Consider the following 57,671-nt stretch of genomic DNA (forward strand, 5'->3'; position numbering starts at 1 on the left):
ATTTTCGATATCATCATCAATGATAAAGTCCTGGATTTCTTCCGTAGTCAGGGTAGAATCGATTACATTTCCATTTTCATCGAATTCCTTTTCGTATAGGGTTTTGTCTAACAAGCGTCGGTAAAAATTAACCTCATCAGCCGGATCGTCCCATTTAGTCAATACAAAGGCCAGAGAGTCTTCCTCATCAAAGCGATATTCCATGGTATCTATAGGGATAGGTCTCGGAATAAAGCTGCTTGCATTCAATTCCTGCCCCTCCTGAGTCTTTATTTCCAGCTTGAACTCTGTATTGTATAATTCAGGTACCGTAAGAGGACTTGCATAAATAAAGAGGGAATCTCCAATAATGGGAGTCAGGATTCGCAAGAAACTGGTATCGATGATGTCATTATTGGGAAGGTTTATATCAACCGGCACAGCAAATGGAATTAATACTACTTCCTGATCATCATATTTGATGGTCACTTCCGCATTTTTCACAAAGCGAATCTCACTACTACCGAGATAACTTACACTTTCCACCAGTATTGCGGAAAAAGGTAAACCAGGCTCCAGGTAGGATTCGACCACTACTCCCGGTTCAAATTCCGGAAGATTCAGGTCTACTTCCTGCTGGAGGCTACAAGCCATAAAGAGAAAGAGGGGGGAGAGGAATAACAATGATTTTATATATCTACTCATGACGAGAATTCTATTTGAATATTGGGGAAATTAGAATCTGAAATTATAGGTAATTGAGGGAATGACCGGAAAAAGAGCTACTTGTTTTGCGACTTGATCAATCGGAATGCCTGCCTCATTTTCCTGGGTTTCAAAAAACACGAAATAGGGATTCCTTCGATTGTAGGCATTATACGCACTAATTGTCAGATCTGCTTCTCCCCATTTAGGAAAGAGTTTATAGATTACTCCAACATCCAATTTGTGATAAGCCGGTAAACGAAAGCTGTTTCTTTTCTGAAAGATCGGAGTGATCTGAGGGATTTCCAGATCCGGTCCAAAAAGCGGGAACCTTCCGATAGGTAAAGTGGTTGGGGTTCCGCTCCGATACTCCCAGGAGGAACTAAAACTCCATCTTCTGCTAAGTTCGTAAATTCCTACGATGGAGATATCATGTCTTTTATCATTGACGGGATTGAAACGCTCTCCATCATTGATGGCATTATCCGGAATAAACTCTCCATTTTCATTTACCCCATCAAACTCTCTCCAGGACCAGGAAATTGTATATCCGATCCAACCAGTCAGTCTGCCATTCTTTTTCTCCAGGTAAAACTCATTTCCATAAGCATATCCTTCGCCGAATACGAATTCTGTATCCAAATCATCATTGACAAAAAGATCCGCACCATTTCGGAAGTCGATGGAATTACGTAACCATTTATAATAAACCTCATTGCTCAGGAGATAATCATCTCCTAAAGTCAGGGTAATTCCTACAGCTACCTGATCAGAAAGTTGAGGTTTCACTCTTTCATTAGAAGGATACCAAACGTCTGTAGGAAGCGTAGCCCCACTATTGGCTACCAAATGCAGATACTGAGCCATACGAGCATAGCTGGCTTTTAGGGAAACATTCTTTCCCACAGTCCACCTTAATGCTGCCCGAGGTTCCGGATTTGCATAAGTAACTCCATCACTGTTAAATCCGGAAAGCCGAAGCCCTACATTCAATTTCAATTTATCATTGAACTCAATATCATCCGCGATATAAGCCCCAAATTCCGTTGCATAAAAAGTATTACCTGCCGTAAAGCTAAAGGTACTGTCCTCGGCTCCTGCATTCAGTCTACCAACTGTGAAAGTATGGTAAATAGCTTTTGCTCCAAACTTTACGGTATGTTTATTATCAGGAATCCAGGTAAAGTCAGTACTCACCGTCTGATCAGTGATATCCGATCCCAGCTCAAAAGCAAAGATGTCAAACTGATTGGTGATTTTATATCGATAATCACTGGCTCCTACCGCAATATTCATGAAAAGGCGGGGAGAAAAGAGATGATTCCATCGAAGGGTAGCATTTGAATTCCCCCAGAAAAATTTGAAGTCAAAATTCCCATCATTAAAGGTAAACTGATCTCGGCCAAAGTATCCACTCAGGAAGAGTTGATTATTTTCATTGAGCTGGTAATTGGCTTTTGCATTGAGGTCATAAAAGAAATAATCGGGAATAGGATTGAAGTCCGGCTCATCTTCCAGTGCTCGGTTTATCTGTCGGGTAATGAGGTCCACATAGGTTCTTCTGCCTGAGACCATAAAGGAGCCTTTATCCTTGACAATCGGACCTTCCAGCGTAAGACGAGAGGCGATCAATCCCAAGCCTCCTGAACCGGAAAACTTCTTATTGTTCCCTTCATTCATCTTTACATCAATGACAGAGGAAAGTCTCCCTCCGTATTGGGCTGGGAAGCCTCCTTTGTAAAGCTTCACATCCTTTACCGCATCAGAATTAAAAGTACTGAAGAAACCAAAGAGGTGAGAAGGATTATATAAAACGGTATTGTCGAGCAAAACGAGGTTCTGATCGGGACCGCCTCCTCTTACAAATATACCCGAACTACCTTCACTTCCCGAACTTACTCCGGGTTTTAGTTGCAGGGTTTTGATGATATCCACTTCCCCAAGGAAGGCTGGAATCTTTTTGGCGTCTCGCATACTGAGACGCTCAACACTCATTTGAGTAGAACTCAATTGTTCCTCAAATCCCTCGGCTTCAATGACTACCTCCTCCAGGACTTTGAAGTCCAGGTTTATATCTATGCTCAGATCTTTGTTGAGCAGAATAGAGCGTGTTTGTCGTTCGTAACCGGAAAAAGAAAATACAAGTTCCAGAGAATCTGAGTTTGCCGGAAGAGTGAGGGAATAAAAACCGTATTCGTTGCTGTATGTACCTTTTTTGAGGGAGGGGACTGCTATTGTCGCTCCAATCAAACTTTCACCTGAAGAGGCTTCATATATATACCCACTGATGGTAAATTTATCTTGCGCTAAAAGTGTAAATGGTAAACTTGCTACTAAAATTAAGACGAAGAAGTGCTTCATAAGGAATAAACAGGTTGATGTATTTTTGGGTTTACATTCTAATGAAACGACAATCTCAAGACAATGTTAGGGCAAAAAGAAGGGGATTCTGATTATCGTTCCCTTAAGAGGTCGTCTGAGTCTCCTACTTCTTACAAAAATATGTGTATATTTTGCGCTAAAGGTCTGAAAATCTTTGGGTTAGAGGTACAATATTTGCGCAAAAAAAGAAAATCCCTGTCTCATGAAACTTTACAAATACCTGTTATTCATTCTCTTTACTTTTTTCTTGCTCGTATTTTTCCTCGAATTATCATCTTTTTCCGATGGCCCTCCTGCCAGTCGAACCGCTGCACCGGGCGAACTCAACTGTAGCAATGGCTATTGCCACAATAGTTTTTCTCTCAATTCAGGACCGGGAATGGCTTCTCTCAGTGGTGATATATTTGAAAATGGCTTCCGTGCGGGTCAAACTTATACCATTACTGCCAAAGTCAAACAAGATGGACAGCAAAGATTCGGCTTTATGGTTATGGCTTATGATTCTTTGGGACAAATTTCCGGAGGATCGGTAAGTTTGGCTGAACCGGATAGAACCCAACTCACAGAAAATCAGGCAGGGGACAGAATCTATGTTTCTCATGATCCGGCTAATATCACCTCTGATTCCAGCGAGTGGACATTCAACTGGACAGCTCCCAATACAGAATCTACTCCTGAGGAGATCTCTTTTTATGCAGCTTTCGTAGCAGCTAACAACAACAACAACTCAGCCGGAGATTATGTCTATGCTATCAGGGCTGATGCTGGACTGGATAGTAGCTGGGCTACGCCAATCGCACATGAACTCAGCAATCAGGACGTAAAAATCAGCTTTGATCATGTTTCTGGAAGAATTCAGGTCGAGAGTCAGCAAAGCTCCGGGAAAATGACCCGAATAGAAGTTGTAAGTTTAAACGGTCAGCTTTCCTATAAGAATGAAGCTTATTTACTACCCTATATCCCGTATAACGTTCATACGAAAGCCTGGGCAGGTGGAATCTATATCCTCAAAATCCAGCAGGCTGATAAGTTTCGAGCAGAGAAATTCCGCCTAATTCGGTAAAAAATTTCGCATAGAGGAAAGAAGGTCCGGAAATTGACATTACAGACAAGTAAAATATTGTTTATCTTCGTAGTCTCGATAAAGAATCATCATTAAAATAAATATGAGAGTTTTCATTATAGTAGCTATTATCAGTCTGGCTTTGATGTCATGTGAATCTACCGGTGGCAGTAGTACAGAAATCAGTGACAAGACAGATAGTATCTCATATGCGCTTGGAAGAGATATTGCCAATTCTTTCCAAAAGCAATCCGTGGCCTTATCTCCAGAAGCTTTTTATACAGGTCTGAAAGAATCCCTGCAAGAAAATAAAAGCTTGACAGATGCAGATATTCAGCAACTTATTTTTGCTTTTCAAACTGAAATGCGAATGAAGCAAATGCAGCAGCAAGGCAGCAGAAAAATGGCTAATGTAAGCACAGGTCAATCTGCTCCTGAAATCAGCCTGGATACTCCTGATGGCGAGAAACTGAGTCTCAGTGACCTGAAAGGAAAGTATGTTCTGGTAGATTTTTGGGCTAGCTGGTGCAAGCCTTGTAGACTGGAGAATCCAAATGTGGTAAGAGCTTATAATAAATACAAAGACAAAGGCTTTGAGATTTTAGGCGTAAGCCTCGATCGCAATAGAGATCGTTGGTTGCAAGCAATCGCAGCTGATGGACTTAGCTGGAAGCATGTAAGCGACCTCAAGTATTTCCAAAGCAAAGCAGCTGTTGATTATGGAGTGTCTGCGATTCCTTTCACTGTGCTGGTTGACAAGGATGGAAAGATCATTGCTCAAAACCTCAGAGGAGCTAGCCTGGAGAAAAAACTTGAAGAGCTTCTGGGAGCATAAATAAAAAATAACATAAACGAAAAAAGCCGGCTGAATCAGCCGGCTTTTTTCATATGAAATATTTCTATCCTTACGCAAAGTGTGTCTCACGAACTTTATCCAGCGTAGCCTTATTCAAAGGCTTGATGATATAGTCCGTTACGTTTGCGTATTCGGAGGATTTCGCGATATCTCTCTTATATACAGAGGACGAAAGGATAAACAGTTTTACTTCCTTATTGAAGCCTGAAGCAAGCTTGTTGTATTCTTCCAGAAATTCCCATGCATTCATGAGAGGCATATTGATATCCAGGAAAATTACATCGGGAATCTCTTCGGGACTGGCATTTTTCAATTCTTCCAAGCCATCTTTTCCTCTTAGACAGAAACTGGCCTCATCGGAAAATCCTGAATCCTTGAGGTTTTTGACGCAGATGAAGTTGTTTATTTCATCATCGTCTATAATCATTACACGATTTACAACTGACATATTGGGTTAATATCTTCATTTAGAATTTAAAAGTACAACAGCTTGACTCACAAGACAATAACTTTCCACTTAAATTCTATCATGGACTTTTTGAGGTAAGAAATATACATGATTAATTCAAATTAACAAGCTTTCAGGCACTAATTTGCTTTAGAAACCTAAGTACCAAAACAAAAGGAATTAACAGAAGCGCATTAACCTGCAACCTTGTCTCATGAAAAAATTTCGCTCATTTTTACTGACCCAGGCTTTCCAGGAGCATACCAGCTTGTTAACCATCCTTAGCTATCTTCTTACCTATTTAGCCGTACTCGGACTCGGCTGGGCCGAAAAATCAGGCAGCATCAGTTGGCATTGGAAGCTATCCATCCTCTTATTTTCTTCCATCCTTTTTGTAATAGCTCTTACTCGAAATTTCAATTATGAAAAGACGGCAAAAAAGCAGCAGGATGAGGATGATGAACGTGAAGCTTTGGAAGAAAAGTTTCGTTTTTTAGAAAAAGAAAGACAGGATGCTGTAAATGCTAACCAAGCAAAATCGCGTTTCCTCGCCCAGATGAGTCATGAGATCAGAAATCCTCTAAACTCTATATTGGGATTTTCAGAGATGCTGGCTAAAAGGAAGTTAGATACTAAATCCAAAAAATTTGTTGATCTCATTTCTCAATCAGGAGATGGCCTTATGCTTTTGCTAAATGATATCCTCGACCTCAACAAAATCGGGGAAGGCAAACTAAACATGGAATCTGTGGCCTTCCATTTCAAAGAGGTCATTTCCTCCAGCCTACTTCCTTATGAGTATGAAGCAGCGCAAAAGAATATTCAATTTGAGCTGATCTTCGACCCAAAACTACCGGATATGCTGATAGCTGATCCTTATCGATTGAGGCAAATTCTTCAAAACCTGATAAGTAATTCGATGAAATTTACCCAGGCTGGCAAGATCAGGGTTCAATTCATTCATCAGGGTCAAAAGGAAGGAAAAGTCTGGATCAGAACTCTTGTAAGTGATACCGGTATCGGAATCGATCCTCAAAAATTAAATAGGATTTTCAATCCATTCGTTCAGAGTGAAGAATCTACCACCCGGAAATTTGGGGGCTCAGGATTAGGGCTTACTATCGTCTCAGAACTTGTCAGACTTATGGGGGGAGAGATAGGCGTCCAAAGTCCAAATCCTCAATTCCTCAGTGATAAGGGAGGCCCGGGTACTCAATTTCATTTTGATGTATCGCTGCCTTATGCGAAAAGTAATTTTACTCCAGCAAAGATGGCAAGTGTTAAAGAATTAGAGGAAACCCTTGTTTTACCCCAAGCTATCCATGTACTGGTAGCTGAAGACAATACTGTCAATCAGGTGCTTTTTCAAAGTTTCCTGGAAGGAATGGGGGTAACTTCAGATGTGGTAGAAAATGGACAGGAAGCCATTCGAGCATTATGTGGAAAGACAGATTATGATCTGGTCTTTATGGATATTCAAATGCCCTTGATGGATGGTTTGCAAGCCAGTAAAAGTATCCGCCGAGATCTGGAGTCCAGTATCCCTATCATAGGAGCAACGGCAAACGCATTTAAAGAGGACATTCGCATAGCCCTTCAGTCAGGCATGAATGATTACATTCCCAAGCCCTTTCGTCAGAAAGATCTCTATGACAAAATTTTGAAATGGGCTGTGAAGGATTTAGCCAGTTCCTAGAGCTTGGATCCCAATACGCTGGATTTGAAGGAATAGAGATTGACCATCAGGAATATCAGGATGGTGAAACTCAAAAATGAGGACCCTCCATAGCTAAAAAAAGGCAGAGGTATCCCAATGACGGGCATGAGTCCTACCGTCATCCCCACATTTACCAGGACATGGAAGAAGAGGATCGATATGATGCCATAGCCGTAAATACGGGAAAATTTTGTCTTCGAATTTTCTGCCATGATTTTTATTCGCCAGATCAGGGCAAAGAATAGCATCAATACAAAACTGGAACCCAGCCAGCCCAATTCTTCTCCAACTGTGCAGTAGATAAAATCGGTCTCCTGCATGGGGACAAATTTCGATTTGGTATACTCTCCCTGCTTATAGCCTTTTCCCGTCAGGCCTCCTGAACCAATGGCAATCTTTGACTGGATTACATTGTATCCAACTCCTTGTGGATCTATGGTTGGATTGAATAAGACAAATATACGATTCTGTTGGTGTTGAGGAAGTTTGTCCACGATAAAGTCAACACTAAACACATAACCTGACATGATCCCACTTACAATGAGGTAGATCATCAAATCTCTCCCCCAACTCCTTTTATTGAAACTAAGGGCAAAGCTGATCCCGGCAAGGATCAGCAATCCTAAACAAATCCATATCGGTTTGCCCAGCCATAAGGTAATTACCGCCAAAGCTGCCAGTAGAATCAGCAAAGCCGGTATCAACCAATTCAGTCCTTCCCGATAAAAAACAATCAATAAACTAAAAAAAACGAGGGCAGAACCTGTGTCATTTTGCAGGATTACGATTATTGCTGGTAGAATGACAATCCCAATCGCGATTGCTAGAGAACGGGTATTGTTAAGTGAAAAGCCTATGGACGACATGAATCGCGCCAGGGCAAGCGCAGTTGCTATTTTTGCTACCTCTGCGGGCTGGAAGGAAAAGCCAAATAAGGGTAACCAATTAAGGGCACCATTGACCCTTTTCCCCAGCAAAAAGACCAATAGCAATAAAAATATACTTACGCCATATAGTAAATAGCTGATCCCTTCAATAAATCGTAAGTCCAGAAAGAGAATTAAAACAGCAGCTACAATAGAAACACAAACAAAGATCAGCTGCTTTCCATGGGCAGTACTTAGAAAAGGTAAGGCATCGTCATAGGAAAAATAGGAAACAGCAAATACCGTTGACCAGCCCACAATGGCCAGCATCATGTATAAAAATATCGTTATCCAATCCAGATCAAATCCTTTTCTATTCATCTTGCTCTCCTAGTATTTGAATCGGGCTTGTTTAATACGTTGATATTCCCACTTCTTCTGTTCAATCTTTTTCGCAAGGAATTGCTCCATTAAGATTCCTGCCGTAGGTGCGGCCCATCTACCTCCCCCTCCTGCATTTTCTATTACGACTGCTATCGCAATCTGAGGATTTTCTACCGGAGCAAAACCGATAAAGACCGAATGATCTTCTCCATGTGGATTCTGTACAGTTCCAGTCTTTCCTGCTACTCGGAATCCTTCCAGATAAGCCCTTCTTCCTGTACCCGCTTCCACCCCTTCTTCCATGGCCATAATCACATCCTCAAAATGCTGACGGTTGATCTGGGTGGAAACCGTTTCCTGAGGAATCATTTCCCAAGGTTGATTACGTGAGCTTCTGGTCGCACGTAAAAAATGCGGCGGTACATAAGTTCCACGATTTGCAACCAGGGCAGAGAGATTAGCCATCTGCAGAGGCGTCATCAATAGTTCTCCCTGACCAATGGCATTACTGATAACCGTAGTTGCACTCCAGCGATTTTTCCCATACCAGTACTTCTCATTGTCATACATGCTGGAAGCGGGTAATTGACCTGGCTTTTCATAAGGCATATCCACATCCAGTGTTTTACCCACCCCCATCACTGACATATAGCGATGCCAGGTTTCAAAACCCTTATACATGTCATTGTAAATGGGGCTGTCGAGAAAATCCATATAGGTAGCTGCGAAGTAACTATTGCAGGATAGCTTGATCGCATCTTTTAATTTCAAAGGGTGGTAGTGTAAACGGCAACCGGGTTTGCCTTTATTCCTCCAAAATCCTCCTCCACAACGATAATAAGTGTCTTTGGTAATGACACCTTCGTTCAGAGCAGCCAATGCCAGAGGAATTTTGAAAATAGATCCCGGAGGATATTCTGCCATCAGCGGGCGGTTGAATAAAGGATACAAGGAATCCTTTTGCAAAGCCTTCCAATTGCTATTGAGTTCCTTTCCGGTAAGCTGATCGGGCTGATAGGTCGGCGCGCTGATAAAAGCCAGGATTTCTCCAGAACGAGGTTCTATAGCAACAATGCTCCCTTTCTTCATCTCCATCAACTCCTCTCCAATCGCCTGAAGATCTGTATCTACTCCCAGCAGGATATCATCACCTTTGACTGCTTCAATGTCAAATTTTCCTCCTGCATACTCACCTACTTCCCGGCTGTATTTATCTTTTTGAACTTTCCTTTTCCCAACTACCCCCCTAAGGATAGTATCCAGACTCCTTTCAATCCCTGCTTTTCCAATTAAATCCCCAGGCTCATACCTACCCTCTGAGTTTCTCAATTCCCGCTGGTTAACTTCACTTACATAGCCTAAAATATGCGCCCCCACGCCGTACTGATAATTCCGGCGATTATTTGCCTGAAAATCCAGTCCTCCAAAGTCCCAGAGTTTTTCCTGCATGGCCCCGTACTCACCCGGTTCGATATGCCGCAGCAAAACGGACTCCTTAAGACTCTCCGCTCGGCTTTTACTTCTGGCTTTCAAAAGCGAATCAAAAGCCGGCCAGCTCATATCTATAAAATCCAACAATACGGAAGTATCCTCAGCTGGAATGTACAATTCGGAAGGAGTCAGGGTCAGAGAAAACATGGGCCGATTGCTCACATAGATTTCTCCTTTGCGATTGTAAATATTGCCCCGGGGAGGTACCACGGATTTGGTACGAACGATATAAGACTGTGCTTTCTGTGCATATTCATCACTCAAGACCTGTATAGAAAACAGGCGAATAACGAATACCATAAAGATCAAAAAGATCAGTCCAATAATCACATTTCCTCTATGCACAAAATTATCCATGCAAGCCTTTTTTGGTAGCTTTTTCGTCTAAATTCCCTTTGCTTTCCTTTCGCCTTAGCGTTTGTAGAAAAGCACTACTAAAATATAACAAATTATAAAGGTAAATGCGGTGCCTACCCCAATTTGCAAGAGTTTATAGAAAAAATTTTGGAAGGAAAGAGCCTCCATGAAGTGAACAGCAAACTGATGCACGAAAATCAGGGGCAAAAGATAGCCTACGTACCAGATCCCATTTTGAGCTTTGAAGTCCAAATCCTCCAGATTCCTGAAGTTGGAACTGCTCAAAATTCCGGCCAGACCTGATCTAAGGCCTACAACCAATACACAAGAAAAGGCTTGAAGACCCGTAACTGCTCCATCAGAGAATATATCCACCAGAAAGCCCAGACCAAAAGCTATGAGATAGAGGCTGGGACGGGTGATATTAAAAGGAAGCATGAGGAGAAAGAGCAGGAATACATGCGGCACTGCCAGATTAAATAATTCGAGCTCATTAAACAGGAAAACCTGAAAAAAGAGATAGAGCATAAGCCCCAGGCCATATTTAATGGAGTCATTCATTTCCCGGGAGGTTTTGGCTTAGGCTATCTATTTCGGTTTTAAAACTGCTCTTTACCAGATAGACATTGTCCAGTTTGCTAAAATCCGTGGACAATTTGATGGTGGCATTGAAGAATCCCTCTTCTGGATTATCTCCCAGTTCGAGGACTGTACCCACTTTGTAGCCGGGAGGGAAGATCAGGCTATGCTCAGAGGTAACTACTGTATAATTTTCTTTTAGCTCTGCAGTCTCTGGAATTGATTTTAAGTACGCATATCTCGGGTCTCCTCCGTTCCACTCATATACTCCTGCTGTTCCTGCCACCCAACGTGCGCTATCATCCAGGGCTTGTAGAGACAGTTTAAAGGTGAGGTTAAGAGCACTCAAAGCCAGGGAATAGTCTTCACCCACCCGAATTATCCGACCCGCAACTCCTTGCAAAGAAACCAGTCCCATATCTTTTTCTACCCCATCTTCTGATCCTTTATCAAGAACAATGTAGTTATAGTTCTTATGCACAGTATTTTTCACCACATGTGCGGGAATAAAGCTGTATGGCCTTTCTTTTTCTACCGCTAATAGATCCACTTTATCCAGGGAGTCCAGATTCAGGAGAGATTGGTATTCCTGGATTTGCCTTTCAGCCTGTGCCAGACGTTCCTGCAGGTATTTGGCATCTGCTTTAAGCTCTTCATTTTTGGATCTTAGTTTGAAGAATTCATCAACGCTATTACGGCTGTCATAGATGGAGGCACTAAAATCCATCAAGGCATCTCCCATGACATGCCTTTGCGCATCATTATATCTGACGATACAAAAAAAGGCGATCAGCTCCAGTACCAAAAATAAAATGGCATTTCGGTATTTGGAAAGAAGGGAGAATAGTCTATACATATCTCCTTAGCTAAACTAGCTCATCAGGTACTTGAAGTCGTCCAGATTTCTCAATGCGATCCCAGTTCCGCGCACTACGGCTTTAAGGGGATCTTCTGCTACGTGAATGGGTAGCTTGGTCTTTTCTGCTAAACGGATGTCGAGGCCTCGCAGAGATGCTCCTCCTCCTGTAAGATGAATCCCGCGATCATAAATATCTGCAGATAATTCCGGAGGAGTATTTTCCAATGCCTTGAGGATGGCGTCTTCTATCTTGGTAATGGACTTATTCAAGGCATGAGACAACTCACGATAAGAAACGGAAATCGTTTTAGGGATACCCGTCATGAGGTCTTTACCTCTGATCTCGATATCATCCGGAGCATTTTCCAATTCGGGAAGTGCTGCTCCTACCTCAATCTTGATCCGTTCTGCACTACGCTCACCGATGAGCATATTGTGCTGCTTACGCATATAGTCCAGGATGTCTTCGTTAAATTCATCTCCGGCAATGCGGATACTTTGGTCTGTAACAATCCCACTCAGCGCAATCACCGCAATCTCAGTTGTACCCCCACCGATATCAACCACCATGTGTCCGGTAGGCTCTTTTACATTCAGACCGATCCCTATTGCGGCAGCCATAGGTTCCTGAATGAGGTAAACTTCTTTTGCTCCTGCTTGCTCTGCAGAATCTTTTACTGCCCTTTTCTCTACTTCTGTAATCCCACTGGGAATACAGATCACCATGCGATAACTGGTTGAGAAAAACTTATTCTTGGCATTGATCATTTTGATCATACCCCGAATCATATGTTCCGCAACTGTAAAGTCAGCAATTACCCCATCTCTCAGCGGACGTATTGTTTTGTATTTTTCATGGGTTTTTTCGTGCATTTGCCTTGCCTCGCTTCCAATCGCAATTACTTTACCTGTCATGCGATCAATCGCTACAATCGAAGGCTGATCAACAACCACTTCATCATTGTACATGATCAGGGTATTTGCCGTTCCGAGGTCTATAGCAATGTCTGTGGTGAAAAAATCAAAAAGTCCCATCTAATTCTATCTACTGTTGTATTCTGTGGGGAGAACAGTCGTCATTGGCCCTTAAACTTCCGCGCAGAATCTTTTTTCAAATTTACTAAATTTTCAATGCTTAAAGTGTCTTACCGAAGTGAAAATTAAGCACATATTGTGAGTTTCACAAAAATCAATTGTCTCCTGGTCCCTAACAGAACCTCCAGGCTCTACAACTACCTCAATTCCCTTATTATGAGCCATTTCCACGCAGTCAGAAAAAGGGAAGAAAGCATCTGAAGCCAGTACAGCTCCATTAAGGTCAAAACCCTTCTCTTCAGCCTTTTGCATAGCGTGTTTCAAGGCATCAATGCGGGATGTTTGTCCCATTCCACTTCCTATCAATTGCTCATTTTTCACAATGGCAATTGCATTTGATTTCAAATGCTTACAAACTCTGTCTCCAAACAGGACATCCTTCAATTCCTGTTCCGTGGGTTTCCTACTGCTCTTTACCTCCAAATCATTGGCCGTAATCTCTCTTCGGTCTTTATCTTGTACCAAAAACCCACTCACCATGCTCTTGACGATCTTAGCTGGTAAAGCATCTGCTGTTCTCTTGAGCAAGCGACGATTCTTTTTCTTATAGGTAAGGAGTTCAAAAGCTTCCGGAGTAAAGTCTTTGGCAATCAGCACTTCGAAAAAAAGAGGATGAATCTCTTCGGCGATGGCTTTATCTACCGTACCATTACAAGCGAGGATTCCTCCGAAAGCCGATACAGGATCTCCTTCCAAAGCCCGCTTCCAGGCATCCAGTAAATTATCCGCAACGGCACATCCACAGGGATTGGTATGTTTGATGACAGCGAAACAAGGCTGATCAAATTCATCTACAATCTCTAAAGCCCCTTCTATATCCACCAGGTTGTTGTAAGACAGCTCTTTGCCATGAAGTTGCTCAAATTGCTCTGTCAGGTCTCCATAATATAAGCCTGTCTGATGCGGATTTTCTCCGTACCGCAATTTTTTCCCTTTTGCAAAGGAAATTTTCAATCCTTCTGCATTGGGTTTGAGGTATTGGAAGATGTGTGCATCATAGTGAGAACTCACATCAAAAGCGCCGCCGGCAAAGTATTTCCGCTGATCAAGGCTCACCTTTCCTTTGCCCGTCTCCAAAACCTGCAACAAATCATCATAATAGTCCTGTGAAGCAACACAAACCACATCTTTGAAATTCTTGGCAGCTGCACGAATCAAGGCAATGCCACCTATGTCAATTTTTTCGATGATATCAGCTTCACGAGCCCCACTTTTTACAGTCTCCTCAAATGGATATAAATCTACAATGACCAGATCAAAGGTCGGAATTTCGTAGGTCGCCAGTTCTTTCTGATCTGACTCCACATCTCTTCTTGCCAGAATCCCTCCATGGACTTTGGGGTGCAAGGTCTTCACCCTACCTCCCAAAATAGAAGGATAACCCGTCAGGTCTTCTACATGATGTACTTTTATACCCAGTCTTTCAATATAAGATGCAGTACCTCCTGTTGAGTAAATCTGTACCCCCAGGTCTTGAAGATTAGCTATAATGGGTTCTAATCCCTGTTTATGGTAAACGGAGATGAGGGCGGACTTGATTTGCATAGTCGGTGATCAGTTAAGGCGCGAAATTAAACATTATTCCTTTCCTGTTGAAGTCTCAGACAAACTTTTTCAATAGCTTTAGGAAAATACTGATGTTCAAGCTTTTGTACTTCTTTTTGGAGGGTTTGGGGATCCCAGCTTTCGTCTATCATCAGGGCCTTTTGCATCAGGATTTCTCCTTCATCATAGACCTCATTTACAAAGTGGATCGTGATCCCCGAACGAAATTCCTTCTGGGCAATTACGGCTTCGTGTACGCGCATCCCATACATGCCTTTTCCGCCAAATTTGGGGAGTAAAGAAGGATGAATATTTAAGATATGTCTGGGGAAGGCCTCTATAAGTTTGGGGGGAATGAGTTTAAGGTATCCCGCAAGGATGATGAGATCAATTTTGTAAGCTTTGAATAAGCCTAACAGAAAGTTGGCATCCAGATACTGCTCTTTGCTCAGATGTATAGCAGGAAGGTCTGATTCTGGTCCAAAACTAAAAATACCGGATTTCGAATTGTTACTGGCAAGGAGAATCACTTCCGCTGTATTCCTTTCAGCGAAGAATTCGATAATCTTTCGAGCATTGGAGCCACCTCCAGAAGCAAGGATAGCTATTCGTGTAGGTTTGGGAGCCGACATTGCGGCAAAAATAAGAAAAAAAACGTGTTGAAGTGTGGGTGTGTTGGAGTCTTGGAGTTAAATCCTAGATCAACGCCAAGACTCCCGCACGCCAACACCTTTTCTAATTATTTAACAATCGAAAATCAAAAGGAACATTTATCCAGAATTTGATAGGTCTACCTCCCTGAATTGCCGGGGTAAATGTCAGTTTGTCAAGGTGTTTTTCTACCGCTTCCGTCAGAAGGGGATGTGGATCGACTAGGACTTTATGTTTTTTATAGGCCCCATTCTTATCTACCAATATCCTCACTATTACTTTACCCTGAATCTCAGCCTGACGAGCGACTGCCGGGTAACCGACCAGACTGGCGATTTCTTTAATATTTATAGGAACAGGCTCCTCATCTGCCGATCCAAATACCGTTGAAGGCGGATCAGGGTCTACAATAACCTCAGGCTCATCCCCCTCGCCAATACCCGTAAAAAATTCCTCTTCATCCTCGCCATCCACATCTTTAAAAGACAGATTCTGATCAACAAGATCTTCTAATTTGTGAATGGTAGTCGTATCCTCCAAATCAGGATCAGGAGAAGGTTCAGGGATTGGAAAACTCATTTGTTTAATCACTCGTCTTTCCGGCGGTGGAGGAGGCGGAGGGGGTTCATTGAGCTCATCTGATTTAGGGGGAGGGGGAAGTTTAGTAATATCAATAAAAACCTCCTTTGTCTCGATTTCCAGCTTCCCTTTTATCCAGCCCATACTTTTTGCCAGCAGAGGCCCGAAGCTTCCACAGAGCGCAATAAAGGCGACGGTACCTACCGCTATTCGAAGATATTTAGGATAGCGTTTCCGTAAAAAATAGGCACCATAATTCCGTTCCCGATCCTCGAAGACCATATCGTCGAGGTCGGCTTTCAAGTGTTTAGCCATACGTAAAAAAATTAATGTGTTATACATAGGGCCGGGGCTGGAATACCCGAAGGCTTGCTACCTTCCATGCCCCGGCAAATAGCCGGTTTATATGTGCTGTTGTTTATGTATAAGACTGGGGAATTATGGAAATTCCATAAAAAGAGAGGGGAAATGTGTTCTGGGATTGGGGGATTGTGGAGTTCAAAAGAACATCACGAGAAGACGAGAAGACCTGAACACCAAAACACAAAAAAAGGCCATCCGATTTGGATGGCCTTTTTTATATAGAATTTTAGTTCCTTATTAATTCAGAAGCTTAAAGTTGAACGGGATGTTTACCCAGAACTTGATAGGTCTTCCTCCCTGGATAGCTGGCGTAAATTTCAGCTTGGAGATGTGCTTCTCTACAGCTTCTGCCAGAATCGGGTGGATTTGGTTTACCACTTTATGCTTGGAATATCTTCCGTTTTTGTTCACCAGTACACGGACAACAACCTGTCCCTGAATACCGGCATCACGTGCAATCTGTGGATATCCGACCAGCTTCTTAATATCTTCTATGTTTACAGGCTTAGGTTCTTCTTCAACAGCGATGAAGTCGCTAATGCCTGGCTCGTTATCTACGATAACTTCGGGTTCACCATCCCCTTCAACGCTACCGTCGAAGAATCCGAATTCTTCCCCTTCCTTATCTTCAAAGCCGAGGGCCGGTGCATCCTGAATTTCTTCAATGGTTGCAATGGTTTGCTCTTCTTCGGGATCGATCTCTTCTTCCGGAGTCGGTTCAGGGATCTGGAAGGCTACCGTACGCACTTGCGGTGGTGGAACCTTGGGAGGAGGAGGTGGTGGTGGTTTTTCCTCATCCATAGGAGGAGGCGGAGGAAGTTCGTCCATACTCAGGACTACCTCTACCGTTTTAAACTTTGGCTTTTCTTTAACCCAACCCATCGCTTTTGCGACAAGGGGACCAAAGCTCAGGAGTAGCGATAAAAGCCCGATAGTAACGGTACCGATCGTGAGATGCTTCGGATAGCGCTTTCTTAAATCGAAAGCTCCGTAACGCTTCTCGCGGTCTTCAAATACCATTTCATCGAGGTCCGCTTTTAGCACTTGTGCCATAGGAACTAAATTTTTTGTATTCCAAATATAACAAAAATTCTCAAAAACTTTTAGTGGTCGAACGCTGTCAGACTGTTGAAGGAGAGATTATCGACGGGTCTCTAATTTCTCTCGGCCAAAGCCGATTCTTCGATCAACATTCTGTCTTGCGGGCTATAATCAACAATCGCATAGCGTTTGGCTCCTACAATTGCAAGCTCATCCATAATGTCCACCAGGTTTTTATAGCGGGCATTGGGGCTGGCTTTTACGCTAAAGATAGGATCCCAACAATGTTGATTTACCTTTTCGCCACAGAGGGGTGTTTCTTTACGAAGATGTTCATTAAGTACTTTGCGGATGCCTTGTTCAGAAAAATCTGTTTCCAGAACTTCCGGGCCATTACCCACAAAGTATTTGATCACATCTGCACTGTCTAAAACGATGGAAAGGATTCTTTCTTCCGGGATGTCTACCGTACAATCTTCCCCTTCGGGACAATTGGGCGGATAAACAAGCTCCATCATTTTCGCATGATTAATTGTAGCTGACAAGACAAAAAACGCAAGGAGTAAAAAAGCAACATCAACCATAGCGGTCATGTCTATCCTGGTCGTTTTTCGCTTTTGTCTGGAACCTCCCTTTTTTGGAGAAGATCGGTTCTTTTCGGTGGATACGTCTGCCATAAATATTGTCTTTATTATAAAGACTAGGGCAGGCATACAATTCCACAAATCAGCTCAAAAATTTTTTCCCTCAAATATGATAAAGAACGTGAACCTGTTTAAGGTTCGTGAGTAGTACTAATCTGTTTCGATCCCCTCTGGAAGTGTGTCGAGTACTTCCTGTTTATGTTTAAGGCTATCGACAGTTTGCTCTGATTGCTGTAGTTCCTTTCTTGGCATTTGCATTGGCTCATCACTTTCTTTCCAAACCAGTTTCCCTTGTATCAACAAGAGGATTACAAAAAGAAAGATGAGTATGAGTCCTATGAAAAAACCGCTAATGAAAGGACTTCTGCGCACGAGCTATTACTCTTCACCTTCGACAACAACTCCACCAGTTTCGATAAACAAGCTATCGGCAGGAGTAAATTTGTCTATGGCGTATTTATTTGCTTTGGTAATGGCAAACTCATCAAGAATATCTACAAGATTCTTATATCGAGATTTAGGACGAGCTTTGACCACAAAGATAGGATCCCAACATCCAGGAGCATTGTTTACTTCTGAACATAAAGGAGCACCATTTCCACCTTGATACAGGTGGCTCATGATGAGTTTACGCGCGCCATCATCATCAAAGGAAGTTTCCTCGATATCAGGCTCGGTAATTCCTACATAGTAGGTGATCTTATCATCCTCGTCAAGCACAATTGTCATGATCTTTTCCTCAATGATCTTCTTGTAGCGATCTTCTTCTTGTTCTTCATCATCAGCTTTAGGAGGCATGGCAAGTTCCATTACACTATTGGATGCCATGGTAGCTGTAAGTACGAAGAAAGTCAGAAGCAAGAATGCCACGTCGACCATTGCGGTCATGTCAATCTTGGTTGATTTCTTTTTGGTTTTTCCGCCACCTTTTTTCTTGTGACCGCCGCCACCTCCACCACTATCTACATCAGCCATAATTCTTAAGTTTTAATTCGTTAACTGAAACGTGTTTAATTTTCAATAGAAGCTTCAGAGGGTCCTTCTTCCAGAGCCGTAATAAGGCTGAAAGAGTTTACGTCCCAATCCTGTAAAGAAGAAATAACATCTTCAATAGCAGGAATCTCCGTTTTTGAGTCCCCTTTGATTGCAAATCGCATACGCTGGTCAGACATACGTCCCCAACGGATCCAGTCCTTGAGGTCGTTTCCAGTCATAGTAGTAGAATCTGTAACACGTGGTGAGATACCTGTGTGCTCAAATTCTGAACGGGCTTCACTGTCTAGAGACAGCCATTTGCGCAAGTCTTCGTGTGGAACACCAAATTCCTGAAGGGTAACAAAGTAAGCTTTACCTTCCGGGCTGAGTGAGAAATTGGGATCTCTATCCCTCATTTCACCTTCAAAACGCTCGATCATCTGTTGACGGGTACCAATGTCAGTCAGACCGACAAATACCTGTCCTTCGGACCCAACAGAAATGGTCAGGAGACCTTTTTCAGGAGGGGTCAAACTGGAAACAGAAGAGGGAGTGTCCACTTCAATTTTAGATTCTTCTCTAAAACTTGTAGTAGTCAGGATAAAGAAGGTGAGTAGCAAGAATGCCACATCCACCATCGCAGTCATGTCAATTGCGGGTACTCCTCTTTTGGGTTTCTTAGACATATTCTTAAGCGGGTTATTAGTTTAAAATAAACTGAATTGAAATGACTTTTCGATCAGAAAAAATTAGCAGAGGTCTTATCGACCTCTGCTTTATAATTTAGTTTCTGACGTCGAAAGTCTGTACAATGCTGTAACCAGCTTCATCCATGGCATAAGTCATACCATCGATCTTAGTCGTAAAGAAGTTGTAGGCGAGGATAGAGAGGGCAGAAGTCGTAATACCGAGTGCGGTATTGATCAATGCCTCAGAGATACCTACTGAAAGTTCGGCAGCGTTAGGTGCTCCACCTTCACCAAGAGCTGAGAATGCACGGATCATACCCAGTACCGTTCCAATCAGACCAACCAGTGTTCCCAAAGAAGCAGTGGTGGCGATGATAGGCAGGTTACGCTCAAGCATAGGAAGCTCCAACATAGTAGCTTCTTCTATCTCAGCCTGGATAGCCGTTTTCTTTTGCTCTTTTTCAAGATCTGAAGCCGCTTCCATCTCACGATATTTGCGGAGTCCAGCCTTGATTACATTTCCTACTGATCCTCTCTGGTTATCACAGAGATCAGCAGCTCCATCGATGTTACCATCATGTAGCAGGCGACGTACTTTTTTCACAAAGACATCGGTATTTCCTTTTCCGCTCGCACGAGCCAAAGTAATACCACGCTCAACTGTGAAAACAAATAGTACCAGTGCCAGCGTCATACCAATAGGAATTACAAAACCACCTTTGTAGATAAGACCCATAGTATTGTCGGGTTCTCCTGCAGTCCAGTGCTTAGGCTCTTCTTCAGGGAAGAGTTCACCAGGATTTGCATCTTCAAAAGCAGATCTTTTCTCCTCAAAAGCGGTGTATGCTTCCTTAGCTTCAATTCCTCCTTTAAAGTTGTTCTCATTACCGAACACTTTATAGAAGATAACATGAGCTACGATCGCGCATATAACAATCGCTAAAATCGGGAAAATTCCTTTGAATGGGCTAGCCGGTTTGATTTCAGTACCGTCGGTAGCAAATGATGTTGTTGGTTTGTTAGATTCGTCAGACATGTCAGAAAGCCTTTTTATTTAGATGTAAAATTCCAAAAAATTACAGCCAAAAATATAGATAAGAATCGTAAACGCAAAGAATATTGAATATTTTGTTATGTAAATAAAAAATTTCCAAAACTGCTTTAATCTTCACTATTAAGCGTTTACAGTTACAAATAGCCTTTTCCTAATATGAATAGGAGGATATATAGCGTAAAAGACAAGGCCGAAAATTCTACATTTCTCCCCAATTTCTTACTTCACAACAATATGTAATCAAAACAATTTCCAATAGGCATAAATACCTAATTTGGTTACAGCCTTGTCAAAGAACTTTGTGGCTAAAGGATGCTTTTCGTTCCTTTGTCACTTCTTGTATATGGATAGATCAAAAGTGGATTCAGATTCCACAAAAAAAATCAAAAAAAATTCGCAGGACTCTTTTCTCGCGAAAACCTTCAAAGGCCTGGAAGAAGTTCTGGCCGAGGAATTGACAGCTCTTGGAGCTGAGGATATTCAATTGCGAAATCGAGCCGTAAGCTTTCGGGGAGATCGAGCACTGATGTATCGGGCCAATATGCATTTGCGTACAGCCCTCCGTATCCTTCGTCCCATTTATAGATTTAAGGCCCGGGATGAAAATGCCTTGTACAAAGGCATACAGCATATTTCCTGGCATAAATACCTGAGTCCCTATCATACCCTCGCTATAGATGCCGTGGTACATTCCCCGCATTTTCGCCATTCCAAATTTGCCGCATTAAAATGCAAAGATGCTATTGTGGATCAAATCAGGAGAAAGAGTGGGAAACGACCTTCTGTAGATGTAGCCAATCCCGATCTTAGGGTTCACATCCATATCAGCAATGAATGGGTGGGGGTTTCTTTAGATAGCTCTGGAAGTTCTCTGCATAGAAGAGGTTACCGACTGGATGCCAATCCCGCCCCTCTCAATGAAGCCCTGGCAGCAGGCATGATTTTGAAAAGTGGATGGAAGGGGGAAAGCAATTTCGTTGATCCGATGTGTGGTTCTGCTACCCTCTTAATTGAGGCTGCCATGATCGCCAGTAAAACAGCTCCGGGATTGTTAAGAGCTGAACATGGATTTGAAAGGTGGAATGATTTCGATGAAAACCTTTGGGAAGAGATAAAAAAGGAAGCCAAAGACAGAATTATTAAGCTTCCCATAATGATACAAGGCTCCGACATTTCTTCTGACTACATAGAGATCTCCCGTGAAAATATCCAAAGGGCCGGATTTGAAGGGCAGATTCTTGTTGAAAGAAAGGATATTTCAGAAGTGAGCTCTCCCGGTAGTCCTGGCGTATTGGTGGTAAATCCTCCTTATGGCGAAAGACTTCAACCCAGAGATCTTGAAGCTCTGTATAAACAAATGGGAGATACCTTCAAACAAGAGTTCAGCGGTTATGAAGCCTGGGTTTTGAGTTCCAATATTCAGGCATTGAAGCGAGTAGGATTGCGGCCGGATAATAAATACACCTTATATAATGGTCCCCTGGAATGCCGATACTATAAATATAGTCTCTACAAGGGAAGTCGGGAAAAGGATAAGACTAGCTAAAAAACCGGTGCATATCTTTGGGTATCGATCTCAGCTTCCAATTCATGTAAAATGCTGAACAGGCCGAAATAGGTTCGGTTGAGGTATATCCCATCTTTGTGGCCTCTGGGCACGCGTGAATTTCTCAAGGCAGGATTGCGGCTCATTTCATCTCCAAAGGCATAGATTTTATCGAAAAAGTCTTTATCCCCGAAGTCAAAGCGTTTGCTGATAAAAGGCTTGCTGATCAAAGACCAGGATTCCCGGAAGATAGAAGCATATAAATCTATTTCTTTCTGACTATCCCCCGGAACCAGAATTTGTGCCTCATAACAAGCTTTCAAGAACAGCTCATCATTATTCAATACTTCAGGATTGAGAATCTGAATAAAGGCCTGATAGAAATCCTCTGGTAAGTCTTTTACACATCCAAAATCCAGCACTCCCAATTCCCCAATTTCTCTAAAGAGATAATTGCCGGGATGGGCATCTGCATGCATGATTTTGAGCACATGAATCTGGTAATTATAGAAATCCCACATCGCCTGGCCAATTTGATTGCGGATTTCCTGAGAAGGTTCTTTAGCCAGAAATTCCTCCAATGTCAATCCTTCCAGCCAAGTCATGGTCAATATGCGATCAGAAGAGTATTCAGGAAGATAGCTGGCGAAAAAGAGATTGGGCAAATCTTTACAGGCTTCAGATATCTGTACGGATCGTTTTAACTCAAGGGCATAGTCGGTTTCTTCTAACAATCGCTCCTTTACCTCCTGAAAATACATTTCCACATCCTGATCCTTGAATCCAAGCATCCGAGTGGCGATTGGCCTGACAAGTTTTAAATCAGAGATTACACTATCTCCTACTCCGGGATACTGGATTTTTATAGCCAGTTCCTGACCATCTTTTTTGGCTTTATGCACCTGACCAATGGAAGCAGCATGAGTAGCCTTCATCTCAAATTCATCAAATATTTCCAGCGGGCTTTTGCCCAGGTATTTCTGAATGGTTCTAAGAATCAATGGGCCAGAAAGAGCTGGAGCTTTTGATTGTGCCTGAGAAAACTGTTGGGAAAAAGCTTTGGGCAGGACCCCTTTATCCATACTCAGCATCTGAGCTACCTTCAGGGCACTCCCTTTTAGCTCACTCAGGGTTTCATATATATCTTCGGCATTCTTTTGGTCCAAAGCTTCCTGATCCAATTCTCCTTTCAGAAGTTTTTGAGAATAAGCTTTCAGGTAGTTACCCCCAACCTTCGCGCCTGTTCGAACGAACTTCCCAGCTCTACGAATCTTTGATATGGGGATTTGAGATTGTTCTTCCATAAGATTTAAAAGTGTTCTGGTGTTCTCTTGTTCTTGTGCCCTAAGCAGAACACCAGAACCCATGAACACGTTTTACCTTCCCTGAATCACATATTTCGCAAAGTCGAAACCGGAATCCAGTGCATTGGGTTGAATGAGGTCGAAAAAGAAATTGATTCCCTTTTCTATAAAAGCATCCGTTTTCTCAAAGTTGGCACTTCCATCTCCCAACCAATAATTAAAAATCGTGGCGGCTTTACCCCAAAGTGCCTGTCGGTAGGTACGGGTAACTAGCCAGCGGTCTGCAATCTCATCACTTTCTATTCCGCCCTTGATCAATTTCCGAGCAAATGAGACAAAAGTCGATTTAGTATTTTGAAGATAAGCCTGGCCAACAAAGGGCGTAGGGTCTTGCTCGTGTACAAACTTGACAAAGCTTCTGTGTTCTTGCATTTTCCCAATCCAGGTATAGAAGAAACTCAGGGCTTTTTCCCGGGCAGAAAATTCATCAAACTCCTTGCTTCCCTTTAGGGCTTCAAGGGCAGTTTCCATAAAATTGAGAAAGATATCTGCTTCCAGGCTTTTCCAGGAACCATAGAAATTGTAGATCTCGGCTTCCTCCATCTTCAGGCTTTTAGCAAAAAGAAGGACTGAGCCGGGACGCTCGTTATGCTCTTCTACATAAGATAAATAGGCCTTTTGAATCTTTTCTTTGCTTTTGTCCATTTCGCTAGCTGAATAAAGAAGTGTACAGTCTGAGTGAATTAGCCGAAATAGCCTCACTCATCCTTATTAGTAACGGATGTGAAAAGCCCAGTGTTCGGAAAAAACTGAAAAAATATTTCGTGCACTTCCAAGTGCCGAATTTATTACGCCCTCCCGAAAAAGGTCGTAAATAGCCAAATCATGAAATGCCCGAAAATCTGTATCTGAAAGTAAAGAATAAAGGATTCTTGTCTAGTTTTTTTGCTATTAATCCGAAAAGTCGTACAAATTTACCAAACCCTACATCAGCATTTTTATGCACATTTTCTCCCAAATATTAGCTATATTATGTGCGTGTTCAATCAAAAATGAAGTCTTACGAGCGTTTTGGTTCAATCTTTGCAAAAAACGCAATACGCTTGTCAATCCAGAATCATAGAGCTTTAGCCTGTTTTGGCTCAACTCTCCTTCTATGTGAACGCTTGTAAGAATTCTACAGGATTCCGCATGTTGGCTGATGCCCTTTCAGCTATTTTTGGGACATATTTGAATTCTTGCCCAACATGATAATGAATAATATTTCCAAGATTACCTGCTTCTTATTCACTATTACCAGCCTGTCTTTTATGCAGGCGCCCCTGTTGGCTCAGTGTATCAAAGGAGATTGTGACTCTGGGAAAGGTGTGTACTCATACCCAAATGGGGATAACTATAAGGGGGAATGGCGCTCTGCCAAACGGCATGGTAGCGGTACATACAAGACTGCAAACGGGGCCTCTTATGAAGGGGAATGGAAAAATGATGAACAACACGGCCAGGGAACCTATTCCTACACCAATGGAGATATCTATGTAGGAGAGTTTAAGAAAGGGAAGATGGACGGACTTGGGGCGTTTACTTTTGCGGATGGAAGTGTGTACAAAGGAGAGTGGATAGAGGATAAGCAAAATGGTGAAGGAACCCTTACCTACCTCAATGGAACTGAGATCACAGGAATATGGACAAATGGTGTGGTAGAAGGTACAGCTAAATACTTCTACTCGAACGGAGATGTATACGAAGGTGGTTTTTCCCGAAACAAAAGAAATGGTATCGGAAAAATGATCAACAATCGGGGAGACATCTATTCCGGAAACTGGGTCAATGGAAGAAAAGATGGTGAAGGAAGCATGGAGTTTTCTTCAGGCGTGGTCTACGAAGGCGAATGGCAGGACGGAAGAATGACCGGAACCGGAAAATTGACTACCCTCGCAGGCTCCATTTACGAAGGTGAATTTAAAAACGGACGTTATTTTGGACACGGAAAACTCACTCATTCCAATGGTGATGTATATGAAGGAGAATGGCTAAATGGTCGCCGCCATGGAAAGGGAGTCTATGTATATAGCGATGGCAGCAGATATGAAGGAGAGTGGAATATGGACAAAAGACACGGGAAAGGCGTTTATGCCTATGCAGATGGCAAAGTATACGAGGGAGATTTCAATTCCGGCAGGATGCACGGACAAGGGAAATTGACGAAAGAAAATGGGGAAGAACAGAAAGGTACTTTTGTCTATGGAAAATACAAAGCAAGTAATTAAACTGAATAAATAGTATTGCGTTGTGAACAAATGGGTCAGATATTTATCTGACTCATTTTTTATTAGCCTGATTTTTTTAACCCAAATCAGACAGCGTCAAGCCGTCAGTGAAGGGGCGATCTGAAGGCTTTAGACAAACAAACACAAGCATATTGGATTCCTTTTCATCTGCGGATAGACTATCAGGAATTTTTACATGCACTCAAATTTACGATCCTATTTTAACAACCCCTTTCTTCTCCTTTTTTTAGTTTTCACCTCTTCATTGCAAGCCCAGCAATTTCGGCTATTGTTGTATACAGAAACCGGTGGCTATAATCATGGCACCGAAGCAGTAACCAAAGTCCTACTGGATTCTTTGGGAACTGCTCATAGTTTCAGTGTGGACCTGGATAATACCGGAGACACCTTTACCGAGCTGGATTCCCTTCTAAATTATGAGATCATCCTTTGGGCCAATACATCCGGAGCCAATATTCTGGATTCTACCCAGCGCTCTCATTTTGAAAAGTACATGGCTGCCGGAGGAAATATGATGGGCATTCATGCTGCTACAGATACTTATCGTCATTCCAGCGCCAATGGAGGCTGGACCGGACAATGGGATTATTATGCAGAAACCATTGGAGCCAGTGTACAGACCAGTCCCAATCACACCTGGAATCTCCACAGCAATTTTATGGACCATACCAGCAGCAGCACCGCCAATGATAACCTGCCTGATCCCTGGGAGCATGCAGAAGAATATTATTATTGGGAAAATGGCTACTTCGACACCCTCAACAATCACGTATTACTCAAAGTCAGAACCACAGATCGGGGAGGCAGTGTGAGCAGCTATGATTCTGCCAGAGCAGTATCCTGGGTAAAAGATGACATAGGTGGGGGAAAAGTATTTTACACTTCCTTGGGACACAATCGTTCCAGCTATGAAAACGATCAGAATTTCAAGATACATCTCCGCGATGCCATTTTACTCCTCTCAGCAGCACCTCCACCAGTCCTGGGCGTAAACTGGTCCAATCTTTCCCTGGAAAGAAGCCTGGAAGGTAATAGGCTGAATTGGACAGCAGAACTCACCGGAAGCGCAGGGAACTTCATGGTTGAGAGAAGAAGTGCCCTGGGATTTTGGGCAGAAGTCACTCAGATGGACATTCTCCCGGGCCAGAATCGTTACAGCTTCATCGACAAAGAAGGAGCCGAAGGAAATGTCTACTATCGCATAGCCTTTATGGATCTGGAAGGAGAAATCAGCTATTCCCGCATTCTAAAGCTGGAATCTCTCCAGCCTTATACTGTTTTACTGGGGAATCCGGTTTTGAAAAAATTACAAGTAGCTGTTGAGCATAATGAACAAGGGCTTTTCCAATTGGAGATCATCAATTTGACGGGTGCAGAGGTCCTGAGAGATCAATTTTTTAAGGAACAAGATCGCATCGAAATGCTTTATGATCTTGAGCATTTACCTTCAGGCATGTATTTGCTGAAAATCTCCTCAAAAGATTATAATTTCGCCCAAAGAATTTCGAAGATCTAGGGTCTGAATCAGGACTCACACTATATATGGAAGAAGAACTTGGCCAGGAACTCAGGCGGGCAAAGGATAAACGGGCAGAAACCCGAAAATTCTTTGCCCGCCTGAGAAAAAAGAAACCTAAGAAGCTCGATCAATACGTCAGTGAATTTCACGATGAGGTTTTTGAGGAAATCGATTGTCTGAGCTGCGCAAATTGTTGCAAGACGACCAGTCCGGTTTTTACGGATAGAGACATCGAACGCATCGCCAAACATTTGCGAATGAAGCCTTCTCAATTTGTTGAGGAGTATCTACACATGGATGAGGAAAGGGATTATGTATTAAATGTGGCGCCCTGTCCCTTTCTGCTCCCTGACAATTGCTGTATGATCTATGACGTGCGGCCAAAGGCATGTCGGGAATATCCACATACCAATCGAAAGAGATTTCATCAGGTATTAGGACTTACACTAAAAAATACTGAGATATGTCCGGCTACGGCCAGGATTGTATCCAAATTGGCAGAAGTAAATTTCTAATCTTTTTTCTCTATGATTTCATAGCCAGGACAGCGGAGTACCGGTTGAGGGGGATATTTGCGGTACCTGGGATCTTCCTTGCTTTTATCGCAGAGGTAAAAGACGCTTCCCCGCTTATTGCGGATTTCGCGCTTGTTTTTGCAAGAAAGACAGAGGGAGCTGCTAAACATGCCGCAAATATCGGGATTTTGCTATAAAAAAAGGTCCCTTCCTTGAAATAAAAAAGGTCGTGTCACCCTGAACGAAGTAAAGGGTCTACATCCTATTTCAGCAGCTTTCCCCACTCACAAAAAAAGACAATCTGTCATCCCGGAATCTCTAGTTCCCAAAATGCTTGCAAGAGATCCCGGCTCTAGAATTAAGGCCGGGATGACAATTTATAATTATGAGAAACAGGCTTTCACATTCCCCTAAACCTACTCATACATCAAACTACAGCCCCGTATCTCGGCCGTATCCAAACGCCCCAGCACCTCAAAACTCCCATCCTCATGTATCCTGCCAATATCATCTGTAGCGATAAAAGCACAAGAATGAATATTAGCCAGGTCAATGATATGCAGCCTCCCCGAAATGCCTGCTTTTTGGATAAGGCGGTTTAGGTGAATGTCCGAAACAAATACCTGCATACTGGGAGCTGTGCGAAAGCGGCCACTTTCCACTGTATATGCCTGACTCATCAATTCAGTCATCCCGTATTCTGAACAGATCCTTTCTAGCCCTAATCCTTCCTTTAAATGCGCATGTAATTCCTCTCGAATCATTTCCTTTTTCCTCCCTTTCATCCCACCTGTCTCCATTACAATCGTATCAGCTGGTAAGGTGATTTTTTCCTTATCCACAAAATCCAGTAAAGCATAAGCCACCCCGATCAGAATGATCCTTTCGCCTGCATCTATTGCTTCATAAATAGCCTTTCTCAGCTCCGCGAAATTATAGAGATAAAAACCACTGCCCGGCAGTCCAAAATGATCGATCCAGTTTTTTACCATATGAACCAAAGAGGAGCTACCTCTCTCCAGATAGGAAGGCAACAAAGCCAGAATCTTGTATTCCCCTTCCGCAAAAAAATGATGAAAGCCCTGAAGGCTGATTTGGTCATATAAGGAAACATCCTTCACAAAATGTCTCGAAGGAGTTTGGCCACTAGTTCCACTGCTTTTGAAGATCATTTCCTCCTGCCAATCCCCCGCTTTCATCTCAAAATGCTTGAAAAATTCAATCGGAATGGATTGCCGTTCCTCCCTACCCAACCTTTTACAGTAATCCCGTATAACCATATTCTGGTCTAATTGATAGCGCCATAATTCCTCAGACTTCTGCTCAAAGTCAAAGGTTCCGGACAGGAGAATTTTCGCAAAGGAGTCGGGATCAAATGTATTCATAACCCTTTTCGTATTTTGGGGTTAATAGATAAGGTACTAACTTCAGACCTAAGATAAATCCAGTACAAATCTTATTTGCTAACAAAGCCTTTTATTCAGCAGCCTTCACATTTATCGTCCTGTTGAACAATCTGTCCATTAGCATGTTTTACAAATTCAACAAAGATTTCTTTAATGCCTGATTTTTCATCGCTTACAAAGATAAAAACCCTCGGCGAACTTAGAGCCAGCTCATATACCCCAAAAAGTGTTAAAGACGAACTTAGAGAGAACCTGATTCAGAAAATGAAATCAGGTGAAACTATTTTCAAGGGGATTCTTGGCTATGAGGAAACCGTAATACCCGATATACAAAGAGCCATCCTTTCCCGACACAACATCATTTTACTGGGACTAAGAGGACAGGCCAAAACACGGATCGCCAGACAAATGCTCGATCTTCTGGACGAATACATTCCTATCGTTCAAGGATCGGAGGTACGAGATGATCCTTTTCAACCGATTTCTCGTTATGCGCGTGATCTTATCGCTGAGCAAGGCGACGATACCCCTGTAGAGTGGGTACATAGAGATACGCGTTATGCAGAAAAACTGGCGACACCTGATGTAACGGTTGCCGATTTGATTGGAGATGTTGATCCGATCAAAGCTGCGACCTTGAAGTTGCCTTATTCTGATGAAAGGGTCATCCACTTTGGATTGATTCCTCGTTCGCATAGAGGCCTTTTCACCATCAATGAATTGCCGGATCTTCAGCCTCGTATTCAGGTAGCACTTTTCAATATTTTGCAGGAAAGTGATATTCAGATCAGAGGTTTCCAATTGCGTTTCCCTTTGGATGTACAATTTGTCTTCACCGCCAATCCGGAAGATTACACCAATAGAGGTAGCATCGTTACTCCTTTGAAAGACCGGATCGAAAGCCAGATTCTAACTCATTATCCAAAATCCCTCGACCTTTCTTTAGCTATTACACAGCAGGAAGCTCGTTTGGCTGAAGCCCAAAGAGAAAGGGTAGAAATTGCACCGATTTGTGCCAAATTGGTAGAACAGGTAGCGATTGAAGCCAGAGAAAGTGAGTATGTAGATGAAAAAAGCGGGGTATCTGCCCGTCTGACCATTTCGGCTTACGAAAACCTGAATTCAGCGGTGGAAAGGAGAAGCATTCTCAATGGGGAAGACAAAGGCTATAGCCGTATTTCGGACCTCATGGGAGTAATTCCTGCTATTACGGGAAAGATAGAATTGGTGTATGAAGGAGAACAGGAAGGGCCAGCCATTGTAGCTTCCAAGCTTATCAGCAAGGCCATCAGGTCTGCCTTTGTAGACTATTTCCCCAATCCGGAAAAGCTCAAAAGAAATGCCCCAGAAAATCCGTATCGCGAGATTACCCAGTGGTTTGGACGTGGTCATGTGGTTGATCTGATGAACAATAGTTCAGAAAAGGAATTCAGGAAAGACCTCGACGGTATTCCTGGCCTGGATAAACTGGTCAAGGACTATCACCCCAAAGCCAGTGGTGAAGAAAAATATCTCCTGATGGAATTTGTCCTTCACGGACTTGCAGAATATTCCTTACTCAGCAAACAAGGCCTGGAATCCGGCCTTCAGTTCAAGGACCTCCTCAGCGGCATGCTCAACATCGATGATTTCGGAGTTGATGATGACGATGATGATTATGGAGGGTATTATGAGAAAGGATAGCAGGGAGTTGAAGTAAGATTAAAGAACAAGGAATGGAGAAGTAAGAAGGGATTAGTTAAACTTCCTCAATCTCCATTCCTTGTTCCTTGTTCTTCATTCCATTAAGAAAGCGTGTTGGCGTGTTGGAGTAATTTTTTTCCAGAACACTAGAACACTACAACACCTCTTCTCTCATTTCATCCCTCAAACATAGAAATCTTTGGGATCGGTCTTGCAAAACTCCAACAGAAAGTCGGTAATATTTGCCATACAGTGTTCCAGCCATTTCTGACCTTTATCTACGCTGGCCTGATAGGGATTTCCCACTCCAGTATCCTTGGTTACGGATGTCCACTTTCTTTGGGAATAGACCCAACCTTCCTGAAAAGCCTTAAAGCGAAATTTCTTAGCGGCTCCATCTCCTGCTTCTGAAAGATTCTTTACCAATTGAGGAGCAATGGTCATCATGACACTGGTCTCCATTTCGCCTGCATGATCGGGCTTATGCTCGAAAAAGTTTTGCCAATCTCCGCCCGACTGAAACCAGTTGAGGCCACAAATGAAGAGATCCGGATAAATGGGATAAAGTTCACGGATCATATTCTTAAAATTATTAGCTCCATGTCCATTAAAGATCATGAGTTTTTTGATCCCGGCCTCCCGCACAGCCTCAGCAACATCCTTTAGCACGGCATACTGCGTGCTGGGATTCATATTGATACAAAGTTTCACATCCAGTTGGCCGGTATTTATGCCAAAGGGAACACAGGGCAATAAAATGGGTTTAGATCCGGCTTCCCAGACACGTTTGCACACTTCATACATAATGTGATCGGCCTGTATATTATCTGTAGCATAGGGCAGGTGATAATTATGGGCTTCGGTGGCACCCCAGGGAAGGATCGCAACATCAAAATCTGTATCCTTTACTTCTTTCCAGCTAGTTTCGGCAAGGATATAAGGTCGGGCTGAGTAATTCATGTAGGTAATATTGGCAATAAAGGCTAATGATTCGGAGCCTTAAATTGTAAATTTTGTTTGATTTTTTTGAGTGAAAGAGCAAAAAGGCGATTCTATTCGGGCTTTCAAACTAATTAGGTAGCACTGCATACCATTGGGGAGGCAAGTTATTCCTAACAGACAATTAGCTTCTTTTTGCTCTCTACATGTTCGTAGATTGGGATATTCTTTGATAATTCTTTTACTAGAAAAGTTTCTTATGTTACTACGGGCACTCTTCCTCCTTGCCTTGATATTGCCCTATCCTTTTGCGCACGCTCAAAGTGTAAAATCAAATCTTCCCTTTAGCAAGTCTTTATTGACTGCTCCGGGGGTAAATTACTATCCACATCAGTGGCCAGAAGATCAGTGGGAAAAAGACCTGAAAAACATGGCCAGCATGGGGATTGAATTTGTCAATGTCGGGGATCAAGCCTGGGCATCCTGGCAAAGATCTGAAGGAGCGGCCCAGCTGTCAGGTTTAGAGAAAGTAGTTTCTCTGGCCGAACAAGCCGGTTTAGAAGTAGTCATTACGATTCCTATTATGGATGCGCCAGCCTGGCTGCGCTCATCCTATGAAAATATTGCAAATGTAGGTATCCCTCAACTCTCAAATGAGGTTTACCATGCTGCTGTACAGACCCTGGTAAAGGGCATGGCCAGAAAATTTGCCAATAATGATGCAGTGGCAGGCTTTATCATTCCCTCACTCAGCAAAGAGCAATGGGAAGGAATTGATAGAAGCCAGTTTTCTCAAAAACTGTTTCAGGAATACCTCGAAAGAAATTACCGTAGCATTGATTCTTTAAATACGGCATGGGGAATGGCTTTTGTAGGAGAGACCTATTCCAGTTTTGGAGAAATTTACCTACCTATAAAAGGAAATATAGAGCATCCCCTCATGAACTTGAGCTATCGCCAGTTCAGAGCCGATGAGTTACAATCCTTCTTACAGGATCAAATCAAGGAATTAGCGGCTTATATCCCCGAAAATCAGTGGATCAGTTTGCATGTGAAGGAAATGGCTTCTTTTCAAAATCCCTGGGAATATGAAAAGCTGGATTTTTTATCCTGGTCTCGTTCGAATGATTTCATCGGATATGCTGATGCTTTCGAAATGGGCGTATCAACCGCTTTTTCAAATGCATTCTTCCAAAGCACAGGATCTCTGGGTTTTAGCGAGCAGGGAACCAATCGCTATATTCCTTCGACTCAACGCATAGCACTTTATAATGCCCTCGCCAGTGGAAATCAATTCATAAGTCCCTACAGATATCGTCAGCCGAGTTTTCATATAGGAAATGCTGAAGCTGCCCTGCTAAAAAGGGATGGGAAAACCCTCACGGCTTATGGAGAGACCTACAAGCAATTTATGGGGGAATTGAAACTCATCCGCGACAAATACCCTAAGTTGGTTGAAACTCCTGCAGCAATAAAAAGTAGAAATACCGCCATTTTATATAGCCCCCAACTTTTGAGAAACGCCAGCTATCAAAATGAAGAAGAAGGCTGGGACTACGAGAATCATTTGGCCGGCTATCATAAAGTGCTCCGCTCCATGGGTTGTCCCGTGAGCTTTATTCAGGGCAATCAGGATTTTTTCAAATACAAAGTGCTGATCGTAGCTGGATATGAGCATATTGATGAAAGGCTTGTAAAAAGATTAGAAGATTTTGCCAAAAAAGGAGGAAATGTAATTTTCACGGCAAGATCTGCAACCAAAGATGCCAGCGGTTCCTATTTGGCTAAAGGGCCATCAAGTCCGATTGAGAAATTGATTGGGGCGAAAGTGGTTCATACAGATCAAATTCCTGGAACTGGCCAAAGCAAAATCAACCACAAAGGCCAAAGTTATAAATGGAGCAGCTGGGGGGAGGTACTCGAACTTTCGGGAAGTATCCCACTTGCTACCCATGGAGCACAATACTATAGTGGCCGTGCTGCAGCATCTTTTAAAACCTTAAGTAGAGGAAGTTTCAGCTACTTTGGCTTTGACACGGATGAAAAACTCCTGGAACAAGCCCTGGTAAGAAAAATATTTGAAAGAATGAGGCTTTCCTTTGACCGCATGGAATTGGGCATGGTAAAAGCCTGGAGAGATGGATTCTGGTTCGGGATGAATTTTGGGAAAGAAAGCCAACGTGTTCCTATGGATCCTTATAACACGATGTATGTAGGTACGCTTGATCTGGGTAGAGGAGAAGTAAATGTATGGAGAGAACGGGTCCAGGATGAATCTACAAAAACAAAGGTTTCCAATATTTCTACCAAAAGTAAAGCACCCGTAACTGCCAGTAAAGACGCGCCAAAAGAAAAAAATGCTAAGGACAAGAAGGTGAAGGATAAAAAAGTGAATGAAAAAGCAGCAGGCGAAAAGTCTTTATTCGAGCAGACGATTCAAAACAGGAAAAAGAAAAACAATTGATTCTGAACAATACATGGTTTATGCCGGATCCTTTGGGTCCGGCTTTTTTTTGTACTAAATATTTCGAGTCTCTTGAAAGCGAAGATTAAGTTCAAATGCAAATTCAAGGCTCAAGTACAAGGAGTAAACTTTATTGAGTTTGAACTTGATACTTGCACTTGATACTTGCACTTGAGTTTCTGCCCCTTACTCCAAAGTAAAAGCCCCGACCGGAAGGTACGGGGCTCATACATATACTATTGAAAAACTTCCTATCTACTGATCACGAATTTCGCATAGCCCAGGCGTTTTGCACTAAAGCTATTTCCGTGATTGGCCATCAGATGCAGGATGTAGGTTCCTTCTTTTACATCACTTACATCCAACTCCAGGGTATTTTCTCCATTGAAAAGCCGCAAAGATATTTCCTTTACCAACTTTCCATTCAGATCAAATATCCCTGCCGTAGCCGGCTGCATACTTTCCGATTCCAACCTAAGCTTCATCAATGCTGATGCCGGATTAGGCCATAAATTGAGGGCTTGACCTTCTGGGAAGAGATCGATATTCGTGGGACCTCCGCCGCCGCCACCTCCGCCACCAGTAGGTGCAGGCAGATCTACGGTAAGGTCACAGGCAGGATCTGCTTTAAAGTCAACCGTATTACCCTGATCGTCTATAAAATTGGAGTTGACCAGGTCTGGCAGATTGACTGCATGATCATAGAATTCCATAACATCCAGGGTTCCGTAATTCACCCCAAACCAGTCCATCATGACCGAGGAAAGAATTTGACGGTAATCCCATTCAAATCCCACCAAACGGTTTCGATTGATATTGACGATGTCAGGATTATCCCCTAATACACCCCCATCAACGCCTTTGCCAAAGACCACCATAGGAGCCGAAGTTCCATGATCTGTCCCAAAGGTTCCATTCTCACCCACCTGGCGACCAAATTCTGAAAAAGTCAGACCGATTACTCTGTCATCCAGTCCCAGTCCTTTTAGGTCTTCCATGAACGCGTTTACGGCTTCAGAAAGGTGATATAGCAGGGTACCATGTCCACCAAAGGAAGGTTTATTCATCAAGGCCTGATTTTCATGGGTATCAAATCCCCCCATTCTTACCAGGAATACCTTGGTTTTAATCCCTCCAGCCAGCAAGCGTGCAACCGTTCTCAACTGAGGAGAAAGCGGATTATTCTGGAATCGACTCGCATTGGAGTGGTAGGTCATCGGATAAGTAACATTGGGGCTATTGGCACCCAAATTATACACATCCGTCAGACGCTGAGCATATACATTCGTAGTACGCTCTACATCTGTGATGAACTCAAGTTCACGACCATAATCAGAATCAGGGAAAGTATCCGGAAGAGCTCCTCCCAATCCATTTACCTGAGCGGCAAAGTTGCTGGGATTGTTGCTAAGGGTAATTCCCATAGGAATACCCATCGCCCGGTGGAAGCCCAGAGAAACAATATGGCTACCAAATTCCAAACCTGGAGGATCAGGCATATCGGTACTCGGATACTGATCCGGATAATTGGTAAATCTGTGATCCAGGTAACGACCAAACCAACCGGAATCCGGATTTTCGACCATACTCGGGCCATCCTTTCCACTCAACCAAATATCAGTCCCTCTAAAGTGAGAACCATTGATATTGGGATAAGCTACATTTTGCACGACCTTGAGTTTTCCCTGATCATAGAGATTTTTAAATCCTCCTAAATCCGGGTGTAATCCAATTTGCTGATTGCTCGGCAAAGTGGTATCCAGGTCGATATATTTTCTCACACCTACATTGTCAATTCCAATGCGGGGTCGCAAATTTCTATAGGTATTGTATTGATCCAAAGGAACGAAGGTATTTATACCATCATTTCCTCCAGACAATTGAATGATCACCAAAACCCGATCCCCTACTTCTTCACAGGTAAAAGAGCTGGTCATCAAAGATTCGGCCATCGCACGTACAGGTACTCCACCCAGTGCCAAAGGAGCTGCTATCATTGGCAATGCTCCTCTCATAAAATCTCGTCTTTTCATAATTTTTACGTTAAGAGCATTATGCTAATGAATATTCAGGCGACTGCAGGATGCCACGAACCAATTTCTCGATTTGCTGACGTACCGCTACGTCATCTCCAGAAGCTACATAGGTATCCCATTCAAACATCCAGCTGGTTTCGCTGAGGTTATCAAGAAGGATTTCGTCCATGAAGTAAGAGAAACGGTTGGCATCTATACCTTCCGGCAAGAGATAATCGATCAACTCCTGCACCAGATGATGTGCAATTCTGGCTCCTGCATGCGGTCCGGGATTGCCCATAGGATCATTTCCCGTGTATTCCGTAATATTTGCAGGATTATTTACCCAGCTCATCAAATCCAGTCGGAGCGGATCATTCCCATAGATATGTTCTTCTATGATCTGATGTCGCGCTGGAAGAGATTTCGAATTCATCCATAAGCGATTGAAATCCGGATTTTGATAAATCGGCGGATAACCGGCTACTTCTGGTGGCATGAAGAGATCAAAGCAGGCCTCAGATTGAGGTCTTTGTATCCCAAAACGATAGAAGGTAACATAGGAAGCAAAAGCATCCAATGCAGGATCCGGAATGGGAAGATCAAAGTAGCGAATCACGCCAACCTGTAGCTCCAAAGGAGACTTGATCAGGCCACCTACAATTTCATCGGTGGTATCCGGATTGCCCTCATCGTAAAAGTGTTCACTTTTCAACAATTGCTTGAGAACCGGAATGACCTGATAATTGTTGTTCTTGAGATTGTTGGCCAAAGGTACGATGATATCATCTTCGACCTCCTGGGTAATCAGAGGCCTTACAAAGAATCTATACATCCTTCGGGTGATCTCCAGCGCAGTTGCGTCCTGAGCGAAGATCATGTCTACAAACTCCTGAACTTCCAGGATCATATCCGTTTCAAGGGCCCTTCCACCAATAATGGTATTCTGGAAGGCATTGGAAAAGATTTTGTCAGTGGTATCGTGACGACCTATGTCAAAAGTGGCTCGGGGCAATCCAGTATCCGGATCAAATCCTAAAGGATCATCCCAGGCATCGTTTCGACGAAAACCCGTCATCAAACGGGCAGCCTCAGCTACGTCCTGCTCGGTGAAAGTGGTATAATCACCTTCTCCAATCTGAGGACCTTTACCAATGGTGAATAGTTCAAAGAATTCTCGCACAAAGTTTTCATTGGGACTGTTCTTTTCACTTTCCCCGATATCGAGGAAATCATTCATCCCATTGTCGAGACACATTTTTAGCGCAAGATCCTTGTAACTTTTATCTACATAATGATATAAAAGTCTAAGGGTATAGTAGTGGTTTTCACTGTATTCAATGACATCCAAACCCGTCACGAAACTACAGTGCAAAAAGAAAAATACCTTTTGCACAGCATTTACTGCGAGATTGGGATCAAAGATTTGGTGCAACCACCAGGAGTTGACGATAGCTTTGAGGTCATCGTCATCAGAATTAGCTCCACCACGGCCGGTAACAACCCAGGTAAGGCCAGTGGCAGGATCAACGGGGGGAGGGGGAATCGGAGGAAAATTCATCAACAAATCGACAGCCTCGTCTGCAGTCCTCGATGCTAAATCATCAATTTCTGCTCTTTTAGGTCCGAAGGTAGTCCGCCTGAGCAAATGAGCAGATAACCGACGACCCAACTGTCCATTTCTTTGAGCTAATGATGCCATGTCAAAGATTTTTTTAAATGAAACAATTAAGCTCCGTCAGGGTGTTTTATCACTCTTTTCATATAGAAAAAAGTGATACAGGTTAATAAATACGTTAAAAGTGCTTACCCCAAGTACAAGAAGCAGAAATATTCAATTTTCGCCTCAATATAAACGCTTTCACTGAAATTTCCTTAAATGAATTATTTACGCTGTGTTAAGATTCCAGGCTCTTTTGTCGGAAAAGCTTGAACAAAGAGACAAAATTCGGCCATATAATTGCTGAGATAAATATGTAATATTTGCTCTCGGATGACGGGGGAACTCATGAGAGAAACCTGCATCTTTATGATAGATAAAACGATTACAAAAAGATGGGGTTATTAACTAAAAGCAAATTTACCGGAGACGAAAAATTCCTGTTCAATTGTTCATTAAACATGGATTTCAAAGCTCCTTTGCGGGTTTTACCAAATGCCGAGAGTATCTTATTTGAGAAAAGTATTAACCTGTTTTAAACAAAAGCCAAAGAAAAAACTGCGGACTTAAGATTCCGAAAATTCTCAATACGAGAAGTAAGGATTCTCTCTTTCGGCCTAATTTTTCTTTATTTGCTGATGTAAGATTATGGACAGAATTTTCCGAATTACACTCATTCTCACGCTCTTTTCCAACGCCCTATATGTTCAGGCTCAACTCCCGCCAAGACAACCCGAGCAGGATTGTTTTGGTGCACTAAGTATTTGCCAGGATGTATATTTTCAGCCTGACTCTTATAGAGGTGCAGGTAGAGATTCCGATGAAATAGACGGAAACACTTCCTGCATGATTCTGGGAGAACGTAACAGTGTTTGGTATCGCTTTCGCATCCAGACGGGTGGGCAGCTTTGCTTTACCATAAGTCCGGTGGATTCTGCCGATGACTATGATTGGGCCTTATATGACATCACCAATTCTTCTTGTGCCGCCATTCCTAACAACCCCGCTCTGGAGGTCGCCTGTAACTGGACCTTCAATACAGGTTGCGGAGGAGAGACGGGACCCAATGGCAGAACGGATTGTCCCGGACAATTTGAACCCTGCCTCACTGTAAATGCAGGAGATAGTTTTGTGCTAAATGTCAGCAACTTTACTTCCTCCAATGCAGGTTACACCATCAATTTCAGTCAATCTACCGCTGTCCTATTTGATGACACTCCTCCCAATGTAACCGGAACCAGCAGTTTCTGTACCGGAGTGACAATCACTTTTGATGAAAATATTCTCTGTAATACAGTTGATCCTTCCGATTTTGCCTTTAGTGGTCCGGATGGTCCTTATACTATTTCACAGGTAATCAGCCCCAATTGTGATACTGCCGGAAATGGTTTCGACAATAGTTTTGACCTCGTCGTTTCTCCGCCTATTCAGCAAGCTGGAAACTATACGATTTCTCTGGTAGGCTTTGTAGGGGATTTCTGTAATAATGGAGCGGCACCCTATACCGCCAACATCTTTATGCCTCTGCCCCCCAATGCAGGTATCAATGCACAAACGGATCAATGCCTGATTGGTAATGCCTTTGGCTTTGATTATACAGGGCCCTCTCAGGCACGTTCTTATCTCTGGAATTTCGGAGATGGAACCAGCAGCACCTTACGACAACCCCTGAAAAATTATTCCAATGCGGGTGTTTATACCGTCGAGCAGATCATTACAGATGTAAATGGATGTAATGATACCGCAACGGTAGATATCAATGTGCTGGACAAACCGGATATTAGCCTGATCACCCCTAATACGGCCTGTCAGGGAGCCAGCATAGATATTCTTCATCAGACTACCTACCCAAATTCCACAGCCGCTAATTTGAGCTGGCGAATGGGAGATGGAGTTATTCAGAGTAATATAGACAGCTTCAGCTATGCCTATACGCGTCCAGGCAGATACCAGGTTTTTCTGGAAGCCTTCAATGCCCTCGGATGTAGAGACACAGCCTCTCGATTTATTCAGGTTTGGCCCAATGCATTGGTCGATTTTGAGGTGGAAGAAGATGTTTGTAATGGAGATAGCGCACACTTCATTTATCGAGGTACTATGCCGCAATTACCCGGCTTCAGTGATTACATCGATACCTGGTGGTGGGATACCGGAGATGGAGATAGTTTAGGCGCACTGACCCATCCGGTACATTTGTATGATTCCGGTGGCGTGTATCCCGTAACTCTTTATATCCAAACCGATAAAGGTTGTGTGGATAGCCTCAGGCAAGATCAGATCATTTATCAACCCGATCCTCCTACGCTGGGAGATGATCCGGTATGCATCGGAGAACAATCACTCCTGACAGCAGTTCCTGATCCGGGCGGAATTAGCAGATGGTATTACAATCCAACAGATGAAGATCCGTTCCAACAGAGCAGCAGTTTCTTCACCCCTCCAGTCGTCTTTCCACAACAATACTATGTGGACCAACTCAGTAAAGAGGGCTGTGTGAGCGAACGGATTCTGGTAGAAGCCACACATTATCCCGTCGGCACAGGAGAAATTGTGCCCTCAGATAGCGTAGTAGAATTTCCCAACACCATCGTCAGTTTTAGCTTGAATGGTGATATTCCGGGGGACCTCTATAGTTGGGACTTTGGAGATGGAAATACCGCTCTCACGCCTTCACCGGCTCATGAGTATAAGTTTCCTAATAAATATCTGGTCAAACTCAATCTCACAGATATTTATGGCTGTCCCTATGACTTCCAAAAAGTGATAGAAGTTAAGAATCTGGTTGTAGTCCATGTTCCCTCTGCCTTTTCTCCTAATGCAGATGGCATCAATGATGAGTGGTACATAGCTACCCGTCTGCTACAGAGATTCAGAATCAGTGTATACAATCGCTTCGGAAATGAAATCTTTGCTACAGAAAATCCTGAATTTCGCTGGAATGGAACCAGTCAGGACGGAAAAGCTGTGAGAGAAGGTGTCTATGTCTATAGAGTTCAGGCCAAAGACAATCTTGGCAATACCATAGACAAAACAGGTACCGTAACCCTCTTCAAGTAGATTCTCACCTAATTTGAGTCGTCTCAAAACACTATTGATACCTCTTCGAAAAGTATCAGGAGTGATTTGAGACGATTCCCTTTTAGATCAGGACTAGATTAGCCTTACATTAAGCGACTAAGTCATGAATCTACTTTTCGAAATCATAGCAAACTCACTGGAAAATATGACACTATTCTTCTCAGTGACTAAGCTGTTTTTACTTTTCTTTTTTTCTTTGGGAATCTGGCTGCACCTATCATGGGGAAGGACCCATCTTAAGGAATTCGTTCAAATAAGGCGCGTCGGGGATGGAAGGCCTGTGGGCGGGCAGGTTTAGCCCTTCAGATTTTGAGCGACTTTTCTAAAAAGTCGCAAAAAAACCCATACAATAGAGGAAAATGAATCTTTCAAATTTGCATATTGAGAGAGAGAAAAAACAAGCTGCAACTACTCATGAAAAGAAGATCCTTCCTAAAAAAAGGCCTCGGAATTGCCGCCACAACTGCGAGCTTTGGAGGCAGTCAAAGCCTGCTTCAACTCAATACCCTTTCCCCAAAAAACAATTCTGATATCATAGTCATTGGTGCAGGAGTATTTGGCGTATGGACTGCATTTTATCTACAGGAATTGGGGGCAAAGGTGAGGCTCATAGACGCTTATGGTCCCGGCAATTCAAGGGCCAGCTCAGGAGGAGAAAGTCGAATTTTGCGTTCTGATTATGGGGATAGATGGATGTATAGTAAAATGAATATCCGCGCCTTTGAACTTTGGGATGCCTGGCAGGAAGAATGGGGGGCATCCTTTATGTATCCGACCGGTAGATTGAAGTTGGGTTTAGGGGAAAATAAAGATAAACTGCTCAAAGATCAGGAAGGCTTAAAAAAGCTGGGAGTTTCCTCAGAACTCCTCGACAACAAAGAACTGAGCTATCGTTGGCCACAAATGAATCTGGAAGGAATAGCATCAGGCATGTACTTTCCCGGTGGAAAAGGAGGTAGTACCCTCATGGCGCGCGAAGCAATCCGGATAGTTGCAGAAGAGTTTGTGAAAAAGGGAGGAAAATTGGAGATAGGTAAGGTAGAAACAGGCAAGAGTATTGGAGGCAAACAAGATCATATCCTCCTGAATCAGAAAGAAAAACTATCTGCAGATACCTATATATTTGCTTGCGGCCCCTGGACTCCCCGTCTTTTCCCAAACTTGTTTGAGGACAAAATAAAGGTAGTCAGAAGAGATGTCTTATTTGTGGGGGCAGCTTCCGGCGACGATCGATATAGTTATCCTAATTTTCCTGTATGGAGTTTCAGTAATCAGGCGGATGCCCGCTATTATGGTATGCCGGACATTCGGGGAAGGGGCTTGAAAGTAGCTCCCTGGCCGGATAACAATGGCATAGATCTCGACAAAGATGATCGTTTGGTAAATATGTACGAACTAAAACGTGTTCGCGAATTTATTGCCAAAAGATTTCCCGGTCTAAAAGACCAGCCCGTGCTCGAAACACGGGTCTGCCAATTGAGTTTCAGCTCAGACGAACATTTCATCATTGACCAACATCCAGAGATGGAAAACATTTGGTTTACCTGTGCAGGTTCAGGCCACGCTTTCAAGCACGGACCTGCTTTAGGAGAATATATTTCCAATCGCATTTACGAAGGAAAAAAGTTGCCGGAATATGATGATGCCTTTCGTCTACATTAAACTTATTCGACATCTACTTTCAACTCTATAGCAGGATGTTGATTGGGTGCTATTATCCCATTTAGCACCTCAAAATTCAGCAGGATTTCTTCTTTTATCTCTAAAGTCTTCACTTCTAGTTTTATCGTCCCTTTAGCAGGAATTTCAACGATATCACTATGTGCATGGAAGCTATACCTACTCGAATTATCGAGCAGGATTTTTGCATTAGATACATTCTCTAATTCTATTAGAAGGACCTGAGTATCTCCTCTGTATTTGGCAGAATTAATTTTCAAACTAGATTCAAATAAAGGCTTTAGAAACTCTTCTTTTCCCACAATCAAATCCTTGAAATAAGCAGCCGTTCGTCCAGCAAACATGGCTTCTTTAATCCCTTCAGCACTTTTATCTTCAGCAAAAACCAGCATTACCGGTCTATGGCCACCTTTTTGAATCCCATATTGCCAATCCACCAATCCGTGAATATCTGAGGTGCCCACTACCGCCAAATCATTATCCAGCGCCATTTGCAAGGCTTCATCTGAATAGGTCAAATCATTCACTACCTCTATCCCATGCAAAAGATCTTTTTCGATCAACTCTTTGTGCATATCCGTTATAGTTGCGATGCCATCTTTTCGCTGAGAAATCCAATTAGGATGGTTCCAGAAAACAAAGGCTCCTTGCTTTTTTGCTTCCTCAAAGACTTTCATCGGATCTTTATCCATGAGTTTATTGGCATCCTCAATAAAAATCGCATTGCTATGTCCCGGAGGCATGTCGCGGGTGATCTCTGCTCCATGAATGATCAATAAGTCGTGATCTCTGGCTTCACGCATCGCAATTTCATAGGATCGGTTTCTATCCGGATGAGGAATATCATCCAGGTGAGGTTGGTATTCTAAATGTTCCGTAAGGGAAATCGCATCCAGGCCGTCCCGGAGAGCTTCCATCACCCGGATATCCGGCCAGACACTCCCATCAGAAAAGACCGTATGAATATGAAAATCGCAAGCCAGGGTTTTAAATCCCGGAATATCAGGGAACTCTATGCTGCGGGAATAGGTATGGCTATGGTCGCTTTGTGCAAAAATGAAAGAGATACATAGCAAGAGAATAGTGAAGGTAGTAGTAGTTTTCATTGGAAAAAGCGTTTTTTCCAAACTACGCATTTGCTTGAGAAATGGACAATAGGAAGACTAAGAATTCCTGGATTTTATAGGCTATCTACCAGTTTTTTCGCTCTGGTTACACAATCTCCCACAGAAACTCCCTGAATATAATTCCCTATGAGATAAAAATCAGGGAGGCTTTCCTGGGCTTGACGAATTTCCGAAAGAATTTCCGGATGCCTCATGCTGTATTGTGGAATGGCATATTTCCAGTAAGACAAATCCTGAAATACGGCTGGAGATTTGATTTTCATAATTTTTTCAAACTCCTGCTGTGCTTGTTCAATATGAGATCGCGAATGCTGAGGGTCCAAATCAGGCTGGCGAGCCCCTCCCACAAAGAGGGTAAAGAGGCGTTTTTCCTTTGGGCTTCTTTCTGAAAAAATTCCTGAGTTCCAAATAGCACCTAATAAAGCAGTATTTTCTTTAGGAGGAATGAGGAAACCAAAGCCATCTACCGCTTGTCCCAGGGCGGTCGCATCATAGGCAAGATGCAATAATATCATGGGAGCATAGGGTATCCGCAAAAGGGCTCTGCTGAGCTCAGGAGACATTTCTTCCAGCATATTTGCTGCATGAGCAGGAGCTGCATAGATGAGCTGTTCCGCTTCAAAGCCCATTCCTTCGGCCTCTATTTGATATCCTCTTTCCGTCTTTTTGAGATTGTCAACTGCTGTAGAAGTCCGAATCGATTCGCCACAAACTTCCCTGATTCTTTCCGCCAACTTATTCATCCCTCCTTTCACTGCAAAAATACTCCTTTTCGGAGCTCCGGATTTTTTAGCTTCTTTTTGTCGGGCAATCAGGCCTTTCAGCAAAGAACCTTTTTCCTCCTCCATCTGTACCAAAGCAGGCATCACAGATTTCATATGCATCTGTTCAGCTATGCCCGCATAGACTCCCTGTAAACCTGCAGCTACCAAATATTCATAGGCTTCTCTGCCAATTCTTCGACTAAAAAATTCTGCTACACTTTCTGTCCCATCTGATTTTGAGGAAACGAAGGCTTCCCTGGCCAGACGCCATTTTGCTGAACGCGAAAGTAAACTTGATTTGAATAAAGAAAGGGGAGACTGAGTCAAAGCGTGAAGCGATCCATTTCGGTAGATATATCGTTTATGGCTGCTTTCGAAAGGCTTCTCAATTTCGGCCTCCAGGTCTAAGTCAGCAATCATTTCCTGGAGCTCCACATTCATAGCCACCGTATTCGCCCCTCTCTCCAGTGAATACCCATCCAGTTTCTCACTCTTTAAGGCGCCCCCACTTTGCTGTTCTTTTTCCAGCAAGACAAATGGGATGCCTTTCTTGTGTAAATAAAAAGCAGCTGTCAAGCCGGATATCCCTCCCCCTATGATCGCAATTTGAGTTCTCATACAAGCCAAATATCAGGAATGGGCAAATTCTTCCAGGCGGAAATGTGCCTTACACCATTTAGCTACTACCCTTGCCCAGGCTGCATTATCATTGAGGCAGGGAATCAGGGTAAAGGACTCACCTCCCGCTTCGAGATATTCTTCCTTTCCTTCCATACCGATTTCTTCCAGGGTCTCCAGGCAATCAGAAACAAATGCCGGAGTAACAACCAGCAATTTCTTTTTGCCCTCGGCCGGCAGTTCTTCCAGCACTTTATCTGTATAAGGCGTCAACCAGGGTTCGCCAGCCAAACGAGACTGGAAAGACACACTGTATTTTTCTTTGGGGATGCCCAACTTTTCGGCTACCAACTGAGTGGTCTTAAATACCTGATGACGATAGCAGGTATGGTGAGCTGCATTGGCAAGTTCACAACAATCTTTCCGACTCATGCAATGAGATTTGCTCGGATCGCCTTTTCGGAGGTGGCGTTCGGGAATGCCGTGATAGCTAAATAGCAGATGATCGTATTCTTCCTTCAAATAGGGACGCATACTTTCGGCTAAAACCTCTATGTAGTCTACATCCTCATAAAAAGGTGCCAGGGTCTGAACTTTCAGATTAGGATATTCCTTGTTGATGACCTCCTCAGTCTTGACTACCACAGTCTCAAAAGAAGACATGGCGTAGTGAGGATAGAGGGGAACCAGGAATATCTCTTCCAGATCGGGATTGGCATCCTTTAGTTTCTGGATGGCAGATGCAATCGAAGGCTTGCCGTATCTCATTCCTAATTCGACCGGAATCGGCAATTCCTTTTTGAGGAGCTCAAAGAAACGATAACTCAAAACAATGAGGGGAGAGCCTTCTTCCCACCAAATTTTCTTATAAGCTTTCGCAGATTTCTTGGGTCGGGTATTTAGGATAATGCCTTGTACCAAAAATTTTCTAAGGAGAAGTGGTACATCAATTACCCGTTCGTCCATCAGGAACTCATTTAGATAGGGCTTTACGTCTTTGGGCTCAGGAGAATCTGGCGAACCCAGATTTACGATCAATACTGCTTGTTTCATTTATCTCAGGAATATCCGATTTAAGAAATACAAAGGTAGAAGAAAAATCCGGCAAAAATGTTCGATTTATTTCGACATTTTTTTGCCTTTCCTGACAAGAGAGAAGATATATGGCAGGCAAAAGCAGCCTTAAACACATTAAAACCGTCCTTAATTAACTTGAAACGGATTTATTTATAATGAATCTAAAATGAGTAAGAAATACTCTTTTTGATATTTATACTTCCTTTTTGGGCATTTTTATTCCCGATTCAGGGGTATTTTTGTAACATATTCTATCAGAACAGAACCTGAGCATGCTGCAAAGTGAGGATCGTTTTTTTCAAATAGGCCTTAGTTTCAAAAAGGCCAATCTCCAAACCAGAGAAGCCTTCAGTCTGAGTAATGAAGCTATGGAAGCTTTATTGGAGGACTATAAAAGGCGCTTCGGCAGAGGTGCATTTGCAGTTAGCACCTGTAATCGTACAGAGCTTTATGGTTTTGCGCCACAAGCAGATGATTTGCTTAGCCTATTACTTACCTATAGCAAAGGAAAAGCAGAGAGCTTTGCAGAATTTGGATATATAAGAGAAGGCCACGAGGCAATCAGCCATCTTTTTCGGGTTGGCTCGGGATTAGAATCCCAGATCATCGGAGATTTTCAAATCATCAGCCAGGTAAAGCAAGGCTTTGAATTGGCGAAAAAGATGGGCTGCAGCAATGCCATGCTTGAGCGACTGGTCAATCTTGTTATCAAAAGTAGCAAACGCATCAAAAATGAAACAGGCCTGAGTAGTGGCACCACATCTTTGGCTTATGCGGCAGTACAAGCCATCAGAAAACAGTGGGACAGTAAAACTGCCGCTCCTAACATTCTCCTTTATGGAGTGGGTAAGATAGGAAGAGCTACCTGTGATAATTTGTACCGCAAATTTCCCCAGGCCAAAATCACCCTTATCAACCGTACGCTAACCCGTGCAGAAGAGATGGCCATGAAATATCCGGTAGAAATTGCAGCTATCGATCGGTTGAGTGAAGTGGCTCAGTCATCTGATGTAGTCGTTGTTGCAACGGGAGCGGATGAAGCGACTCTATTGAAAGAACATTTTGAAGGGAAAGAGAAGGGGAAGTTATTAATTGACCTTTCTGTACCTCGCAACATAGATTTGAAACTCCTGGAAGAAGGAAGAGCCGAAGTCATTGATGTAAATGGCTTAGCAGAAGTGATGAATTCAGGATTAGAAAAACGAAAAACAGAGATTCCCAAAGCAGAAAAGATCGTAGCGGAGGAGGAAGCAGCGTTTAGCAAATGGCTGCAAAACAGAAAATTCGCCCCTATGCTTAATGCGATTAAAGAGAATCTGCAGGAAATCAAAAGTCGCGAAATGCGTCGATTGAAAGAAGATATACACGAGGATGCCAAAGGGCAGGTCGACTTATTGACTGACCGCATCATCCTCAAGATCACCCGCCAGGTCGCTTTGCACCTCACCAGTCAAAGCGAAAATCCAGAAGATAGTCTCCGGACCATCGAGAGCATATTTAGATTGAGCGAAGAAAGCAGGGCTACATGATCAGAATCGGAACCCGAAAAAGTAAACTTGCCTTGTGGCAGGCAAATACAGTAAAAGCACTTCTGGAAGAACATGCCCTCGCGAGTATGTTACATCCCATGAGTTCAAAAGGGGACCTGATTACAAATAAACCTTTGCATCAAATCGGAGGTACAGGTCTTTTTACCAAAGTGCTGGATGATGCTCTTTTGAATAAAGAAGCCGATCTGGCTGTTCATTCCCTGAAAGATTATCCAACTGTTATCCCTGAAGGTTTGCATTTGGCAGCTGTATTGCCACGCGCCTCTGCCTTGGATGTACTGGTTTATAAAGGAGAAAAAAATCTGTTCTCTCAAACAGAAGCGAAGGGCTCTATCCTGACCGGAAGCCCGAGAAGAAAAGCCCAATGGCTACATCGTTATCCCAATTTTGAAGTCTTTGGCCTGAGGGGCAATGTTCCTACCCGTTTGCAAAAACTGGAAGATTCAGGTAGTCAGGGCGCAGTATTCGCGAAGGCAGGTTTGGATCGTTTGGACATACTGCCAGAGAATCACCTCCTCCTTGATTGGATGATCCCCGCACCTGCACAAGGCATTATCGCTTTGGTTTGCAGAAGTTCAGAGCAAGAGCTCATTCAGAAACTTCAGTTACTCAATGATGAAGATGCTTTTCTTAGCGGAAAGATTGAAAGAGATTTTTTAAACGGGGTTGAAGGAGGATGTTCAGCTCCGGTAGGTGCGCATGCTGTCATCAAAGGAGAGGAAATTCATTTCCGAGCAAAAGTCAATAGCCTGGATGGGAAGCAAGAAGTTTATCTGGAAGAGGTAATTGCCAAACAAGGAGCTGAGGATGCGGGTTTTTTATTTGCTTCAACAGCCCTGAAAGCAGGAGCTGATTCAATCATAGAAGAAATTAAAAGAGAAGAACTCAGGGCTTAGGTCCTGGTATATAAAAAGATTATGCAGAATATAGTTAGTACAGGAATAGAAAATGCCTTGCTGATGAGAGCCCTGAGAGGGGAAGAAGTTTCTCGTCCACCCGTTTGGATGATGCGTCAGGCCGGAAGATACTTGCCGGATTATATGAAGTTGCGGGCGAAATATACATTCTTTGAAAGAGTAGAAACACCCGAATTGGCTACCGAGATTACCGTCATGCCTGTTGATCAGGTAGGAGTAGATGCTGCGATTATTTTCTCCGATATCCTGGTAATCCCCCAAGCCCTGGATTTTGAAGTAACCATCAATCCAGGCGAAGGTCCCAGATTACCCAGGACGGTTCAAACGGAAGCGGATGTAGACAATATCGTAGTTGGAGACATCGCCGACCGCTTGCACTATGTCATGGACGCCTTGAAGTTGACCCGTTCGACTTTGCCTGCAGATGTACCCCTGATTGGATTTGCCGGAGCTCCCTGGACGCTACTTTGTTATATGGTAGAGGGTCAGGGTTCCAAAAATTTTGCCAAGGCAAAGGCTTTCTGCTTTACTCAACCCCAGGCAGCTCACAAACTTCTGCAAAAAATTACGGATGCCACCATTCTATATCTCAAAGCACAGATGGAAGCTGGTGCCAACTTATTACAACTTTTTGACTCATGGGGTGGCCTACTCGCACCCAATGATTTCATGACTTTCTCTCTGCCTTATCTCAAACAAATCGTAGAGGCTTTGAAACCTCATCCCATGATTGTTTTTGCAAAAGGCTGTAGTCATGCCTATCCTGAATTCACTGCCAGTGGAGCAGCTGCAATTGGAGTAGATTGGGGCGTAAGGCCGGGAGAAGCCAGAAAGCTGGCCGGAAATGATATCACGCTGCAAGGGAATTTTGATCCCTCAAGACTACTTGGACCCATCCCTGAAATCGAGCGCATGACACGCGAGATGGTTGAGGCCTTTGGTACACAAAAATATATCGCCAATCTCGGACACGGCATCCTACCCAATGTTCCGGTAGATCACGCAAAAGCTTTCATTGATACCATCAAAAGTTTCGGCTAATGAACATCAGAGAAAATTTTGTCAACTATATCCATGAGCTGCAGAATGAGATTTGCGCAGGACTGGAAGCTGTAGATGGAAACGGAAAATTTGAGGAAGATGCCTGGGAAAGACCCGGAGGTGGCGGAGGTAAGACTCGTATCATTCGAGATGGAGATGTTTTTGAAAAAGGCGGGGTAAATATCTCTGTCGTTCATGGAAAACTGCCAGAAGTGATGCAAAAAAACCTGGGGGTTTCACAGGCAGATTTCTTTGCATGTGGACTGTCCCTGGTAATTCATCCTCACAATCCGATGGTGCCTACTGTACATGCCAATTTTCGATACTTTGAAATGTATGGGGAAAATGGGGAAATCGTCGATCGCTGGTTTGGCGGAGGGGCGGATATGACGCCTTATTATATTTGGCCGGAAGATGCCATTCATTTCCACAAAACCCTCAAGGCAGCCTCAGATCCTCATGGTACAGAACTTTACCCCAAATACAAAAAGGCCTGTGATGAATATTTCTTCAATGCCCACAGAGATGAAGCCAGAGGAATCGGAGGAATGTTTTATGATTACCTAAAGGATTCAGAGGAAAGAAGCATAGAAGACTGGTATGCCTTCAATACAGATATGGGGAAAAGCTTTTTAGCTGCTTACCTTCCCATAGTAGAAAGAAGGAAAGATTTGCCCTATAGTTCAGAACAAAAAGAATGGCAGGAAATCCGCCGAGGCAGGTATGTAGAATTCAATCTCATTCATGACCGGGGTACGCTTTTCGGTTTGAAGACGAAAGGAAGGATAGAATCTATACTGATGAGCCTGCCTGCAACTGTAAGATGGGAATATAATCACCAGCCGGAGGCAGGAAGTCGTGAATCAGAATTACTGGAAGCTCTGAAGCCCCGAGATTGGGCCAATGAGAGCCTGAATTCCCTTGCCTAAGTACACAAAACATTTATTTATTATATGTCAACTTTCCCGCTAAGGAGAAGTCGAAGATTAAGACAAAGCCCGGCCATCCGAGAAATGATTAGGGAGACTCGCCTGCATGCGAGCGATTTTATTGTCCCTCTATTTATTACAGAAGGCAAAGGCAAGCAGGAAGAAATCCCTTCTATGCCGGCTTATTATCGTTACAGCCTTGACCTGATAGAAAAAGAGGTCAAAGAAATATGGGACCTGGGCTTAAAGAGTGTTCTGCTTTTCGTAAAATCTGATGATTCCCTCAAAGACAATGCAGGCACTGAAGCACTCAATCCAGACGGATTGATGCAAAGAAGCATTCGCAGCATCAAATCTGCAGTGCCTGATCTTTGCGTGATGACAGATGTAGCGCTCGATCCCTATTCTTCTTTCGGGCATGACGGAATAGTAGAAGATGGAAAGATTGTCAATGATGAGACGGTAGATGTTTTGGCAAAAATGGCGGTAAGCCATGCCGAAGCAGGTGCTGACTTTGTAGCTCCTTCTGACATGATGGATGGACGAATATTGGCGATCCGTGAGGCCTTGGAGGAGAATGATTTCACGGATACTGGTATCATGGCTTATAGCGCCAAATATGCCAGCAGTTTCTATGGCCCCTTCCGTGATGCCCTGGATTCGGCTCCCGGTTTTGGAGATAAGAAAACTTATCAGATGGATCCTGCCAATTGGAAAGAAGGAGTAAAGGAAGCCGTGGATGATCAGGAAGAAGGTGCCGACATTGTGATGGTTAAACCGGCCATGGCTTACCTGGATGTAATTCGCCAAGTGAAAGAAGCCGTAGAAATTCCGGTTTCTGCTTATCAGGTCAGCGGAGAATATGCCATGATCAAAGCTGCGGGCATACAAGGCTGGCTGGATGCAGAAGCGGCTATGTGGGAATCCCTCATCAGCATCAAAAGGGCAGGAGCCGACCTCATCGCCTCCTACTTCGCCAAAGAAGTAGCTAAACAACTCTAACCCCCTAACACTCTCGAACGCTAATACACTTATGTATCCTACAAGCAAAGATCTCTTCGAAAGAGCTGCCAAAACTATCCCTGGAGGCGTAAACTCTCCGGTTCGTGCCTTCAAATCTGTAGGCGGAAGTCCCCTATTCATCAAAAAGGCAGAAGGAGCCTATCTCTATGATGAAGATGATAGAAAATACATAGACTATATCGGTTCCTGGGGTCCTATGATTCTGGGTCATGCTTATCCTCCCGTAATTGAAGCTATCCGAGAGCAGGTGCTTTCCTCTACTTCTTATGGAGCACCTACCCGACTTGAGATCGAAATGGCAGAACTCATCTGCGACATGGTTCCCAATGTGGACCTGGTCCGTATGGTGAACTCCGGAACGGAAGCCTGTATGAGCGCGATTCGCTTGGCAAGGGGATATACCGGTCGAAGCAAAATCATAAAGTTTGCCGGATGCTATCACGGGCATGGAGATTCTTTCCTGATCAAGGCAGGCAGTGGTGCCATGACCCTCGGCATTCCCAATAGTCCCGGTGTAACGCCCGGTACTGCTCAGGATACGCTCCTGGCTCCTTTCAATGATATCGAAGCCATTAAAAGCCTTGCTTCAGATCATAAAGGGGAAATAGCAGCCATCATTGTTGAGCCTGTTGCTGGAAATATGGGATGTATACCCCCTCTTCCCGGCTATCTGGAAGGCATGCGTGAAATTTGTACAGAGGAAGGCATTGTTCTCATTTTTGACGAAGTGATGACTGGATTCCGTCTGGCTCCCGGAGGTGCACAAGAATATCTGAACATAAATGCCGATTTGGTAACATTGGGCAAAATTATTGGAGCAGGAATGCCTGTAGGAGCCTATGGTGGAAAGAAAGAGATTATGGATCATGTGGCTCCGGTTGGTCCGGTTTATCAGGCAGGAACTTTATCGGGAAATCCAATTGCCATGATCAGTGGACTGACCCTTTTGAAAGAACTTAAGGCGAAGCCTTCCATTTATACTGAGCTAGATAAACGCTGTGCAGAACTGGCAGCAGGACTTTCAAGTGTATGTGAAAAAGCTGGAATCCCTTATCAAATCAATCGTGCGGGTTCGATGATCAGCCTCCATTTTAATGAGGAAGCTGTAACAGATTTGGATACTTCTGCAGCAGGGGATCACGATCGTTTTCGCAAACTCTTTCATGATATGCTGGAGGCAGGCATTTACCTACCCCCTTCTCCTTATGAATCATGGTTCCTTTCCGCAGCTCTGACAAATGAAGACATTGAGAAAACCATAGAAACCGCTAAGGGAAGCTTATTCTAAACTTATGTATTCCTCAGATTTCTGAAATATTTATCTCCTTCGTTTAGCTTTAACAAAAGCTCGTTTTAAAGCGAGCTGATACGATTCGACAAAACAGAAAGTTTGCAAATTCGTAATATGGGAAATTCCTAAATTAGCGAATATGAAACTTATTCCCCCGTTAAGGTGGAGAATCCCTCCAAGCAGGAACTAATCCCACCCTTTGACACAATGTTGTTTGAATCGGCTATTTTATATGGGCAATTTTATACTAACGTTAACACGATTACGGGGTTTTTGGTAGGTGCTACTCCTTATATATGAGAGATTAGCATGCTATTTCATACGCTGAGTCAGCTCATCGCCCATTTACCCCTACCCAATTTTGTATTTGGCCATGAAGTTGACCAATAGTTCTTACAATAGCATTACGACTGCTCGGATTCCTTTCTTAAAAAATATTCATCTTCGAAAAAGAAATTTATACTTCATTGTTGCCCTGAGCTTAATGGGCTTTGTTATCCCTCTGGCTATAAGCATACAGGGCCTTGATTCGCCGGAACCCGTAGGTAAGTTTATTGATGGAGCATTACCCTCGGTCAAACCTGGGGGAGTTGCCCAATGGGAAGTAGTTGATGCTTTCCCCAATCTAAGTTTTACCGATCCTTCCTTTATCGTTCCTACCCATGATGGAAGCCATTATTATATAGGGGAAAGAGGAGGGCGAATTTATCGTATTCCAAATGATGAAACTACCAGTACCAAAACTCTGGTATTAGATATATCCACCAATGTTGCCCAAATGAGTGATGGGGGATTTTACAATTTTGTCCTGCATCCTGAATTTGGAAATCCACTTTCTCCCAATAGAGGCTATTTCTATGTGTATTATACCTGGAAAGATGCGGCGACTCCCGATCCAAGTGGTTTTCTGGGAACAGGTTTCCCCGGAAATTTCTACAATACATATTGTCGGCTCGCACGCTTCACGATCAATGATGGAAATATTGCGGCTGATCCTAGCAGCGAACAGGTAATGATTCATATCCGCATGTACAATGATTCTCATAGAGGCGGAGGAATGGCTTTTGACAATGATGGGTATTTTTATTTGACCATAGGAGACTTATACCGCTATCTAACGGCACAGCAAATTGATGATAATCTCGAAGGAGGAGTCATGCGCCTGGATGTAGATATGGATCTGAGTAGAAGTCATGCCCCTATAAAAAAGATGCCTTTTGCCGGAGGCAATGCAGATGAGATTTCCGGTGTAGGATATTTAATCCCCAATGACAATCCTTTCCTCGACCCCAGCGGGACAAATTTCGAAGAATATTTTACGCTCGGACATAGAAATCCTTATCGCATGTCTTATGATAAGGTGGAAGACAGACTTTGGTCCAGTGAGATTGGCCAGTCAGATCGGGAGGAAATAAATGTCATTGAGAAAGGGAATAATTATGGATGGTCCTTCCGCGAGGGTACCATTTCAGCTCCCCGAACTCCTCCGAACCCTCTTTTAGGTACCCTTACAGAGCCTGTCATTGACTTTGACAGATCAGATGCCCGAGCAATTATTGGGGGATATGTTTATCGGGCTTCCAAATTTCCCAGTCTGGTAGGCAAATTTTTATGTGGAGACTGGCAGAATGACAATCTTTATGCCCTGACCTATGATGATGTCAGCAAAACTACGCATCGGGAATATCTATGTCGCTTCAATCCAGACGAATTGGTTTCATTTGGTGAAGACCCTCTCAATGGGGAAGTATTCATGATTAGTGCAGGAGAAAGTTTCGGCAATGTCCGGAGCATTTATAAACTGGCACCAGCATCCGTTGCTCCTGCTGCTCCGGCACTCCTTTCTCAAACGGGCATCTTCAGCAATCTATCTACTATGGAAGTAGAAGATTATGCCATTCCATATGAATTGAATGTAGCCTTTTGGTCAGACAGTGCAGCCAAAAGGCGCTGGATGATCGTACCCAATGATGGGGATCATGATACCTCAGAAGAAAAGATTAATTATACAGAAAAGGGAAACTGGCAATTCCCTAAAGGAGCCGTACTGGTCAAGCATTTTGATCTGGTTTTGGATGAGAGCAATCCTACTTCCACTCGCAAACTGGAAACCCGTTTGATGGTTCATGGAGATGATGGTGAATACTATGGATTGAGTTATCGTTGGCTGGACAATCAACTGGATGCTCAATTGCTAACAAGTGCACGCGAAGATAGCTTTACCATCCAAACCGCTACGGGAAGCAAAGAAGTAGTTTGGTATTATCCAGATAGGGGTGAATGTATTACTTGCCATAATGAAGTATCTGATTTTGTGCTCGGTCCCAGTGCCCGCCAACTCAATAAAAAAATCACCTACCCTAGCAGTGGCAGAAATGCAAACCAGATCAAGACACTTCAACATCTGGAGATGTTTCACGCTACGGTAGATACTAATGCCGCAGTTTTAGCCAATGTCGAAAGCTCTGCTCCTACCGATGACCTTAGTCAGCCATTGGAAGCTCGTGCGCGGGCATATTTGGATGCAAACTGTGCGTATTGTCATAGACCTGGAGCTGGCAATCGTGCCTTTTTTGATGCGCGCTTAAGTACTCCTTTGGAAAGTCAGGACTTGATCTATGGCAATGTGAATGATGATATTGGCATAGATGGAGCACGGGTAATCATCCCGGGTGATCCCGAAAGATCTGTTCTTTACCAAAGGCTAAAGTCTGTACACGAGAGCATAGCCATGCCTCCTTTAGCCAAGAACAGAAGAGATGCTAAAGGCATCAATCTCATCGAAGACTGGATCAACTCCCTCAGTCCCGATCATATAGAAAGCAATGAATTCAGCCTGGGAAACACCCATTTTGATGATGGACTGTATGATGGATGGAGGGCTGTCATGATTATCAATGAGAGCGATAGCTATACCAATAATAGCGGGGGTACAGAAGATATTCGCATAGAAGAGTTCAAATTCTTCGCAAAAGCTGAAGCCGATCCTGTGACTCCTTTTGTAGCCCGGAGAAATGCAGATAATGACTTTACGGTACTCGCTATCGGAGATACCCGATACAATACAGACTATGTTCCCGGACATAATGAGTTCTCATTTAGTGATGGAAGTGCTCCGACAATAAGTCTGGCAGCAGGTGCAGAAATGGTGATCGGATTTATGGATGGAGAAGCCGATGGAACTGATCCCGGAAATGAAGCAGTAATCCCATATGATGCGGGAAGTCCGGCTGATGAAGTTTGGACTAGCGGTGGTTTGCTGGGATCAGAATCAGGAAGTATCAGTATAGGTTCAGCCCCTACACCTGGCTCAGATACTCAAAGCAATCTGCAAAGGAATTATCATTTCGCCATCGACTTTAGCATTACCTCCAGCAGCAATAAAACTCATCAAAAAATCACCTTTCCCGAAATCAGTAGCAAGAAAACCAATGATCCTTCTTTTGCAGCTGGAGCTACTGCCAGTTCAGGATTGAGTGTGACATATCAACTCGTAGCTGGACCTGCCAGTGTTTCAGGAAATACGATTATTTTGGATGGAAATCCCGGTTTGGTCATCCTTGAAGCAAAACAAAGCGGAGATGCCACTTATGAAGAGGCCCCCAAAGTAAGGCAGTCTTTTTATGTAACGGATCCTGCTTCAGGTAGCGGAACCGGACTGTTGGGAGAATATCACTCTGATGCATCTTTAGGAAATCTTGTATTCAATCAAGTAGATTCAGAAATTGATTTTTACTGGGCGAATTGTCCCCCTGATCCTCGTTTGAGCTCAACAAATTTCTCGATCAAATGGTCAGGAGAAATAGAAGTCCCTGTAAGTGGTACTTATACCTTCTTTAGCAATACCGATGATGGAGTCAGGCTCTGGATGAATGGAACCCTCCTGATCAATGAGTGGCAAAACCAGAGCGTAAGAGAGTTTAGTGCTAGCATTCCCCTTACAGCGGGTGTGCGTGTTCCGATCGTCATGGAATACTATCAGGCCAATGCTTATGCCAGCGCACAATTGTCCTGGTCCAGTAACAATATTCCTCAGGAAATCGTTCCTACACAATTTCTTTATCCCAATGGAGGAACCTTTCCCGTTGAGCTCCTTGATTTTCGGGCAGTTTTGCTTGAGGATCAGGTAAAAATAAACTGGGAAACTGTTATTGAGGAAAATGTTGATCGTTTCGTCATAGAGAGAAGCCAGGATGCGTTGAATTTCGAGCAAATCCAGCAGAAAAAGGCAGCAGGAAACAGGGTAGAATTAACGTCCTATGAGACTTATGATGAGCATCCTCTGAATGGCTCAAATTATTACAGACTTAAATCGGTGGATTTCGACGGCAAATTCGAATATTCAAAAACTGTTGAGGTCCAGGTGGAATCTCCGAGCTATAGTAGCATCTACCCCAATCCGCTAAGTCCGGGAGAAGAGTTGATTCTGGAGATAAACAGTGAAGACTCCGCTATCGCTATACTTCGCGACCTGAAAGGGAGAAGTATTCGTCAACAAAAAATAAGTGGGGAGGCAGGGATTCAAAAAATTCCGTTCAGCCTGAATGATCTCGCTCCGGGCATTTATTTCCTTCACATCAAAGATATACGCAATCGAATCCATATCCATAAGGTTTTGATTCGATAAAAAAATGATATCCTTTTAGCCCCTCTTCCAGCTGGAAGAGGGGTTTTTGCATTTATTTTAGCTGCGGGAAATCCGATTGCCTACATGCTTTCGTATATTAAAAATGTTTCACCACAGATTCGCAGCTACAGAAACAAGCGCCATGAGACCCGCACAGGAAAACCAGCCCTTTCACAGTGCCTCCAGCTCTGAGCAAGAGCTTGTTGCAGCGCTTAAACGAAAAGAGCGTAAAGCTCTGGAATATCTCTATGACCACTACAGCGATGCCTTGTATGGGGTCATTTTTCA

Annotated in this window: 44 protein-coding genes and 2 pseudogenes (2 of these 46 only partly in view); 20 read left to right on the forward strand and 26 right to left on the reverse strand. The window is 43.3% G+C overall.

The genetic code is table 11. The annotated features are described in order from the left end of the window. Both R8P61_20945 and R8P61_20950 read right to left on the reverse strand, forming a co-directional pair. Positions 1–684, reverse strand: the 5' portion of a protein-coding gene (locus tag R8P61_20945; GenBank protein ID MDW3649551.1) for a DUF4249 family protein. It extends 237 nt beyond the left edge of the window; only the first 684 of its 921 coding nucleotides appear in the window; it begins with the start codon at positions 682–684; its stop codon lies off the left edge, out of view. A 30-nt stretch (positions 685–714) separates the two neighbouring features. Then, on the reverse strand, positions 715–3,045 hold the full coding sequence (locus R8P61_20950; protein MDW3649552.1) for a TonB-dependent receptor: 2,331 nt from the start codon (positions 3,043–3,045) through the stop codon (positions 715–717). Between the two features lie 223 nt (positions 3,046–3,268). Between R8P61_20950 and R8P61_20955 the strand changes: the two genes are divergently transcribed. From R8P61_20955 to R8P61_20965, 3 genes and pseudogenes are all read left to right on the forward strand, one after another. Next, the gene (locus tag R8P61_20955; GenBank protein MDW3649553.1) at positions 3,269–4,129 is read left to right on the forward strand and encodes a choice-of-anchor V domain-containing protein; all 861 of its coding nucleotides are present in this window, start codon (positions 3,269–3,271) and stop codon (positions 4,127–4,129) included. Positions 4,130–4,274: 145 nt separating this feature from the next. Continuing rightward, positions 4,275–4,523, forward strand: a pseudogene (locus R8P61_20960) (FKBP-type peptidyl-prolyl cis-trans isomerase N-terminal domain-containing protein). A gap of 18 nt (positions 4,524–4,541) precedes the next feature. Further along, positions 4,542–4,964 (forward strand): annotated as a pseudogene (locus R8P61_20965) (TlpA disulfide reductase family protein). A gap of 70 nt (positions 4,965–5,034) precedes the next feature. Here the strand turns inward: R8P61_20965 and R8P61_20970 are convergent. Further along, positions 5,035–5,433, reverse strand: a complete 399-nt coding sequence (locus R8P61_20970) for a response regulator (protein ID MDW3649554.1) — start codon at positions 5,431–5,433, stop codon at positions 5,035–5,037. 214 nt (positions 5,434–5,647) lie between these two features. Here R8P61_20970 and R8P61_20975 point away from each other — a divergent pair, with 214 nt between their 5' ends. Continuing rightward, positions 5,648–7,129, forward strand: coding sequence for an ATP-binding protein (locus R8P61_20975; GenBank protein MDW3649555.1), 1,482 nt, complete (start codon positions 5,648–5,650; stop codon positions 7,127–7,129). Here the strand turns inward: R8P61_20975 and rodA are convergent. From rodA to R8P61_21045, 14 genes are all read right to left on the reverse strand, one after another. Then, positions 7,126–8,397, reverse strand: coding sequence for a rod shape-determining protein RodA (gene rodA / locus R8P61_20980; GenBank protein MDW3649556.1), 1,272 nt, complete (start codon positions 8,395–8,397; stop codon positions 7,126–7,128). The two genes, R8P61_20975 and rodA, sit on opposite strands and share 4 nt — an antisense overlap. A gap of 9 nt (positions 8,398–8,406) precedes the next feature. Then, positions 8,407–10,248, reverse strand: coding sequence for a penicillin-binding transpeptidase domain-containing protein (locus R8P61_20985; GenBank protein MDW3649557.1), 1,842 nt, complete (start codon positions 10,246–10,248; stop codon positions 8,407–8,409). Between the two features lie 54 nt (positions 10,249–10,302). Continuing rightward, the gene (locus R8P61_20990; protein MDW3649558.1) at positions 10,303–10,809 is read right to left on the reverse strand and encodes a hypothetical protein; all 507 of its coding nucleotides are present in this window, start codon (positions 10,807–10,809) and stop codon (positions 10,303–10,305) included. Then, the gene (mreC, locus tag R8P61_20995) at positions 10,802–11,683 is read right to left on the reverse strand and encodes a rod shape-determining protein MreC (GenBank protein ID MDW3649559.1); all 882 of its coding nucleotides are present in this window, start codon (positions 11,681–11,683) and stop codon (positions 10,802–10,804) included. The genes R8P61_20990 and mreC overlap by 8 nt, the downstream gene beginning before the upstream one ends. Positions 11,684–11,698: 15 nt before the next feature. Beyond that, entirely contained in the window at positions 11,699–12,721 is a 1,023-nt protein-coding gene (locus R8P61_21000; protein MDW3649560.1) for a rod shape-determining protein, read from the reverse strand. A 93-nt stretch (positions 12,722–12,814) separates the two neighbouring features. Next, positions 12,815–14,326, reverse strand: a complete 1,512-nt coding sequence (gene purH, locus R8P61_21005; protein MDW3649561.1) for a bifunctional phosphoribosylaminoimidazolecarboxamide formyltransferase/IMP cyclohydrolase — start codon at positions 14,324–14,326, stop codon at positions 12,815–12,817. 26 nt (positions 14,327–14,352) lie between these two features. Then, the gene (locus R8P61_21010) at positions 14,353–14,958 is read right to left on the reverse strand and encodes a phosphoribosylglycinamide formyltransferase (GenBank protein MDW3649562.1); all 606 of its coding nucleotides are present in this window, start codon (positions 14,956–14,958) and stop codon (positions 14,353–14,355) included. Between the two features lie 103 nt (positions 14,959–15,061). Next, positions 15,062–15,871 carry a TonB family protein gene (locus tag R8P61_21015; GenBank protein MDW3649563.1) on the reverse strand — a complete coding sequence of 270 codons (810 nt, stop codon included), beginning with the start codon at positions 15,869–15,871 and terminating at the stop codon, positions 15,062–15,064. A 285-nt stretch (positions 15,872–16,156) separates the two neighbouring features. Next, positions 16,157–16,972 (reverse strand): energy transducer TonB, encoded by an 816-nt coding sequence (locus tag R8P61_21020; GenBank protein MDW3649564.1) that lies wholly within the window; start codon positions 16,970–16,972, stop codon positions 16,157–16,159. Positions 16,973–17,073: 101 nt separating this feature from the next. Further along, positions 17,074–17,637, reverse strand: coding sequence for a biopolymer transporter ExbD (locus tag R8P61_21025; protein MDW3649565.1), 564 nt, complete (start codon positions 17,635–17,637; stop codon positions 17,074–17,076). A 117-nt stretch (positions 17,638–17,754) separates the two neighbouring features. Continuing rightward, positions 17,755–17,976, reverse strand: a complete 222-nt coding sequence (locus tag R8P61_21030; protein ID MDW3649566.1) for a hypothetical protein — start codon at positions 17,974–17,976, stop codon at positions 17,755–17,757. Positions 17,977–17,982: 6 nt separating this feature from the next. Continuing rightward, the gene (locus R8P61_21035) at positions 17,983–18,579 is read right to left on the reverse strand and encodes a biopolymer transporter ExbD (protein MDW3649567.1); all 597 of its coding nucleotides are present in this window, start codon (positions 18,577–18,579) and stop codon (positions 17,983–17,985) included. Positions 18,580–18,614: 35 nt separating this feature from the next. Further along, positions 18,615–19,265 carry a biopolymer transporter ExbD gene (locus R8P61_21040; GenBank protein MDW3649568.1) on the reverse strand — a complete coding sequence of 217 codons (651 nt, stop codon included), beginning with the start codon at positions 19,263–19,265 and terminating at the stop codon, positions 18,615–18,617. A 97-nt stretch (positions 19,266–19,362) separates the two neighbouring features. Beyond that, positions 19,363–20,304 carry a MotA/TolQ/ExbB proton channel family protein gene (locus R8P61_21045; GenBank protein ID MDW3649569.1) on the reverse strand — a complete coding sequence of 314 codons (942 nt, stop codon included), beginning with the start codon at positions 20,302–20,304 and terminating at the stop codon, positions 19,363–19,365. Between the two features lie 361 nt (positions 20,305–20,665). Here R8P61_21045 and R8P61_21050 point away from each other — a divergent pair, with 361 nt between their 5' ends. Next, positions 20,666–21,868, forward strand: a complete 1,203-nt coding sequence (locus tag R8P61_21050) for a THUMP domain-containing protein (GenBank protein MDW3649570.1) — start codon at positions 20,666–20,668, stop codon at positions 21,866–21,868. On the opposite strand, the gene R8P61_21055 is transcribed toward R8P61_21050, so the two are convergent. After that, the gene (locus R8P61_21055; GenBank protein MDW3649571.1) at positions 21,865–23,172 is read right to left on the reverse strand and encodes an AarF/UbiB family protein; all 1,308 of its coding nucleotides are present in this window, start codon (positions 23,170–23,172) and stop codon (positions 21,865–21,867) included. The genes R8P61_21050 and R8P61_21055 overlap by 4 nt on opposite strands. A gap of 72 nt (positions 23,173–23,244) precedes the next feature. After that, positions 23,245–23,877: a TetR family transcriptional regulator C-terminal domain-containing protein gene (locus R8P61_21060; protein ID MDW3649572.1), complete on the reverse strand. Its 633-nt coding sequence runs from the start codon at positions 23,875–23,877 to the stop codon at positions 23,245–23,247. A 605-nt stretch (positions 23,878–24,482) separates the two neighbouring features. Here R8P61_21060 and R8P61_21065 point away from each other — a divergent pair. The 3 genes from R8P61_21065 (at position 24,483) to R8P61_21075 (ending at position 27,494) form a co-directional block, all read left to right on the forward strand. Beyond that, positions 24,483–25,439, forward strand: coding sequence for a phosphatidylinositol-4-phosphate 5-kinase (locus tag R8P61_21065; GenBank protein ID MDW3649573.1), 957 nt, complete (start codon positions 24,483–24,485; stop codon positions 25,437–25,439). A gap of 196 nt (positions 25,440–25,635) precedes the next feature. After that, the gene (locus R8P61_21070; GenBank protein MDW3649574.1) at positions 25,636–26,976 is read left to right on the forward strand and encodes a ThuA domain-containing protein; all 1,341 of its coding nucleotides are present in this window, start codon (positions 25,636–25,638) and stop codon (positions 26,974–26,976) included. A gap of 26 nt (positions 26,977–27,002) precedes the next feature. Next, positions 27,003–27,494, forward strand: coding sequence for a YkgJ family cysteine cluster protein (locus tag R8P61_21075; protein MDW3649575.1), 492 nt, complete (start codon positions 27,003–27,005; stop codon positions 27,492–27,494). Positions 27,495–27,910: 416 nt separating this feature from the next. On the opposite strand, the gene R8P61_21080 is transcribed toward R8P61_21075, so the two are convergent. Beyond that, complete coding sequence (locus R8P61_21080; protein MDW3649576.1) at positions 27,911–28,879, reverse strand: acyl transferase; 969 nt, start codon at positions 28,877–28,879, stop codon at positions 27,911–27,913. Positions 28,880–29,053: 174 nt separating this feature from the next. Between R8P61_21080 and R8P61_21085 the strand changes: the two genes are divergently transcribed. Further along, the gene (locus R8P61_21085) at positions 29,054–30,583 is read left to right on the forward strand and encodes a magnesium chelatase (GenBank protein ID MDW3649577.1); all 1,530 of its coding nucleotides are present in this window, start codon (positions 29,054–29,056) and stop codon (positions 30,581–30,583) included. Between the two features lie 183 nt (positions 30,584–30,766). Here R8P61_21085 and R8P61_21090 read toward each other — a convergent pair whose 3' ends face one another. Beyond that, the gene (locus tag R8P61_21090; protein ID MDW3649578.1) at positions 30,767–31,543 is read right to left on the reverse strand and encodes a creatininase family protein; all 777 of its coding nucleotides are present in this window, start codon (positions 31,541–31,543) and stop codon (positions 30,767–30,769) included. Between the two features lie 238 nt (positions 31,544–31,781). Between R8P61_21090 and R8P61_21095 the strand changes: the two genes are divergently transcribed. Further along, positions 31,782–33,986, forward strand: coding sequence for a beta-galactosidase (locus R8P61_21095; protein MDW3649579.1), 2,205 nt, complete (start codon positions 31,782–31,784; stop codon positions 33,984–33,986). A gap of 251 nt (positions 33,987–34,237) precedes the next feature. Here the strand turns inward: R8P61_21095 and R8P61_21100 are convergent, their stop codons facing one another. Then, positions 34,238–36,019, reverse strand: coding sequence for a DUF1501 domain-containing protein (locus R8P61_21100; protein ID MDW3649580.1), 1,782 nt, complete (start codon positions 36,017–36,019; stop codon positions 34,238–34,240). A gap of 19 nt (positions 36,020–36,038) precedes the next feature. Beyond that, the gene (locus R8P61_21105) at positions 36,039–37,703 is read right to left on the reverse strand and encodes a DUF1800 family protein (protein MDW3649581.1); all 1,665 of its coding nucleotides are present in this window, start codon (positions 37,701–37,703) and stop codon (positions 36,039–36,041) included. Between the two features lie 606 nt (positions 37,704–38,309). On the opposite strand from R8P61_21105, the gene R8P61_21110 reads away from it, so the two are divergent. Together R8P61_21110 and R8P61_21115 are read left to right on the forward strand one after the other, a co-directional pair. Further along, on the forward strand, positions 38,310–40,718 hold the full coding sequence (locus R8P61_21110; GenBank protein MDW3649582.1) for a PKD domain-containing protein: 2,409 nt from the start codon (positions 38,310–38,312) through the stop codon (positions 40,716–40,718). Positions 40,719–41,153: 435 nt separating this feature from the next. Then, the gene (locus R8P61_21115) at positions 41,154–42,401 is read left to right on the forward strand and encodes an FAD-dependent oxidoreductase (GenBank protein MDW3649583.1); all 1,248 of its coding nucleotides are present in this window, start codon (positions 41,154–41,156) and stop codon (positions 42,399–42,401) included. A gap of 2 nt (positions 42,402–42,403) precedes the next feature. On the opposite strand, the gene R8P61_21120 is transcribed toward R8P61_21115, so the two are convergent. From R8P61_21120 to hemH, 3 genes are all read right to left on the reverse strand, one after another. Next, on the reverse strand, positions 42,404–43,525 hold the full coding sequence (locus R8P61_21120) for an Sb-PDE family phosphodiesterase (GenBank protein ID MDW3649584.1): 1,122 nt from the start codon (positions 43,523–43,525) through the stop codon (positions 42,404–42,406). A gap of 74 nt (positions 43,526–43,599) precedes the next feature. After that, positions 43,600–44,928 carry a protoporphyrinogen oxidase gene (gene hemG, locus R8P61_21125; protein ID MDW3649585.1) on the reverse strand — a complete coding sequence of 443 codons (1,329 nt, stop codon included), beginning with the start codon at positions 44,926–44,928 and terminating at the stop codon, positions 43,600–43,602. A gap of 12 nt (positions 44,929–44,940) precedes the next feature. After that, a complete protein-coding gene (gene hemH / locus R8P61_21130; protein MDW3649586.1) occupies positions 44,941–45,981 on the reverse strand; it encodes a ferrochelatase in 1,041 nt (346 codons plus the stop codon). Between the two features lie 296 nt (positions 45,982–46,277). Here hemH and hemA point away from each other — a divergent pair, with 296 nt between their 5' ends. The 8 genes from hemA to R8P61_21170 form a co-directional block, all read left to right on the forward strand. Continuing rightward, positions 46,278–47,534 carry a glutamyl-tRNA reductase gene (gene hemA, locus R8P61_21135; protein MDW3649587.1) on the forward strand — a complete coding sequence of 419 codons (1,257 nt, stop codon included), beginning with the start codon at positions 46,278–46,280 and terminating at the stop codon, positions 47,532–47,534. Then, positions 47,531–48,451, forward strand: a complete 921-nt coding sequence (gene hemC, locus R8P61_21140) for a hydroxymethylbilane synthase (protein ID MDW3649588.1) — start codon at positions 47,531–47,533, stop codon at positions 48,449–48,451. Before hemA ends, hemC begins: the two co-directional genes overlap by 4 nt. Before the next feature lie 21 nt (positions 48,452–48,472). Beyond that, the gene (hemE, locus tag R8P61_21145; GenBank protein ID MDW3649589.1) at positions 48,473–49,513 is read left to right on the forward strand and encodes a uroporphyrinogen decarboxylase; all 1,041 of its coding nucleotides are present in this window, start codon (positions 48,473–48,475) and stop codon (positions 49,511–49,513) included. 5 nt (positions 49,514–49,518) lie between these two features. Beyond that, a complete protein-coding gene (hemF, locus tag R8P61_21150; protein ID MDW3649590.1) occupies positions 49,519–50,442 on the forward strand; it encodes an oxygen-dependent coproporphyrinogen oxidase in 924 nt (307 codons plus the stop codon). A gap of 24 nt (positions 50,443–50,466) precedes the next feature. Next, positions 50,467–51,444 carry a porphobilinogen synthase gene (gene hemB / locus R8P61_21155; protein ID MDW3649591.1) on the forward strand — a complete coding sequence of 326 codons (978 nt, stop codon included), beginning with the start codon at positions 50,467–50,469 and terminating at the stop codon, positions 51,442–51,444. Between the two features lie 31 nt (positions 51,445–51,475). After that, the gene (gene hemL / locus R8P61_21160) at positions 51,476–52,753 is read left to right on the forward strand and encodes a glutamate-1-semialdehyde 2,1-aminomutase (protein MDW3649592.1); all 1,278 of its coding nucleotides are present in this window, start codon (positions 51,476–51,478) and stop codon (positions 52,751–52,753) included. 376 nt (positions 52,754–53,129) lie between these two features. Beyond that, a complete protein-coding gene (locus R8P61_21165; protein MDW3649593.1) occupies positions 53,130–57,383 on the forward strand; it encodes a PQQ-dependent sugar dehydrogenase in 4,254 nt (1,417 codons plus the stop codon). Between the two features lie 142 nt (positions 57,384–57,525). Beyond that, positions 57,526–57,671: the start of a sigma-70 family RNA polymerase sigma factor gene (locus tag R8P61_21170; protein ID MDW3649594.1), read on the forward strand. The gene runs 430 nt beyond the window's last position; 146 of the gene's 576 nt are visible here — the first part of the coding sequence; the start codon lies at positions 57,526–57,528; its stop codon lies beyond the right edge, outside the window.

Source organism: Bacteroidia bacterium, from assembly GCA_033391075.1.
Taxonomy (GTDB): domain Bacteria; phylum Bacteroidota; class Bacteroidia; order J057; family J057; genus JAWPMV01.

Excerpts from the sequence above, each read along its gene's own strand:
- R8P61_21070 (MDW3649574.1), top strand. The coding sequence starts at position 25,636 with ATGCACTCAAATTTACGATCCTATTTTAACAACCCCTTTCTTCTCCTT.
- R8P61_21105 (MDW3649581.1), bottom strand. The coding sequence starts at position 37,703 with ATGGCATCATTAGCTCAAAGAAATGGACAGTTGGGTCGTCGGTTATCT.
- hemL (MDW3649592.1), top strand. The coding sequence starts at position 51,476 with ATGTATCCTACAAGCAAAGATCTCTTCGAAAGAGCTGCCAAAACTATC.
- R8P61_21080 (MDW3649576.1), bottom strand. The coding sequence starts at position 28,879 with ATGAATACATTTGATCCCGACTCCTTTGCGAAAATTCTCCTGTCCGGA.
- R8P61_21060 (MDW3649572.1), bottom strand. The coding sequence starts at position 23,877 with ATGGACAAAAGCAAAGAAAAGATTCAAAAGGCCTATTTATCTTATGTA.
- R8P61_21090 (MDW3649578.1), bottom strand. The coding sequence starts at position 31,543 with ATGAATTACTCAGCCCGACCTTATATCCTTGCCGAAACTAGCTGGAAA.
- hemB (MDW3649591.1), top strand. The coding sequence starts at position 50,467 with ATGTCAACTTTCCCGCTAAGGAGAAGTCGAAGATTAAGACAAAGCCCG.
- purH (MDW3649561.1), bottom strand. The coding sequence starts at position 14,326 with ATGCAAATCAAGTCCGCCCTCATCTCCGTTTACCATAAACAGGGATTA.
- R8P61_20975 (MDW3649555.1), top strand. The coding sequence starts at position 5,648 with ATGAAAAAATTTCGCTCATTTTTACTGACCCAGGCTTTCCAGGAGCAT.
- R8P61_21000 (MDW3649560.1), bottom strand. The coding sequence starts at position 12,721 with ATGGGACTTTTTGATTTTTTCACCACAGACATTGCTATAGACCTCGGA.
- R8P61_21025 (MDW3649565.1), bottom strand. The coding sequence starts at position 17,637 with ATGGCAGACGTATCCACCGAAAAGAACCGATCTTCTCCAAAAAAGGGA.
- hemC (MDW3649588.1), top strand. The coding sequence starts at position 47,531 with ATGATCAGAATCGGAACCCGAAAAAGTAAACTTGCCTTGTGGCAGGCA.
- R8P61_21055 (MDW3649571.1), bottom strand. The coding sequence starts at position 23,172 with ATGGAAGAACAATCTCAAATCCCCATATCAAAGATTCGTAGAGCTGGG.
- hemG (MDW3649585.1), bottom strand. The coding sequence starts at position 44,928 with ATGAGAACTCAAATTGCGATCATAGGGGGAGGGATATCCGGCTTGACA.
- R8P61_21165 (MDW3649593.1), top strand. The coding sequence starts at position 53,130 with ATGAAGTTGACCAATAGTTCTTACAATAGCATTACGACTGCTCGGATT.
- R8P61_20985 (MDW3649557.1), bottom strand. The coding sequence starts at position 10,248 with ATGGATAATTTTGTGCATAGAGGAAATGTGATTATTGGACTGATCTTT.
- R8P61_20970 (MDW3649554.1), bottom strand. The coding sequence starts at position 5,433 with ATGTCAGTTGTAAATCGTGTAATGATTATAGACGATGATGAAATAAAC.
- hemE (MDW3649589.1), top strand. The coding sequence starts at position 48,473 with ATGCAGAATATAGTTAGTACAGGAATAGAAAATGCCTTGCTGATGAGA.
- R8P61_21075 (MDW3649575.1), top strand. The coding sequence starts at position 27,003 with ATGGAAGAAGAACTTGGCCAGGAACTCAGGCGGGCAAAGGATAAACGG.
- R8P61_21045 (MDW3649569.1), bottom strand. The coding sequence starts at position 20,304 with ATGTCTGACGAATCTAACAAACCAACAACATCATTTGCTACCGACGGT.
- R8P61_21115 (MDW3649583.1), top strand. The coding sequence starts at position 41,154 with ATGAAAAGAAGATCCTTCCTAAAAAAAGGCCTCGGAATTGCCGCCACA.
- R8P61_20950 (MDW3649552.1), bottom strand. The coding sequence starts at position 3,045 with ATGAAGCACTTCTTCGTCTTAATTTTAGTAGCAAGTTTACCATTTACA.
- R8P61_21110 (MDW3649582.1), top strand. The coding sequence starts at position 38,310 with ATGGACAGAATTTTCCGAATTACACTCATTCTCACGCTCTTTTCCAAC.
- R8P61_21050 (MDW3649570.1), top strand. The coding sequence starts at position 20,666 with ATGGATAGATCAAAAGTGGATTCAGATTCCACAAAAAAAATCAAAAAA.
- hemA (MDW3649587.1), top strand. The coding sequence starts at position 46,278 with ATGCTGCAAAGTGAGGATCGTTTTTTTCAAATAGGCCTTAGTTTCAAA.
- mreC (MDW3649559.1), bottom strand. The coding sequence starts at position 11,683 with ATGTATAGACTATTCTCCCTTCTTTCCAAATACCGAAATGCCATTTTA.
- R8P61_20955 (MDW3649553.1), top strand. The coding sequence starts at position 3,269 with ATGAAACTTTACAAATACCTGTTATTCATTCTCTTTACTTTTTTCTTG.
- R8P61_21095 (MDW3649579.1), top strand. The coding sequence starts at position 31,782 with ATGTTACTACGGGCACTCTTCCTCCTTGCCTTGATATTGCCCTATCCT.
- R8P61_21100 (MDW3649580.1), bottom strand. The coding sequence starts at position 36,019 with ATGAAAAGACGAGATTTTATGAGAGGAGCATTGCCAATGATAGCAGCT.
- rodA (MDW3649556.1), bottom strand. The coding sequence starts at position 8,397 with ATGAATAGAAAAGGATTTGATCTGGATTGGATAACGATATTTTTATAC.
- hemH (MDW3649586.1), bottom strand. The coding sequence starts at position 45,981 with ATGAAACAAGCAGTATTGATCGTAAATCTGGGTTCGCCAGATTCTCCT.
- R8P61_21020 (MDW3649564.1), bottom strand. The coding sequence starts at position 16,972 with ATGGCACAAGTGCTAAAAGCGGACCTCGATGAAATGGTATTTGAAGAC.
- R8P61_20990 (MDW3649558.1), bottom strand. The coding sequence starts at position 10,809 with ATGAATGACTCCATTAAATATGGCCTGGGGCTTATGCTCTATCTCTTT.
- R8P61_21010 (MDW3649562.1), bottom strand. The coding sequence starts at position 14,958 with ATGTCGGCTCCCAAACCTACACGAATAGCTATCCTTGCTTCTGGAGGT.
- R8P61_21085 (MDW3649577.1), top strand. The coding sequence starts at position 29,054 with ATGCCTGATTTTTCATCGCTTACAAAGATAAAAACCCTCGGCGAACTT.
- R8P61_21065 (MDW3649573.1), top strand. The coding sequence starts at position 24,483 with ATGCAGGCGCCCCTGTTGGCTCAGTGTATCAAAGGAGATTGTGACTCT.
- R8P61_21040 (MDW3649568.1), bottom strand. The coding sequence starts at position 19,265 with ATGTCTAAGAAACCCAAAAGAGGAGTACCCGCAATTGACATGACTGCG.
- R8P61_21035 (MDW3649567.1), bottom strand. The coding sequence starts at position 18,579 with ATGGCTGATGTAGATAGTGGTGGAGGTGGCGGCGGTCACAAGAAAAAA.
- R8P61_21015 (MDW3649563.1), bottom strand. The coding sequence starts at position 15,871 with ATGGCTAAACACTTGAAAGCCGACCTCGACGATATGGTCTTCGAGGAT.
- R8P61_21120 (MDW3649584.1), bottom strand. The coding sequence starts at position 43,525 with ATGAAAACTACTACTACCTTCACTATTCTCTTGCTATGTATCTCTTTC.